Origin of the sequence: Pandoraea norimbergensis, assembly GCF_001465545.3 — a bacterium.
Taxonomy (GTDB): Bacteria; Pseudomonadota; Gammaproteobacteria; order Burkholderiales; family Burkholderiaceae; genus Pandoraea; species Pandoraea norimbergensis.
In genome coordinates, this window is sequence record NZ_CP013480.3 from 688699 (window position 1) to 746369 (window position 57671).

The following is a 57671-nucleotide window of genomic DNA, read 5'->3' on the forward strand; positions in this document are numbered from 1 at the left end:
GTGCCGGCATTAACGTTGGTTGCGCCGATGTAAGTGTTCTCCCCGTTGAGCGTAAGCGTGGCGCTGCCATTTTTAGTGATGCCGCCCCCACCGACGACGGCGCCGTTGAGCGTGAGATCGTGCGTGCCGAGCACGTCGAGATTGCCGTTGAGCCTGATCTGGTTGCCGAGCGTGGTGGCTTGCGTGGCATCGAGCGATGTTGCATCGGCAAAGGTGACGGTGCCGGTGCCCAACGCGGCATTGCTGCCGACGAGGATGCCGCCTGCCTGCACGTTCATGCCACCACTGAAGTCGCTGTTGCCGGAAAGCGTTTGCACGCCGTTGCCGACTTTGACGAGCTGTCCGCCAGCGCCGTGGATGTCCGAGGCGAGTGTGTTGTCACCGGCAGTGCCGAAACTCAATGTCGCGTGGTCAAGCCCAATGACACTGCCGGCCACACCGGTAAGTGTGCTGACGACCTGCGTCGGCCCGGCCGCAACATCGAGGACACTTGTCGAGCCGTTGAGACCGACGGCGGCGGAATCGAGTTGCGTTCCACCGCGTAACGCGAGCGTGCCCGCATCGATTTGCACCGTGCCGGACAGCACCATGCCGCCCGAGAGCGTTTGCGTACCGCTGCCCTGTTTGACGATGCCGCCCGGCCCACTCAGCGTTCCGCCGAACGTGCCGTTGTTGCCGCTGTCGAGCGTTATCGCTGTTGCGCCGATGCGAAGCGTGCTGCCCGCTACCCCGTTGAGTGCGCCAACCGTAGGTGCCGTGGCGGCGCTAACATCGAGCGATGTGCCGGCATCGAGTGTGACGTCGGTCATGTTCAGTAGCGAGCCGCCTGCGCCGAGCACTACCGCCCCGTCGGCGACCGTGAGCATGCCCGCCAGCAGGTTCTCACCCGTGAGCGTTTGCGTGCCTGTGCCTTGTTTGACGACGTTGCCGTACCCCTGAATCGCTGCGGCCAGCGTCTCGTCGCTCGCGTCGCCGAATGTCAGCGTATTCCGGCTGAGGGCGACGACACCGCTCGTGCCTGACAGGCTGCCAATGGTCAGGTCACCCGCGTCGCTCAGGTCAAACGACGCGTTCACACCATCGACCACGACGCGTGCCCCTGCCGCAAGACTTCCCGTACGTCCGATGAAGAGCGCACCGTCGGTAACGGTTGTGGTGCCGGTGTACAACTGCACGCCGTCAAATCTTGCGGACCCCGTGCCTTGTTTGACGATGCCCCCCGTGCCTGAAATTACGCCGCCGAAGTGCTGCCCCGTGGCGTCACTAAACGTTAGCGTATTCGCGCCCAAATCGATCTGTGAGCCGGCGACGCCGGAAAGCGCGCCGATGGTGCGCGGTCCGTTCGCGCTGGAAATATCGAACGTCGCGCCGGTACCGCTTAGCGTGAGCGCGCCGCTCGACGCCAACGCGCCAGCGCCGCTTAACGCAAGCGTCCCCGCTTGTACTGTGGTGCCGCCGGTGTACGTGTTCTGCCCCGTGAGCGCTTGGGTCCCCGTGTCGACTTTGACCAGCGACCCTGTCCCGGCGATGGTGCCGCTGAACGTATCGTTTCCGATATCGCCGAGTGTCGTCACCACACCGCCGAGATTGACGGTTCCCGCGCCGTCGAGCGCGCCGATCGTTTGCGTGCCATTTCCTGCCGAAAGATCGAGCGTGGCGCCGCTCGCGACGTTGATCGTGCCTGCCGCATTCAACGATGCCCCGGCGCCCAGCGCGAGTGTCCCGGCGTTGATGCTGGTCGCGCCTGTATAGGTGTTGGAACCCCCCAGCGTGAGCGTCGCGTTGCCCGTTTTGGTGAGTCCACCGAGCCCGGCGAGCACGCCATTCAGCGTCACGTCGTTTGTCCCGAGGACAGTCAGCGTGCCGGTCAGATTGACGTTGTTGCCGAGCGTAACCGCTTGCGTACTGTCGAGCGTCGCATTGTTGGCGATGTTCAGCGCGCCTGTGCCGAGTGCGAGATTGTTGCCGGCAATCAACCCGCCCGCATTGACCGTCGTGCCACCGGTGAAGTCGCTTGCACCGGTCAGCGTCTGCACGCCTGCACCGGTTTTCACAACGGCGCCAGTGCCGTGAAAGACACCGTTGAACGTCTCATCCAATGCATCGCCGAACGTGAGCGTCTGTGTTCCCAATGCGATGGCGCTACCCGTCATACCGGTGAGCGCGCCCACGGTGGTCGGCCCGGCCGCGCCGATATCGAACACGGTATTCGCCCCCGACAGCGATAGCGCGTTCGCGGCTTGCAGCGAGCCGCCTGTGCCGAGCGCCAGACCGCCAGCGTTCACCGTCACGCCGCCGGTGAAGTCACTCGCGCCCGTCAACGTCTGCACGCCTGCACCTTGCTTGATGAGCGCGCCCGTGCCGTGAATGCTGCCGGTGAACGTCTGCCCGGTGTTGTCGCCGAAGGTCAGTATGCTCGCGCCGAGTTGCACCTGTGCGGCGCCCCCGCTCAGCGAACCAATGGTTTGCGCGCCAGCATCGCTGATATCGAGCGACGTCGTGTTGTCGCCGAGAATGACGGCACTCTGCGAGGACAGGCCGCCGCCTGCCCCGACAACCAGTGCACCGCCCCCGACCACGACGCTGCCGGTGAATGTCTGCTGTCCGGTGAGCGTTTGCGTGCCGGTGCCGAACTTGACGATGCCGCCGCCGTTCCCGTTAATCGCGCCGCCGAAGGTCTGATTCGTGGTGTCGCCAAACGACAGCGTGTTGTCGCCAAGATTGACCGCGCTACCCGTGGCCCCCGACAACGCGCCGATCGTCTGATTTTCACCATTGCTGATATCGAACGCCGCGCCACCGGCGACGTTCACCGCGTTGCCCGACAACGTGCCGGTCCCGCCGACAGACAATGTGCCCGCATCGATGGCGATGGGGCCGATGAACGTATTCGGGCCGGAAAGCGTTTGCGTCCCCGTGCCTTGTTTGACGATGCCGCCGTTGCCGGTGATGCTGCCGCCGAAGCTTTCGTTGTTGCCATCGCCGAACGTCAGCGTGGCCGCGCCGAGCGAGACGGTGGAATCGGCCACCCCCGAGAGTGCGCCGATGGTCTGCGCACCCGCCTGACTGATATCGAACGCCGTCCCCGAGCCGAGCAGCGACACCGCGCCCGTGCTAGCGAGTGAGCCACCGGCGCCGAGTGCGATACCCCCGGCGTTGATCGTGGTGCCACCCGTGTACGTGTTGCCGCCCGAGAGCGTTTGCGTGTCGCCGTTCGCCTTGATGATGCCGCCCGTGCCGCTGATCACGCCTGCGAAGGCACCGCTGGCACTGTTGCCGAGCGTGAGGTTGTGCGCGCCGAGCACGATCCGTGTGTTTGCCACCCCGGACAGTCCGGCAATCGTGCGATCGCCGTTTGCATTCGAGATGTCGAACGCGGCACCGCTGCCCGATAGCGTCAGTGCGGTACCTGCCACCTGCAACGTGCCGGCGCCCGATAGCGCCAACGTACCCGCGGCGAGATTCATGCCGCCGCTGAAGGTGTTGGTGCCGGTGAGCGTGACGGTCTGCGCACCTTGCTTGACGACGTTGCCGCTGCCCGAGATTTGCCCGGCGAGCGTGAGTGGTGCACTGCCCCCGAATGTCAGCGTGCTGCCGCCCCCCACTGCGATCGGATTGGTCAGCGTAAGTGGCCCGATAGCATCGAGCACGGCGCTCGACCCAGAGACCTGCACGGCACCGCTACCCAAGGCATTATTGTTGCCTGCAATGAGCGTGCCGCTGCTCAGCGATGTGCCTCCGCTGTACGTGTTCGCGCCCGACAAGGTGAGGCTGCCGGTCCCCGTGAGCGACACGCCACCCGTGCCACCGAGTACACCGCTCACAGCGAGCGGGTTGCTGCCGGAAACAGTGAGGCCGTTTGCGCCGAGCGTGACGGGGAGCGTCAGGGAGAGGCCCGCGTTCGCCGCTTGCATGCCGCCGCCGTTCACGACCAGCGTGCCGGTGCCGAAACTGCCCGGGTCATTGAAGATGGCGAGACCGCCGTTAAGCGTTGTGGACGTGACGGCGAGCGGCCCGTTCAGCGTCCATGTGCCACCGTTGACCGTTGCCTGCGAGAAATTCACGTAACTCGCGCCGTTGAGCGTGCCGTTGCCGATGGTCGTGTTGTTATTTGCCGAGTTGCTCAACACCAGCGAGTTGTTCCCGCCCGCACCGCCATCGACTGTCCCGGTCGCGGCGAATCCCAACGCGAATCCGGTCACGGGCAGGGCTGCGAGACCGACGCTGCCACCATCGTTCAACGTCGATCCTGTGACGGCGGTGAACGTATTCGTACTACCGGCACCAAGCGACACGCTGCCGCTGATCGTGCCGTCGTTGGTGAACGTGTTGCCCGCGCCGGGTGTGCCGTTGGCCTGAAACGCGATGCGACCGAGCACCGTGCCCGAGTTGGTGAAATTGACGGCGCCGCCGCCATACGCAGCGACGACCGGTGCACTGCCCGTGCCTGTGAGCGATACGCCGAGAATTGGCGACGCACCGAGCGTGCCGCTGTTGCTGATGACGGTGCTGCCACCCACGGCGTTCTGCACCGTGAGCGCCAGCCCCGTCAGCCCCGGCAGATTGACCCCGAGCAAGCCCACGGTGCCGCGCATGATCGCGTTGTTCGTCACCGTCTGGGTGCTGCCCCCGGCATGCCGTTGCCGATGACCGTCCCGCTGGCGAGCAGGCCAAGGCTGCCGAGTACTGAAGGATCGATCGTGCCGCCGTTGACGAGCGTGACGTTGTTGCCGGTGAGCGTCATCGCCGTGCCGCCGATGCCGAGCAGCACACCGACACCGGCCCCGCTGTTCACGTTCACCTGGAGACTGTTGGCGGCATCCGAGAATGACGGTGCCAGCGGGTTGGCGGCGCCGCTGCACGTGACGACGCTGCCGGCGACCGTGCAGGTGGCCCATGCAGGCGCGGCGACGGTCGCACTCAACAACGCGACGCAGGCGAGACACAGTCGGGTGAGTGCCGACGCTGGCGCACCGGAGGTTGCCGCGCTGCGTCGGCCTGCCCCCCGGGTACGGGATGCCGGTGCCGTTCCGGTGCGCTGGCAGGCCGTCTCCGGCGCGGGGACGACATCGACGCGGCAATGCCGCCAGACCAAACGATAGAGGTGCTTGTTCATCGCGTTCCGATTCCAAAAGGCGTGCGGTGTGGGGACGGGCGGTTTGCGCGCGGAAAGTCGGAAAGCGCGACACCCATGGCAGGCGACATTCGGGGGGAGCCACGATGCCGATGTGCGTCGTAGAGAAGACGCAAACACCGACGGACGAAGCACTAATGCGCGGTTTGTGTGCGGGGCATTCTAGAAAGCGGCGGGGGATAGCACGCGGCCATGACGACGTGACAAGTCGCGGCGCGGCATGGTGGCGGTGCCGGGAAATGCTGACGAATCAAGACGGTGCGGCGAAGGAGACGACGCCGTTCGGGCGTCGGAAGCGGGGGCTAGATTCGGAGGATTCCCGCTGTGCGAGGCACATGCGTAGGCCCGCAGATTGGACTGACGAACGCCGCGCGTTGCGCTGTGGCGTTCGTCAGTGTCACGTGTGAAGCGTAGGCGATGTGAACCGGCTCGCGACTATGCGGCCTTCGTCAGCGGTGCGACTTGCCGGATATCGAGTGATGTCAGCGTTTGCGCAATCGCTGTGACGACGTTGCGCATCTCGTTGTCGTCGATAGCGCCGATACAACCCACGCGAAACGTCTCCAACTGGGTGAGTTTGCCCGGATACAGGACGTAACCGCGCTCGCGCACCGCCGCATAAAACGCCTTGAAGTCGTACTTGCTGTCGGTCGGCGCGTGGAACGTGACGATCACAGGCGCTTGCACGTCGGCCGACAGAAACGGCCGGAAGCCGAGCGACGCCATGCCCTCGACCAGCGCGCGGCAGTTGCGGCGATATCGCTCACCGCGTACCGGCTGGCCGCCTTCTGCGAGGAACTGATCGACCGCCGCGCGCAGCGCAGCGACAACGTGTGTCGGCGGCGTGAAGCGCCATTGCGTGGTCTTCTGCATATATACGTACTGGTCGTGCAGATCCATCGCCAGCGAGTGGCTGTTGCCTGCGGACGCCTCCAGCACCGACTTCTTCACGATCACGAAGCCCATGCCCGGTACGCCTTCGAGGCACTTGCCGCTGGCGGCGATCAGCGCGTCGAACGGCATCGTGCGCACGTCGATCTCCACGGCGCCGAACGAACTCATCGCGTCGACGATGAGCCCCTTGCCATGCTTCTGGCACACGCGGGCGATGTCGGCGAGCGGGTTGAGCACACCGGCACCCGTCTCCAGATGCACCTGCGCCACATGGGTGATCGACGGGTCGCGCGTGAGCGCTTCGTCGATCGCCGCTGCGCTCGCGGCCTGATCTTCGGCGATGGGCAGCGCTACGGCGTCGCGTCCGAGATAGCGGCAGATCTTCAGGATGCGCTGGCAATAGGCACCGTTATCGGGCACCAGAATGCGCGCATTGCGCGGCGTGAGTGTGCCGATGGCCGCTTCGACCGAGAACGTGCCCGAGCCTTGCAGCGGCACGCATGCATAGTCGTTGCCGCCATGCACGATATCGACGAGATCGCGGCACAGCGAAGCGGTGATCTGGTTGAACTGGGTGTCCCACGAGCCCCAGTCGCGCAGCATGGCCTGTCGGGTCGCCGGCGACGTGGTGAGCGGGCCGGGGGTAAGCAGAATCGGTTCCTGACCGAGAATCATGACCGCCTCCTATTGAGCGGGGGAATCAAACGAGAATCAAACAAGAGAGAAGCAACTTGGGAAGCACCGGCGCACGCCATGCTGCGGACACAGGACATGGGCGCGCCGCCTTTCAATCACCTTTCAATGACCTTTACGAGAAAGCGCTGTCGGACGCCGCCATGCCTGCGTGTAGCGCTCCACCACGATTTGAATGCCGTGATAAAGCAGGCACGCGAGCATCGAGGTGAGCACGACCAGCGTGGCCATGGCGGCGGCGGGCCCGATCGAGCCGGTTTCGTCCATGTTGACGATGGCCACCGACGCCAGCGAGGTGTCGGCCGAATACAGGAAGACCACGGCAGACACGGTGGTCATCGCGTTGACGAACAGATAGCGGCTGATGTCGATGATCGACGGCAGGCAGATTGGCGCCGACACGCGCCAGAACGTGCGATAGAAGGGCACCTTCAACGAGGCCGACACGTACTCGAATTCCGGATCGATCTGCTTGAGCGCCGTCACTGCCGTGAGATGGCTCGACGAGTAGTAATGCACGACGTTGACGATCACGAGAATCGCCAGCGAACCGTACAAACCGTGCAGCGGGTTGCCTTCCGGCACGAAGAAGAAGATGTAACCCAGACCGAGCACCAGACCGGGCACGCCCATCGGCAGCACGGCCATCATGCGGATGAAACCGCGCACCCACGTGAGGCCCTTGGTCTTCTCCAGCAGATAGGCGATGACGAAGATCACCGCTGTGCCCCAGATCGCGCACCAGAACGCCATCTGCACGCTGTTGATGTAGGCATCGACAGCGCCGCTTTCCACCAGTCCGAAACGATAGTGGCCGAGCGAGAGGCTGAAGTTGTACGGCCAGAATTTCACGAACGAGGCGTAGACCGCCATGCCGAGAATCGCGAGCATGATCGCCGCCATGCCCCAGCACAGTACTGCCATCGTCCAGTCGAAGCCGCGTGAGGGCTTGGGCACGTAAGGCACCGCGCGCGCCGAGAGCAGCGCCTGCTGCTTGCGCTGCACGACCGAGTCGACCAGATAGGTGATGCCCACGGGCACGAGCAGCACCAGCCCGACGACGGCGCCCTTAGAGAAGTCCTGCTGTCCGATCACGAGTTTGTAGATGTCGGTGGCGAGCACGTTGAAGTCGCCGCCGATCACCTTCGGAATCCCGAAGTCCGAAATCGCGTAAGTGAAGACGATCATCGCGGCGCTGATCACACCGTATTTCGCCCCGGGCAGCGTGATCGTGAAGAAGCGTCGTAGCACCGGCGTGCCGAGCGCATCGGCCGCTTCGTAGAGCCGTGCGTCGGTGAGCGAGAGCGCGGTGATCATGATCATCAGCGCGTGCGGGAATGTGGCGTTCACGAGCGACATCACGATGCCGAGCGGCCCGTAGATATCGATGTCCCCCATGAACGGCCGCAATACGCCCTGATTGCCGAACCAGAAGATGAACGAGATGGCGGGCAGCAACGTGGGCCCGAGAATCGGAATGAGCGCGATATTGCGCAGCAGCGTCTTGCCGCGGATACAGCTGCGCGTGAGCGCATAGGCAAAGATGAACGCCAACGGCACCGTGATGCCGGTCGTCACGATCGAAATCCACACGCTGTTCCAGATCGAGCCGAACAGCGCGGGCGAGTGGAAGTACTCGCGGAAGTGCCGCAAGCCGACGAAGTGGCCGTCGTTGTCCTGCACGCTCTTGATGAGAATGGCGGCCATCGGTGCGAGCAGAAAGAGCACGCCTGCGGCGGCGGCCACCAGCAACAGCGCCTGCGCAAGCCGGTCCGTCCAGTGCGATGCCAGACGTGCAGGGCGCAACGTCGAGGGCGGCGCGCTGCCCGCCGGTCCTGCATGTGAGGCGGGTGCAGCATGAGAACTCTGGGCGGAGAGCGGCGCGGCCGCTTGCCCCGGCGAAGTCGCAGTCAGTGTCGACGGTAAGGAACTCATCGTGGCATCACCCCTGACGGAAGACGCGCACGGCGGCGCGCGGCACGGCAAAGCGCAGGGCGCTGCCGGCGGCCGGTTGCAGGGCCTGCATGTCAGCAGGCGAGAGGTCGGCATAGAGCGCGTGTTCGCATGCCTGCATGCGCAGGGTCACCCGCGAGAACGCGCCGAGAAATTCAATCTTCTCCACGGCGCCGTCGAAGACGTTCGCTTCGTCATCGAGGTCGTCGAGATCGCGCACACGCACGTCTTCAGGGCGGAAGAACACGCGAATGTCTTCACCGGTACGGCAGCCGTTGAGCGTGCCGCAGGTCAGTTCGTAACGGCCGACTTGCACACGTCCGGCGTCACCGAGGCGTGCGGGCAGGATGTTGGTTTTGCCGACGAAATCGGCGACGAACGGCGTGGCCGGATGCTGATAGATCTCACCGGGCGTGCCGACCTGCTCGATCACGCCATGGTTCATCACCACGATGCGGTCGGCCATCGACAAAGCCTCTTCCTGATCGTGCGTGACGAGAATCGTCGTGATGCCCAGCCGCTGTTGCAGCGCACGGATCTCGCTGCGCAAGCGCACCCGCACGCGAGCGTCGAGTGCCGAGAGCGGTTCGTCCAGCAGCAACAGGCCCGGCGACGTCGCCAACGCGCGGGCGATGGCGATGCGTTGTTGTTGCCCGCCCGAGAGTTGTCCGGGAAATTTTTTGCCCGCGTCGGGCAAGCCGACCATCTCGAGCAACTCAGCGACGCGTTGGTCGCGCTCGGCGCGCGGTACGCGACGGTTGGTCAGGCCGTAGGCGACGTTTTGCGCCACGCTCAGATTCGGAAACAGCGCGTACGACTGGAACACGATGCCGTAGTCGCGCTGCATGGGCGGCAAGGTGGAAATATCGCGGCCGTTCTGCGAGACCTTGCCGTGGGTCTGCGCTTCGAGCCCGGCGATGATGCGCAGCAGCGTCGTCTTGCCACACCCTGACGGGCCGAGAAAACAAAGCATCTCGCCGCGCCGAACGGTGAGATTAATGTCACCCAGCACTACGGTGTTGTCGAACCGTTTGTGGATGCCGGCGAGGCTCAGATACGTGTCGTCGCTCATTCGGGGGACCTCCTGCGATGTCCATGACTACTTGTGTGTTGCGAGGCGGCGCGCGGTGCGCTTGGCGGTGGCAGTGCCGGGTGAAACACGTCGCCCCCGGCACTTGCCATCTGCCGCAAACTCAGCGCTACCTCAGCACTGCGCGGTCGATGCCGCGCTCGTCACTTCTTCTCCGACTTCGCGCCGTATCGTTTCTGCCACTCGGAGAGGACCGATTCGCGGCTCTTGGCAATTTCCGTGAAATCGTTCTTCACGAGCATGTCGGGATAGTTGGCGGGAATCGTGTCGAACTTCTTCGCCACGCCCGGATACGCCACGATGGCCCAGTCCTTCGCGTACATCTCGTTGGCTTCCTTGCTGGCCAGCCAGTCCATGTAGCGCTTCGCAGCGTCCATCTTCTTGGTGGTCTTCACGATGCCCGCGGCTTCGATGTCGTAGCCCAGCCCCTCCTTCGGAAACACCAGATCGATCGGCGCGCCGGCGGCCTTGGTGCGATGGGCGTTGAATTCGAACGAGATGCCGATCGGGTACTCACCTGCGCCTGCGTCACGACAAGGCTTCGAGCCCGAGTGCGTGTACTTGACGATGTTCTTGTCGAGCGCGTCCATGTACTTCCAGCCGCCCTCCTTGCCGAACATCTGGAGCCACGCCGTCACGTCGAGAAAGCCGGTGCCCGAAGTGGCCGGGTTCGGCATCACGATCATGCCCTTGTAGATGGGCTTGGCCAGGTCTTCCCACGACGTCGGCTTCGGCAAGTTGCGCTTGGCCGCTTCCACCGTGTTGAAGCACACCGTCGCGCCCCACACGTCGAGTCCGATCCACGATGGCGGCGTGGCCTTGTCGCTGTAGGCCCGCGTGAGCTGATCGAAACCCTTGGGTGAATACGGCGTGAGCAGGCCTTCCTGCTTGATCAGTTCGAGACTCGATGCGGCGAGCCCCGCGATCACGTCCGCCTGCGGGTTGGCTTTCTCGGCGAGCACCTTGGCGGTGACCACGCCGGTGGAATCGCGCACGTACTTGATTTCGATATCGGGGTTCGCTTTCTGGAAGGCCTCGGCGTACGGCCGCATAACTTCGACCTCCCACGCCGTGTAGACAGTCAACGTGGTCTTGGCGAGGGCGTGGCCGGCCTGAGCGGCACAGACAAGGCCGGCGGCTAGGGCGGCGGCAGCACGCAGGGCGCGGCGCATCGATTGGTTCATGAATGGCTCCTGTGGGTCGGGCAAAAGCGCCTTCTATGAGGCGATGTGTTGCATATTATTGGCAAATTATGTCTTTTTCTTGAAACTCTTTGCATTTGTCATCTGCTCGTCAAATACCTCCAATAGTATGGAAATCATTGATTCAGATAGAGTTTTGTCGCTGCCTTCACCAACTCACCCCGACCGTGTTGCCAAATTTGTCTGCGATGTCGGATGTGTTTTGTTGACAATCTACAAAGTGATGTGCTTGAATGTCAAGCAACAAAAATAATCACGTAACGCCACAAATTGCCTCGCGTGATTGCTGAATGTTCGCATCAGAGTTCAGAGATAAGGAAGACGGTATGACCCCTAAGCCCACTTCGGCCACGGCCATCGAGTTGCTGCAAAGCCAGTCGCTCACCACGCTCGTGCAGCACGAGATCGAGCGCCAGATCATGGCCGGCACGCTCACGCCCGGGACCAAGCTCAACGAGATTGAAGTGGCGGGGCGTCTTGGCGTGTCGCGTGGCCCGGTGCGCGAGGCGTTTCGTGCGCTCGAAGAAGCGGGGCTGCTGCGCACCGAAAAGAATCGCGGTGTGTTCGTGCGGGTGATCTCGCTCGAAGAGGCCGAAGAGATTTACACCCTGCGCGGCGTGCTTGATGAGTACGTGGGGCGCACGCTGGCCGAGGTCATCACGTCGGAGCAACTCACGCGGCTGCGCGAGTCGGTCGAAGCGATGCATCAGGCCGTGGAAGCGGGCGACAGCGAGGCGTACTACCAGTTGAACCTTGCGTTTCACGACACGCTCGTCGAGATGGTCGGCAACCGCAAGTTGCTTGAAACCTATCGCCGGCTGGTGAAGGAGTTGAGCCTGTTCCGCCACGAAGCGCTGACCGCCGATACGTCGGCACCGCCGAAGTCGGAACGTGAGCACCGCGACATCGTGAGCGCCATCGCTTCGCGCGATCCGGCGCGCGCCGCTCAGGTCATTCGCGAACACTTGTCGCGCGGCCAGGCGCGCATTCGCGAAGCGCTGGCGCGTGCGCCCGGCGCGGCGCCGACGCAGGCGAAGGCCGGCTAATTAAACATTGACGTGATCGAACGAATTGCCCTTGAGGAGACCGACGTGAACCAGCCCGTGCAGATCCAAGTGAATGGCCGCCAGTACCGGCTGCCGCAACAGCCCACCGTCATCGTGTGTGTCGACGGTTGCCAGTTCGAATATCTCGAAGCCGCCGCCAACGCCGGTGTCGCGCCGTACCTCAAACACCTGCTCGCCGATGGCGCGGTGTTTCAGGGCGACTGCGTGGTGCCGTCGTTCACCAACCCGAACAATCTGTCCATCGTGACCGGCGCCCCCCCGGCCGTGCATGGCATCTGCGGCAACTACTTCTACGACCCCGCCGCCGACGGCGGCAAGGGCGCCGAAGTCATGATGAACGACCCCGCCTACCTGCGCGCGGGGACAGTGCTGGCAGCTGCTGCCGACGCCGGTGCCAAGGTGGCTGTCGTCACCGCCAAAGACAAACTGCGCAAGTTGCTCGGCCACCGGATGACCGGCATCTGCTTCTCGTCGGAGAAGGCCGATCAGGTCACGCTCGCCGAGAACGGCATCGAAGACGTGCTGGGTCTTGTGGACATGCCGGTGCCGGATGTCTATAGCGCAGAACTCTCCGAGTTCGTGTTCGCGGCCGGTGTGCGCTTGCTGGAAACGCGCCACGTCGACCTGATGTACCTGTCGACCACCGACTACGTGCAGCACAAGTGGGCCCCGGGCACCGAAGGCGCCAACGCCTTCTACGCGATGATGGACAAGTACCTGCGCCGCATGGACGAACTCGGCGCGGTCATCGGCCTGACCGCCGATCACGGCATGAACGCCAAGCACGATCCGAAGACCGGCCAGCCCAACGTGATCTATTTGCAGGACTTGCTCGACGACTGGCTCGGCAAGGGTGTGGCCGAAGGCGGGGCGCGCGTGATTCTGCCGATCACCGATCCGTATGTCGTTCACCACGGTGCGCTCGGTTCGTTCGCCACCATCTACCTGCCGCGTGATATCGACCGCGATGCCATTCGCAAGCGCATCGCCGCGTTGCCGGGTCTCGAAGTGGTGCTGACCAACGCCGAAGCCTGTGCGCGTTTCGAACTGCCGCCCGATCGTGTCGGCGACCTCGTGGTCGTGAGCGATCAGTCGGTGGTGCTCGGCACGAGCGCCAGCCGTCACGATCTGACCGGGCTGACCGTGCCGCTGCGCTCGCATGGCGGTATCTCCGAACAGACCGTGCCGCTGCTCTTCAATCGCAAGACCGAAGGCATTCCGGGCAAGGCGCGACTGCGCAACTTCGACATTCTCGACGTCGCGCTCAACCACGTCTGAGTCACGTCTGGACTAACGCTGCCCTACGCCGGCACCCCGACCAGTTTGAATACGCTGTGGAGAACCCCATGAACGCGCCGCACAAGCTGCATCCCGAGTTTCGCGCCGAAGCCCTGCGCATCGGCGGAGAGAAAGTGACCCGTGAACGGATCATCGAAGTCTTCAACCCGTACTCGGGCGATCTGGTCGGCACGGTGCCCAAGGCATCGCTCGACGACGTGCGCCGCGCGTTCTCGATTGCCAAGCAGTACCGCTCGAAGCTCACCCGTTTCGAGCGCGCCAACATTCTCGACAAGGCTGCCGCGCTGCTGCGCGAGCGCACGGCGGAAGCCGCCGCCATCATCACGATGGAGTCGGGGCTCTGCAAGAAAGACGCGGTGTATGAAATTGGCCGCGTGGCCGACGTGCTCGGGTTCGCGGCAGGCGAAGCGCTGAAAGACGACGGTCAGGCCTTCTCGTGCGATCTCACGCCGCACGGCAAGAAGCGCCGTGTAGTGACGCAGCGCGAGCCGCTGCTGGGGGCGATTTCGGCCATCACGCCGTTTAATCATCCGATGAATCAGGTGGCGCACAAGGTCGCGCCGTCGGTGGCCACCAACAACCGCATGGTGCTCAAGCCGTCGGAGAAGGTGCCGCTCTCGGCGTATTACCTCGCCGACACGTTGTATGAAGCGGGCTTGCCGCCGGAAATGCTGCAAGTGATCACGGGCGATCCGATGGAGATTGCCGACGAGATGCTGACCAACGAGAACATCGACATGATCACCTTCACCGGTGGTGTGTCGATCGGCAAGTACATTGCGTCGAAGGCCGGTTATCGCCGCATCGTGCTGGAGCTGGGCGGCAACGACCCGTTGATCGTGATGGAAGATGCCGACCTCGATCGCGCGTCCGATCTCGCCGTGCAAGGCTCGTACAAGAATTCGGGCCAGCGCTGTACGGCGGTCAAGCGCATGCTCGTGCATCGCGACATCGCAGCGCAGTTCACCGAAATGGTCGTGGAGAAGACGCGCGCGTGGAAGTACGGTGACCCGAGCGACGGCAATAACGACATGGGTACCGTCATCGACGAGGGTGCCGCGCGTCTGTTCGAAGCGCGGGTGAACGAAGCGGTGGCGCAGGGTGCCCGGTTGCTCGTGGGCAACAAGCGCGAAGGCGCGCTGTACTCGCCGACGGTGATCGACCGCGTCGACCCGAAGATGACGGTGGTGCGCGAAGAAACCTTCGGGCCGGTGTCGCCCATCATCACGTTCGGCAGCATCGACGAGGCCATTGCGATTTCCAACGGCACGGCGTTCGGGTTGTCGTCGGGCGTCTGCACCAACCGCCTCGACTACGTCACGCGCTTCACCGACGAGTTGCAGGTCGGCACGGTCAACGTCTGGGAAGTGCCGGGCTACCGCATCGAGCTGACGCCGTTCGGCGGCATCAAGGATTCCGGCCTCGGCTATAAAGAAGGGGTGCAGGAAGCGATGAAGAGCTTCACCAACACCAAAACCTTCACGTTGCCTTGGGGCGCATGAGGGTGGCGTGAGGTGAGGTTCGGGGGTGTCGCGGGGCGTGTCGGCGGGACAATCCTGCCGGTGACGTTCCCGCTGTCACCCTTACGCAACAAGGCTTAGCAGAGTCGGTGCAAAAATTGTGACAAATTCATGACACGATTGTTGCGCCCGTCATTTTGGTGTACGGTGTACCGATTGGGGATACGCATGACGCGTGAACTTCATACGCATCCCGACGCCAGTTTTGATCTGACGCGGGATGCCTGTATGGCAAACCAGTGGTCGCGTCATGCCGGCGGCGCAGGGCGCTGCCCGTCCCGTCGACAACAAGATCACGGAACACTGGCATGCTGACACTGCTCAACCTTCTCTCCGGCGTAGCGATGCTGATCTGGGGTACGCATATCGTGCGTACCGGGGTCCTGCGCGTCTACGGCGCCGATCTGCGGCGCATTCTGTCCCACAGCATTTCGAACCGCTTTCTGGCCTTCGCGGCCGGCGTGCTCGTGACCGGTCTGGTACAGAGCAGCAACGCGACCGCGCTCATCGTCTCGTCATTCGGTGCGCAGGGGTTGATTGCACTGGCACCGGCGCTCTCGATCATGCTCGGAGCCGACGTCGGCACGGCGATCATGGCGCGGATCCTGACGTTCGATCTGCACTGGCTCTCGCCATTGCTGATCTTCTTCGGCGTCATCTTTTTCCTCTCACGCAAACAGACGCGCGCCGGGCAACTCGGCCGTGTGGCGATCGGCCTTGGCCTGATTATTCTTGCCTTGCAACTGATCGTCGGCGCGACCACGCCCATGACGCAGGCCGCTGGCGTGAAGGTGCTGTTCGGCTCGCTGACTGGCGACGTGATGCTCGACACGCTGATCGGCGCGCTCTTCGCGATGATCTCGTATTCGAGTCTGGCCGCCGTGCTGCTGACCGCTACGCTGGCCTCGTCGGGCGTGATCTCGCTGAAGGTCGCGCTGTGTCTCGTGATCGGTGCGAATCTGGGCAGCGGCATGCTCGCCATGCTGACCTCGGCAGGCCAGAACGCGGCCGGGCGTCGCGTGGTGTTCGGCAGCCTCATCTTCAAGCTGATCGGCTGCCTGATTGTGCTGCCGTTCGTCGACTACGCACCGCTGCTGGTGAGCTGGCTGTCGGACCAGCCGGCGCAGGCGGTCGTGAACTTCCACGTCATCTACAACCTGATTCGCTGCGTGGTCTTCCTCGCGTTCACCGAGCCGATGGCGCGCCTTTGTGTGCGACTGCTGGCGGAGAAGCCCGAGGCGGACACCAGTGCGCGACCGCGCCATCTGGACGAGAGTGCACTGTCGATGCCGTCGGTGGCCTTGGCCAACGCTACGCGCGAGACCTTGCGCATGGGCGACATCGTCGAGCAGATGCTCAACGGGCTGCTCGAAGTCATTCGCAGCAACGATGTGGTGCGGGCGCGTGAAACGCGGCGGATGGACGACGACGTCGATCATCTCTACACGGCAGTGAAGATGTATCTCACACGGGTGTCGCGCGAGAACCTGAGCGAGCCGGACAGCCGCCGCTGGACCGACATCATTTCGCTGACGATCAATCTGGAACATGCGGGCGACATCATCGAGCGCATGGTGACCGAGGTCGAAGAGAAGAAGATTTCGCACAAGTTGTCGTTCTCCGAGGCGGGCTTGCAGGAGATTTGCGACATGCACGCGCGGCTCGTGACCAACCTGCAACTTGGCTTGTCGGTGTTCCTGAACGGCGACCTCAAGAGCGCACAGCGCCTGATGACCGAGAAGGAAAGCTTTCGCGATCTGGAGCGGGCGTATTCGTACACTCACCTGAATCGTCTGGCGGGGCAGTCGGTGCAGAGTATCGAGACGAGTTCGCTGCATCTGGACATCATCAGCGACATGAAGCGGTTGAATTCGCTGTTCTGCTCGACGGCATACACCGTGCTGGATGACGCCGGTGCGCTGCGCAAGAGCCGCATGCGCGACAAGCCGAAGGAAATCAAAGAAACCAAGACGCCGAAGGAAACGAAGGTGTCGAAGCTGGCGGCGTTTGCCGATGTCGCGACGGCGGCCGCCCCATCGGATTCACGCGACGACAACGAGAGTTCACACGATGGCCCTGAGCCTGCCGGACATCCGCACCCTGTTCGATAAATTTGGCTCGCTGGCCTACAGCGGCGAGCCTGTCACCCAGTTGGAGCACGCGCTGCAAAGCGGCGCGTTAGCGCAGAGCGAGGGGGCCGACGAGGCGCTCGTCGCCGCCAGTTTTCTCCACGATCTCGGCCATTTGCTCAATCTTCAGGGTGAGACGCCCACCGAGCGCGGCATTGACGATCTGCATCAGTACTACGCCCTGCCTTTCCTGCGGCCGCTGTTCAGCGATGCCGTACTCGAACCGATCCGGTTGCACGTCGACGCCAAGCGCTGCCTGTGCGCCGTCGATCCCGAGTATTTCAGCCAACTCTCCGTCGATTCCGTGCGCAGTCTTGCGTTGCAGGGCGGCGTGTTTAACGACGACGAGGCCAAGACGTTTCTTGCACGTGACCATGCGGAAGCCGCCATGCGGCTGCGCCGCTGGGACGATCGCGCGAAAGTCGCCGGCATGGCGACGCCTTCGCTCGATCACTTCATGAAGATGCTGGAGCGCGTCACGATTCAGTGAGGCTTTGCGAGTGAGGCGATGCCGCGCCCGAAGATCAGGCGCGGCATGCAGTGAAGCGTGAAGGGGGATGATTGCTGCAATCAGCGCGGCAATTTCGCCCGCCAGCTAGCAGGCACACAACGCAGGGCCAACGCGCGCGACGGCTGCCAGAACACCGACAGCAACAACAGCGCAGCGCCCACCACAACGGCGACCACGGGCAATCCGTTCGCATCGGAAGACGTCACAAGCACCTTCATGATGGCGCTGATCACGTACAGCAGCGACGAGAGCATGAGCGCGCGCCGGTCGATCACGAGCGACACCACCGTCAACACCAGAAACACTGCGATAGCCGCGAACGGATGCGCCGGCATCAGCGTCCAGAAGATCGGGTGCGTGACCATGCACGCGGCGACCAGATGCAGCCAGAAGGCGACATCCGAGCGAATCGTCACGCGTTGCGGGTCTTGTGCATCCCAGCGCAGCGCCCGCACGAAAATCGCGAGCCCCACGAGCACGCTGGCCACCAAGATCCACTCAAGGAAGTTTTCCTGGAGCACAAGGATGTGGAACCACGTGGTGGCGACGACGCCGGCAACACCGAACGCGATCGCGACCGGCACCCGAAAGCGCCACCAGTAGAGCGCTGCACCGGCTGCCGTGAAAATGGCCGTGCCGCCGAGCGTGAACCAGCTCATCGATTGCCGCACGCCGCTGACGTCCTGCGTCACGAGCGACGCGTTGCCGAACCCGATCAGCGCCACCGCGCTGATAAACCCGAAGCTGAAACACAGTGCGGGCAGCGCCATGCGGCGGCGTCGCACGAAAATCTCGGACAAGCCCCACGTGATGGCGGCGGAGATCAGCATCTGCAACGTCGTCGGTAGCGACATCGTCAACCACCCGGTGCCGAACGACAGCAGCCATGCAGCGATCACCACGAACACATCGTTGAAGCTTGTGACCAGTCGCAGCGGCTCGTCGTCGACGCGTTGCTGCTGCGACGCCGGGTCCATCGCGTCGCGCGAGGGCGGTACTGAGGCCGAAGGGGAGGGGGATGAAGCGGAGGACGGCGGGAGGTCGGGGGGCGTCATGTGCGGGCAGATCGGTGAAAGTGACAAGCAGTGTAACTGCGCTACGCATTCACCGGCCGACATTAGACGCAACACTCAGTGATCACTCAGCGACCACTGGGCCATATTCCAACTGAGCGATCACGAAGGTGTCCCCGGGCGGGGACGCTCATTCGCGATGCGTGCGCGGCGAGGCAGACATCTTCGCCGCGCACGAGAACAAAGCGAATTATCCCGCCAATGCCGTAGCTTCGATCTCGACGGCAACACCGTGACTGAGTGCCGGCACCGGCACGACGGCGCGCGCAGGCTTCGCGTCACCGGCCCATGCCGTGTAGACCTCGTTGAACGGTCCCCAGTCATCGACATTCGTGATGTACACGCGCACTTGCACCAGCCGTTCGATCCGGGTGCCGCAGGCGGTGAGAATGGCGGCGACGTTATCCAGTGCCTGTTTCGCCTGCACGGCAAACGGTGCCCCGACGAGCCGCTCGCCTTCCGGCGTGATCGGCAGTTGCCCCGAGACGAACACAAAGCCGTTGGCGCACACGCCGTGTGAATAGTGACCACGCGGCGGTTGCAGCGTGGGGACATTCACTTCTTCGATACCGCGTTCCAGCGCACTCATACAGCCTCCCCGAGGGTAAGTTTGGCGAACCGTGCCATATCAACGTTGCCGCCGGACAAAATGATGCCGACGCGCTTGCCCTTCACATCCAGCTTGCCTTGCAGCACTGCGGCAGCGGCGAGGCAACCAGTCGGCTCGACCACGATCTTCATGCGGCTCGCGAAGAACTTCATGGTCTGCACGAGTTCGTCGTCGGTCACGGTCAGGATGTCGTCGACCAGCGAGCGAATCACCGGGAACGTGTAGTCCCCCAGATGCTGCGTCTGCGCGCCATCGGCAATCGTGCGCGGCGTCTCGATGTGTACGATCTTGCCGCTGCGAAAGCTCTGCTGCCCGTCGTTGCCGGCCTCCGGTTCTACACCGTAGATGGCAATGTTCGGATTGAGCGCACGGGCCGCGACGGCACAGCCCGACAGCAGGCCGCCACCACCCAGACACACGACAAGCATGTCGAGCGTGCCGACGTCTTCAATCAATTCCTTGGCGGCGGTGCCTTGGCCGGCCATCACGTGCGGATGATCGTAAGGCGGAATCAACGTCATGCCGCGCTCGGTCGCCAGACGCGTGGCGAGCGCTTCGCGGTCTTCCTTGTAACGGTCGAAGAGCACGACTTCCGCGCCATAACCGCGCGTGGCGTCGATCTTCATTTGCGGGGCGTCCTGCGGCATCAGGATGACCGCTGCTACGCCCAATTCACGCGCGGCGAGCGCAATGGCCTGCGCATGGTTGCCGGACGAGAAGGCCAGCACGCCACCGCGCTTCTGTTCGGCCGTGAACTGCGAGATGGCGTTGTAGGCGCCACGGAACTTGAACGCGCCCATGCGCTGGAAGTTCTCGGCCTTGAAGAACAGTTGCGCGCCGGTCATGGCGTCGGCCGTGCGCGAGGTGAGTACCGGCGTGTGGTGTGCGGCTTCGCGAATCCGATCATGGGCGGCCGCGACATCGCCGTACGTGATCGCCAGTTGGGGAGCAGTCATGATGTGCCTTTCGGGTCGGAGAGGTAGGTGTAGACGGTCGAGCGGGCCACGCCCAATGCGCGCGCGATTTCCGCGTGGGCATGACGCAGGTCGAGCAGTCCGCGCGCTTCGATCATGCGAATGGCGTCGCGGCGCTGGGCCAGCGAGAGTCCTTGCGGCGTGGTGTTGCGCTGCGCGGCAAAGTCGGTGATGAGCGGGGCAATGTCGTCGAGCCGGCGTGTGGCGAGCGTCTCGTGCACGGGCGCCGGCGACGCGGTCTGAATGTTCACCAGTTGCTGCACGCTGGCGGCGGCCGCCGCGAGCATGGAGATATCCATGTTCAGGCAGATCGCGGCGACATACTCGCCGCCGCTGTTCTTCAAGCCGATGGAAGTGCTCTTGGCCGGGCGCCCGTCGGGGAACCGGTTCGCGTAATTGGCGATGACTTCGGGGAATGCGGGATCGGCAATTCGCGCGAGCCCCATCTCGGTCACGGCGTCGCCGGGCTGGCGGCCTGACAGATTGTTGGCGATGGCCACGATCGCGTGATCGGGATCGGTCAGGTCGTGCAGCACCACTTCGACAAGCGGCGCGAACGTCTGGCCGAGCGCCTCGACGATCTTGCGGCCTTCACGCAACAGCAGTGCGTTCTCGTCGCGCTTGCCCGTACCGGGGGATTTGGTGGATTTCATGATTTGACATTATGTCACTCGGTGACGAAATGTCAAATTCGGCGTCTGATGGGTGCCGGACGCCTGTTGTCAGTTGATCCGCGTGTCAGACCAACTGCTTCTCTGCCAACTCGCTCTTGAGATAGCCGTAGTAAATCGGCGCGGCGACGAGTCCGGGCAGGCCGAAGGCGGCTTCCATCACGATCATGGCGAGCAGCAGCTCCCATGCGCGCGATTGAATCTGCGTGCCGACGATGCGCGCGTTGAGGAAGTATTCGAGCTTGTGAATCACGATCAGGAACACCAGCGACGCGATTGCCACGTACAGCGACACCGACAGGCTGAGCACCACGATAAACGTGTTCGAGATCAGGTTGCCCACCACCGGCAGCAGGCCCACGACGAATGTGACCACGATCATCGACTTGCGCAGCGGCACGTGAATGTCGAACAGCGGCAGCACGCCAAGCAGGAAGATCGCTGTGAAGACCGTGTTGATCGCCGAGATCTTCAACTGCGCGAAGACGATGCGCCGGAACGCATCGCCGAAGCGCGTGACACGCCGCGAGAGCGCGGCCGCGAGCGGTTGCATGTGCTGCACCGGACGAATCGACGAGAGCGCCACCAGCGCACCCAGTACCAGCCCCACGATGATATGGACCATCGCGTTGAGCGCTTCCTTGCCGACCAGCGACATCTCCTGCGTGTGATCTTTCAGAAAGCCCGTCACAGCCTGATGAATGTCGTCGCTATCGGCGGGCAACCGGTCGGTAATCCACGAGGGCAACTGCGTGCGCGCCTGCTCCACCGCCTCCATCATGCGGCCGTTGATGTGTTGCAGATGCCCGGCGTCGCTGCGAAAGAACGTCACCACACCGAAGATCAGCGCCGTCATCAGCGCCACGATGATCGCCGAGAGCAGCGCGACGGCGACCAGCCGTGCACGCTCGCTCGAAATACGCAGTTGCAGGCGTGGTCCGAGTACGTGCACGAGTTGGAAGACGATCATGCCCGCAAGCACAGCCGAGAGCAGGTGAATGCTCAGAATCATCCACAGCGCCGCAGCGGCGAAAATGTAGCTTGTCAGTTCGACCCAGAAGGCTCGATCCGTTTTCCAGCCAGAACGCGGTTCCATGCGTTGACGTCCTTGTCAAAAACCTATCGCTGAACTTGCGCTCACGCGCTGCGTTTGAGCAGCGGCGCGAGATACTTGCCGGTGAAGCTCGCCTTGCTGGCCGCCACGTCCTCGGGCGTGCCCTGCGCGATGATTTGCCCGCCGCCCGCACCGCCTTCCGGTCCGAGATCGATCACCCAGTCGGCCGTTTTGATCACGTCGAGATTGTGCTCGATGATGACCACGGTGTTGCCCTGATCGCGCAGTCGGTGGATAACGGTGAGCAACAGTTCGATATCGTGGAAGTGCAGACCGGTCGTCGGTTCATCAAGGATATACAACGTTCGGCCCGTATCGCGCTTGGAGAGTTCCAGCGACAGCTTCACGCGCTGCGCCTCACCGCCCGAGAGCGTGGTGGCCGACTGGCCCAGACGGATGTAGCCAAGACCCACGTCCAGCAACGTCTTGAGTTTGCGCGCCACGACCGGCACGGGCTTGAAGAACTCGTGCGCCTGTTCGACCGTCATGTCGAGCACTTCCGAGATATTGCGCCCCTTGTATTGCACTTCGAGCGTTTCGCGGTTGTAGCGCTTGCCGTGGCAGACGTCGCACGGCACGTACACGTCGGGCAGGAAGTGCATTTCGACCTTGATGACGCCATCGCCCTGACAGGCTTCGCAACGTCCGCCCTTCACGTTGAACGAAAAACGTCCCGGGTCGTAGCCGCGTTCCTTGGCTGCCGGCACACCCGCGAAGAGTTCGCGAATCGGCGTGAACAAGCCCGTGTACGTCGCAGGGTTCGAGCGCGGCGTGCGGCCGATGGGCGACTGATCGACGTTGATGACCTTGTCGAAGTGTTCCAGCCCCTCGATCTGCTCATACGGCGCAGGTTCGGCCTGCGAGCCGTAAAGATGCCGCGCGACGGCGTGATACAGCGTGTCGTTGATCAGCGTCGACTTGCCCGAGCCGGACACCCCCGTCACACAGGTCAGCAAGCCGACTGGCAGATCGAGACTCACATGCTTCAGGTTGTTGCCGGTGGCGTCGATGATGCGCAGACGGTCTTCGCCGGGGGCGCGACGCTCCTGAGGCACTTCGATGCGGCGTGCGCCCGACAGGTATTGCCCGGTGAGCGATTCCGGCGAGTTTTCGATCTGCTGCGGGCTGCCCTGTGCAATCACCGTGCCGCCGTGCACGCCGGCACCCAGCCCCATGTCGACGACGTAGTCGCTCGCGAGAATCATGTCCTCGTCGTGTTCCACCACGATCACTGAGTTGCCGAGGTCGCGCAGATGCTTGAGCGTGCCGATCAGGCGATCGTTATCGCGTTGATGCAGGCCGATCGACGGCTCGTCGAGCACATACATCACGCCGGTGAGGCCCGAGCCGATTTGCGACGCGAGCCGGATGCGCTGCGCTTCGCCGCCCGAGAGCGTGTCGGCGCTGCGTTCCAGCGAGAGATAGTCGAGACCGACGTTATTCAGGAACGACAGCCGCGCGACGATTTCCTTCACGATCTTGTCGGCGATCTCGCGTTTCGATCCGTGCAGCACGAGTTCGTGGAAATACCCGAGCGTTTCGCGCAGCGGCAGGTTACCGATCTCGTAGATCGCGCGCGCCTGCGGGCCTTCGCCCACTTTGACGAAACGTGCCTCGCGGCGCAGCCGGCTGCCTTCGCAATCGGGGCAGGCGCGGTTGTTCTGGTACTTGGCGAGTTCTTCACGCACGGCGACCGAGTCGGTCTCGCGATAGCGGCGCTCAAGGTTCGGGATGATGCCCTCGAACTCATGCTCGCGCACCGACGTGCGGCCCTTCTCGTTGACGTAGGTGAACGGAATGGTCTGCTCGCCCGAGCCGTACAGCACGATCTTTTGCGTGTCTTCCGGCAATTCTTCGAACGGCGTATCCACGTCGAAATCGTAGAACGCGGCGAGGCTTTGCAGCATCTGGAAGTAAAACTGGTTGCGGCGATCCCAGCCCTTGATCGCGCCCGACGCGAGCGACAGTGCGGGGAAGCCGACGACGCGCTTCGGATCGAAGAACGTCATCTGTCCCAGCCCGTCGCAGGTCGGGCAGGCGCCCATCGGGTTGTTGAACGAGAACAGGCGCGGTTCGAGCTCCTGCAACGAATACGAGCAAACGGGGCAGGCGAACTTCGAGCTGAAGACGTGCTCTTTGCCGGTGTCCATTTCGAGGGCGATAGCGCGGCCATCGGCCAGACGCAGTGCCGTCTCGAACGATTCGGCGAGGCGTTGCTTGAGGTCCGGGCGCACCTTGACGCGATCGATGACCACGTCGACCGAGTGCTTCTCCGTCTTCTTGAGCTTGGGCAGCGCCTCGATGTCATAGACGCGGGCCGTGCCTTCGTTGGCCGCACCGCCGCCCGAGCGGATGCGAAAACGCACGAAACCCTGTGCCTGCATCGACTCGAACAGATCGGCGTGTTCGCCTTTACGGTCGACGACGATCGGCGCGAGGATCATCAGCTTGGTGTCTTCGGGCAGGGCGAGTACGGCGTCGACCATCTGCGCGACGTTCTGCGACTGGAGCGGCAGGCCGTGATCGGGGCAGTGCGGGGTGCCTACGCGGGCGTAGAGCAGGCGCAGGTAGTCGTGAATCTCCGTGACTGTGCCGACGGTCGAGCGCGGGTTGTGCGAGGTGGCCTTCTGTTCGATGGAAATCGCGGGCGAGAGGCCTTCGATCAGATCGACGTCCGGTTTTTCCATCAATTGCAGGAACTGCCTGGCGTAAGCCGACAGGCTCTCGACGTAGCGGCGCTGACCTTCGGCATAAAGCGTGTCGAAAGCGAGCGACGACTTCCCCGAACCGGACAGGCCGGTGATCACCACAAGCTGATGACGGGGCAGGTCGAGATTGACGTTCTTGAGGTTGTGGGTACGAGCCCCACGAATACGAATGGTTTCCATTGACGGTTCCGGAGTCGTCGCCGATGAACCCGCGCGGCGAATTGTCGCGGGAGCGGGTTCCGGCCCCCAAGAGCCCTGGTTTCCCGGGTCGTCAGGCCACGCCGGCACGGCGAAGCCGGGCATCGGCACAACAGGCGGCGGGAGCGGTCGGGCGGACCGCAGGGGGGAAATCCGGGCGGCTAAACCTGCTAATATACCTAAGTTTGATTTCTGGGGCAGAACCTGCTGATCGCACAGTGCGGGCGGGTTGCCAACGTGGGGACAGATGGGGACGAACGGCCCGATTACCAGAGGCTCGCCCCGCAGCAGCGCGACATACCTTGTGACATACCGCCCGACATCGGGCAGATGGCCCCCGAGAGGGCTGTGCACGGGTGGTTTCGCGGCGCCGTGATCGAGCAGTCGAGCAGGCAATCCATCAGATCAACCCGAGGCTGGACGAGCTTTTTCATCTCTCAGGACGTAATGTCTACCGATTCCGTGACTTCCGCATCCCCTGCCACGACGAGCGGCCGTGGTGGCCGCATGACTCCGCTAGAAGTGCGCGCGAGTGCATCGCTGGCGAGCATTTTCGCGCTGCGCATGCTTGGCCTGTTCCTGATCATGCCGGTGTTCTCTGTCTTTGCGCAGACGATTCCCGGCGGCAACAACACCTTTCTCGTCGGGCTGGCCATCGGCATCTACGGCCTGACACAGTCGCTGCTGTACATCCCGTACGGCTGGGCGTCTGACCGGATCGGGCGCAAGCCGGTCATTATTTTCGGCCTGATCGTGTTTGCGATCGGCTCGCTGATTGCGGCAATGGCGCACGACCTGACGTGGATCATCGTCGGGCGGGCGATTCAGGGCGCGGGAGCGATTTCGTCAGCCGTGATGGCCTGCGTGGCCGACCTGACGAGCGACGCCAACCGGACCAAGGCGATGGCGATGATCGGCGGCAGCATCGGCGTGTCGTTCGCCGTGGCCATCGTATGCGCCCCGTTCCTGTATCACTGGCTGGGCATGAGCGGCCTGTTCTCCGCCATCGGCATTCTGGCGGTGGTTGCGATCTTCGTCGTGCTGTGGGTGGTTCCCACGCCACCGGTGCACGCCAAGGCCGGCCCCGCGCCGTTTTCCGAAGTGCTGCACAACCCTGAACTGCTGCGCCTGAACTTCGGCGTTTTCGTGTTGCACGCGACGCAGACGGCGCTGTTCGTGGCGATGCCGCGCATGCTGGTAGCGGCGGGCTTGCCGGTCGCGCAGCACTGGGAGATTTATCTGCCGGTGATGGGGCTGTCGTTCGTGGCGATGGTGCCCGCGATCATTGCGGCGGAAAAGCGCGGCAAGATGAAGATGGTGCTGCTATCGGCGATTGCGCTGGTCGCGATTGCGCAGTTGGCACTGGGCGGATTGCCGCCGACGGTGGCCGTCATTGCGGTGGTGCTGTTCGTGTATTTCCTCGGCTTCAACGTGCTGGAAGCCTCGCAGCCGTCGCTGGTGTCGAAGCTCGCGCCGGGGCAGCGCAAGGGCGCGGCGGTGGGCGTCTACAATACGACGCAGGCGCTGGGACTGTTCTGTGGCGGCGCACTAGGGGGTTTTCTTATGACCCACTACGGTCAGAACGCAATATTCCTGACTTGTGCAGCGGGCGCTTTCGTGTGGCTTATAATCGCCGCACCGATGAGGCCTCCTGCGCCTCGTCAATCCTGAGCGGATTTCAGCAATTCCGGAGAAAGTTTCATGGCATCAGTCAACAAAGTCATCCTGGTCGGCAATCTGGGCGCCGATCCCGAAGTCCGCTACCTGCCTAGCGGCGATGCTGTAGCGAACATTCGTCTTGCGACGACCGACCGCTATAAGGACAAGCAGTCTGGCGAATTCAAGGAGATGACCGAATGGCATCGCGTGTCGTTCTTCGGCCGTCTGGCGGAAATCGTCAATGAGTACCTGAAGAAGGGCTCGTCGGTGTACATCGAGGGCAAGATCCGCACGCGCAAGTATCAGGCGCAGGACGGCACCGACCGTTACAGCACGGATATCGTGGCTGACCAGATGCAAATGCTGGGTGGCCGTGGTGGCGAAGGCGGCGGCGGTGGTGGTGGCGGTGGCTATTCGCGTGGCGGTGGCGACGAAGGCGGCGGCGGTGGCGGCGGTTACTCGCGCGGCGGTGGTGCAGGTGGTGGCGGTGGCGGCGGTGCTCGCCAGCAAGCCCCGGCCAAGCAGTCGGGCGGCTTCGACGACATGGACGACGATATCCCGTTCTGAAGCTGACCTAAAGCTTACCCACGTAGGACGCTTGAACAAAAACCCCGATGGCTTTACGCCCTCGGGGTTTTTTGTTATTGGCGCGCAATTCACGGGCTTGATGAGGCGGCGCCTCGATCCGGGACCTTATGCGGTGTCATCGGCACCCGTGCCCACCGCGCTCCCCACACCATCCGCACCCCCCACCCGCCGAAGCTCGCGCAGAAACGAGGGTTCATCGCCGCGGCCATGAGGTACAAACGTGTTCGACGCGAAAAGCCAGATTTCGAGACGTGCTGCGCTATCGGGCTCGCCCACGACCCCGAGTGTTCCTGCGCGTAGTTCGGTCTCGATCATGCCTTCGGGCAGCCACGCAACACCTTCCCCGAGGAGGGCCTCCACCTTGAGGGCTTCGACGAGGGCACTCTCGTAGCGCAAGGCCAGTGGGAAGCGTGTTTCCAGTTCCGCGTGCAATGCCGCCGTCACTTTTCCCAGAAACGAGTCGCTCGAATAGGCCAGCAATGGCAACGCACCCCCGTCTTTCGGCGGCAGAGGATAGCGCGGCGCACCGTCGGCCGTCAGCGCCGAAACCGGCACAAGTGCCGTTTGTCCGACCTGCATCCCCCGCAACGAAGACTTCGCCAGCAGGTTGGGAATGCGCGGGTGGCAATAACACAGCGCGAATTGGCACGCGCCACTCAGCAGCAAATCCACACACTCATCGAGATCGGCAGCAACCACGGACGCGCGTTGGGCGTCGTCGTGTCTCTGCTGGCGCCACCAGTTGGGAAAGAAGTAGATCGCGAGTGAGTGCGGCATCGCAAACTTGAGCGTGCCTCCCGCGGCCTCGCGCGATGCGATGGCTTCGCGGCGGCTCCGGTACAGGTCAGCCACGATCTGTTCGGCCAGCGGCAGGAATGCCGCGCCCGCGCTCGTCAGCATGACGGGATACGACGTGCGGTCGATGAGCGGCACGCCGTACCACAACTCCAATGCCTTGATCCGGCGGCTCAAGGCCGATTGGGTCATATGCCGTGCCACGCAGGCCTGCGAAAAATTTCGCAGTCTCGCCACCGCGAGAAAGTCCTCGAGCAGTCTCAACTCCATTTGGGTGCCTCAGGCGTTCCATTCGAATTCCCCGAGATTTGCTGCGCGCCCGGGCATTGTCAACAGGAAATTTTCGGCGCACTGCTGCACGCGAAAAACTATTCCGGTCTCGCATAGTTGGCGTTCGATTCGTCATTGGAATCTCATTTTTTCGCTGCTTAGAATCGTTTGCATCAACACGTATGCAGAGGAAGCAATGAGCGAAACACATGCCGCGCGAGCGCGGGTCGTCGGCGTTATTGGCGGGATGGGTCCGATGGCGACTGCCGATCTTCTCGCGAAGATCACATTGGCAACGCCGGTCGATACCGAGCAGGATCACCTGCGTGTGCTGGTGGATTCCAACCCGCAGATTCCCGACAGAAACCGCGCCATTCTGGGCAATGGCGAGTCTCCCGCGATGGCACTGGCCGAGACCGCGCGCGGTTTGCAGCGCAGTGGCGCCGACTTTCTCGTGATGGCTTGCAACACGGCGCACGCCTTTGCCGGTGCGATCCGCGCGGCGATCTCGATTCCGTTCGTGAGCATGATCGACGAAGCGTGCGACGCCTGCGTCCGAACGCAACCGAATGCCATACGCGTGGGTTTGCTCGCCTCCCCCGGCTGTCTGAGCGCGGGTATCTATCAGCGCGCGCTCACACGGCGTGGGCGTCAGGCGGTGGTCCTTCCAGAACCCTTGCTGGCGGAATTCGCTGCGCTGCTTTACCGGATCAAGACAACCGGCCCGTCGGACGACGCACGCATCGGTATGAAGACGCTCGCCGATGCGTTGGTCGCCGCGGGTGCCGACGTGCTCATCGCCGCTTGCACTGAAGTGCCGCTCGTGCTGCAAGCAAGCGATACCGGCCGTCCGCTGATCGATGCCACCGAGAACCTCGCACAACGTTGCGTGCAATACGCGCGCGGCAACGAACTCTTTCCCGCCACCTACTGATTCATCACCAGAGAATCGCTATGCACCTCTCCAAATTTCCCCGCGTCCGACTTGGCCATCTGAACACACCGCTTGAGCCGATGCCGCGCTTGAGCGAGCACCTCGGCGGCCCCCGTCTGTACATCAAGCGCGACGATTGCACCGGACTTGCCACCGGTGGCAACAAGACCCGCAAGCTCGAATTCCTGATGGCGGACGCTCTCGTCAAGGGGGCCGACACGGTCATCACGCAAGGGGCCACGCAATCGAATCACGCGCGCCAGACGGCCGCAGCGGCGGCCCGGCTCGGCATGCGCTGCATCATCCTGCTGGAAGATCGCACAGGCAACGAGGCGCACGACTATCGCAACTCCGGCAACGTCTTCCTCGACCGATTGTTCGGCGCACCGACGCGCACCTATGCCGGAGGCACCGACATGAACGCCGCGATGACTGCCGTCGCCGAAGAGGTCCGTGCGCAGGGCGGTGTGCCGTACGTCATTCCGGGCGGCGGTTCGAACAGCATCGGTGCGCTCGGCTACGTCAACTGCGCGCTGGAGATCGTCGCGCAGGCCAATGAGCAGCAGATCCGTATCGATCGCGTCGTGCACGCCACCGGCAGCGCCGGCACGCAGGCGGGGCTTGTCGCTGGCTTTGAAGGCATGCGCAGCGGCATCGACGTTCTGGGTATCGGCGTGCGTGCCCCGCGCGAGGTGCAGGAAAGCAATGTTCACAAGCTGGCGTGCGAAACGGCCGAATTGCTCGGCATGGGCGACGCCGTCCGGCGTGAGCGCGTGATGGCCAATTGCGACTACGTGGGCGCCGGTTATGGCCTGCCGACCCCCGGCATGGTCGAAGCCGTCTCGCTCGCCGCGCGAACCGAGGGCTTGCTGTTCGATCCGGTGTACTCCGGCAAGGGCATGGCGGGGTTGATCGACTTGATTCGCAAGGGGCACTTCGGCGCGGACGAGACGATTGTGTTTGTTCACACCGGCGGTAGTGCGGCGCTGTTCGGCTACATGGACACCTTCGACACGGTCCTCTCGCCGTCGTCCGACACAAGACAGCGCTGATCCCGTTCGCCGCGCCGCCGCGCGGCGAGCGCGCCGACACTTCCCACATCACACAAAGACGAAACGCAATGCGCCGGGGCGCTGCCCCAAGGTGCCGGGACGCGTGCGCCTGTCGCATTTGCCTGCGCCTCGTCGAGGAGACTGGAATGAAATTCAACCGACTGGGGCTGATGATCCTTACCGGCATGGTCGCCGGTGTTATTGCCGGGCAATGCGTCCATCAGTTCGCATCGGGGCCGGAGGCCATCAAGAACGCGGCGAGCTACTTCTCTCTGATGACGGAGATCTTTCTTCGCCTGATCAAGATGATCATCGCGCCGCTTGTCTTCAGTGGCATCGTCGTCGGTCTGGCAGGCATGGGCGACGCACGTGCCGTCGGGCGGGTGGGGCTCAAGGCACTCACATGGTTTTTCTGTGCCTCGGTCATCTCGCTGACGCTCGGACTGGTGCTGAGCAACCTGTTCCAGATCGGCCACTCGATGCACGTGGGCGTGCCCGCTGCGAGCACGGCCACGGGGCTGAACACCTCGGCGTTCAATATTCATTCCTTCGTGGCGCATATCGTGCCCGCGAGTATTTTTCAGGCGATGGCACAGAACGAAGTGCTGCCGATTCTCGTGTTCTCGGTGTTCTTCGGTACGGCGATTGGCGCGCTGCGAGGGAAGCTCGCTGGGCAGGTGGTGCAGGGCATCGAGGAGCTGTTTGCCATCATGCTCAAAATCACCGGCTACGTGATGTATGTCGCGCCGCTGGGGGTGTTCTCCGCCATCGCAGCGGTGGTCGCAGTGCAGGGGCTTGGCGTGTTGCTGATTTACGCCAAGTTCATCGGCGCGATCTATTTCGGCATGTTGCTGCTTTGGGGACTCATTCTGACGGCGGGCTACTGCTTCATCGGCAAGTCGGTGTTCTCGCTGCTCAAACTGATACGCGAGCCGATGATCATTGCCTTTAGCACTGCCAGTGGCGAGGCGGCGTATGCCAAGACCATCGAGCAGCTCACGCGATTCGGCGTCAGCCCGCGCATCAGTTCCTTCATCTTGCCGCTGGCGTACTCGTTCAATCTCGATGGCTCGATGATGTTTCAGGCGTTCGCGTCCATCTTCATTGCGCAGGTCTACAACATCCCGTTGTCGTGGGAGCAACAGTTCTCGATGCTCTTCGTGATGATGCTCACGAGCAAGGGCATTGCCGGCGTGCCGCGCGCCGCAATGGTGGTTATTGCCGCGACACTGCCGCTGTTCGGATTGCCTGTCGAGGGAATGGTGTTGCTGCTGGCGATCGATCAGTTTGCCGACATGGGACGCACGATGACCAACGTGGTGGGCAATGCGGTCGCGACGGCGGTGATTGCCAAGTGGGAGGGGGCGCTGCGGCCGTGGACCGGCAAAGCGTGGTCGCTCGACGCCGCGCTGGGTCTTCATTCGCAAGACGACGCGGTGCCCTTGGCTGGGCCGCAGGGTGAGCTTTCTATCGGTGTGGAGCGCGCGGCCTGAGCCGTTCGAAACATCAGGGCGCGTCAGCATGCACTGCGCGCCCTGATCGACTTACGTCTGACCGAGCGACAACCGATAGATATCCGCCGGCGCCAGAATGGCCGCCGGGGCGCCGCGCCGCACGACATTGAGCATGGCGTTGCCCATCACGCGTGTAGTCAGCACGCTCGACGGCGAGACGCTGCGCACCAGCGCCAGCACCGGCTTGAACACGAGGTACAGCCATCGATAGCTGGCGGTGCGCGACTGGATGCCGTCTTCCGGAACGATAGCGGCCGGGCGGAAAATCGCAACCCGGCCGAAGGGCAGACGTTGCAACGCGTTTTCCGTTTGCCCGCGCACACGCGCCCACATCGTCTTGCCGCGCTCGCTGCTGTCGGCCCCGGCGCCGGACACATACACCATCGCCATGCCCGGGCTGCGGGCAACCAATTGCTGAGCGATGTGCAGTGTCAGGTCGTACGTCACGACGCGATAGTCGGCTTCCGACATCCGGAACGATGTGACGCCGATGCAGAAGAAGCACGCATCGACGTTTGCAAACACAGCGTCGCTTGCGTCGAAGGTCTTCAGATCGGGCACTACGACGACCTTGATCCGCGGGTCGTCGTAGCCCCGCAGCGATTGCCTTCCGACGACGATGATCTCGGTGACGTCCGAGGCCTTCAGGCAGGCGAGTAATGCGCCTTGACCGACCATGCCACTCGCGCCGAACAGGACAATTCGCATGACGTTACTCCGTAGGCCACACCGGGGCAGCCGAGTCGAAATCGGCGGCCAGCGTGACGGGTTTCCAGAGTTGCATCGACGCGTGGCGCGTCTGCTCCTCGGCTTCAAGCACTTGCCAGGCGTCTGAGCCCAGCACCAGACGCGCCGGCACGGTCGCACGCGTGGCGAGTTGCGCAATCAGTTTCGCGATGCGCTGCGGGTCACCGACTTCGTGCCCGACATAAGCATCGATCAACGCCTTGAACTCGCCCATCGACGGTTGATAATCCGCTGGCAAATCGTGCAACGTTTCGCGTGCTTCATGGCCCCAGCCGGTGCGCATCCCGCCGGGTTCCAACGTGCAGAGCTGAATGCCGAACGGGGCGACTTCTTTGCCCACGACGTCGCTGAATCCACCGACGGCCCATTTGGCTGCCTGATAGGCCGCAAGCCCCGGCGTGCTGATTCGGCCACCCACCGACGATACTTGAAAAATGTAACCCCCGCCCTGGCTTCGCATGACGGGAATCGCTGCGCGCGTGAGATTCACGACACCAAAGAAGTTGGTCTCGATCTGCGCACGAAAGTCGTCATCTGCGGTGTACTCGAATGGCTCGATATGACCGTAACCCGCATTGTTGACGAGCACGTCGAGCCGCCCGAAACGGCGTACTGCCTCCGCCACAGCGTCGCTCGCCTGCGCGCCATTCGTCACGTCGAGTGAGAACGTCGCGACCTTGTCGCCGTACGCGCTGTACTGCGCCTTCAACTCGGCGAGCTGCGCGGAATTTCGTGCCGTCGCCAACACGTTGCCACCCGCTTCCAGTGCCGCTTCGAGAATCGAACGACCCAACCCGCGCGCTGCGCCGGTAATCAACCAGACTTTGGACATGATAGTGATCCCTTCCAGATTTACTGCGGATTGAAACCGGTCTTGCCGGCGAACATGACGGATTCGGCGAGTACCTTCTGCGCTTGCAATGCTGCGAGACTGCGCGTGTAGCTCGCTTCGAGCACGGCATAGGCGTCGCCACCCAGCACGGTGCGCAACGGCGGTGTTGCCATCTGGCTGATGTCGTAGATTGCCGCCGCCATTTTTTCCGGATCACCCGACGCTTGCTCGTCGCCGACTTCCTTGATTTGCTGGCGCAGCTTGCCGACGACGCTGTTCTGATAATCGGGCAGTGCTTGCGTCCAGCGAATGTTCGCAACGAAATCGGTCTTGATCGAGCCGGGTTCGATGATGACCGTCTTGATGCCGAACTCGGCAACTTCCTGACTCACGGATTCGGCAAAGCCTTCGAGGCCGAATTTCGCGGCGTGGTACATCGAGCCGCTCGGGAACGAGGCTCGGCCGCCGACACTTGTGACGTAGATCAGCGTGCCGCGTTGCTTGGCGCGCAACGCGGGAAGGAAAGCGCGGGTCACGTGAATCGGCGCGATCAGATTCAACGTGAGCTGATGGTCGATATCCGACTGACTCATCTCTTCCATTGCGCCGATGACGGCGCCGCCCGCGTTGTTCACCAGCACATCGATGTCGGTGTGGCGCGCGGCGACGGCCTTCACTTGTGCGATGTCGGTGACGTCAAGCGCCTCGACGCTCAACAGACCGGGATACTTCGCGGCCAGTGATTGCATGGCCTCAGGGCGCCGCACGGCGGCCACGACGCGGTGGCCTTTCGCGAGCACGGCTTCCGTGAGGGCGAGACCCAAGCCACCTGATGCGCCGGTGATGAACCAATGTTGTTGAGACATGACGTAATACTCCTTGATATAAATGCGTGCGTACGCACTCAATTAAACGGTAAAACTGTTAAGGCCTGACTGCCTGAAACGACTTGGACGAACTGCTGAAACCAACGACTTACGACGTGATGGCACGCCACAACATGCGCAATCCCAACTGCCGGTACTGCGGGCCAGCCTCGGGCTGCTGATTCACATGCTCGATGGTGGTATCGGCAATGTGCTCGATGACCGACGAGAGAAACGAAATCGGCGCGTCGACCAGCAGGCCTTCCCGCACGCCGTCTTCCATCATTTGCGCGACGGCAAGAAACGGCTCCATGCCCTGAAGCCGGGTCGCTTGCGGGATGACGCCCGATGCCGACAGCCGTGCAACGGCGTACCGCCCGGCCGGATTGGCGAGCCCCCAACTGACATAGCGGTCGAACACATGCGCCATGCGCTGCTGGTAGTCCGCTGCGTGGGGGTAATCGGGCATCAAAGCCCGCGCCAGATCCTGCTTGAGTTGCAGATACAGCTCCCGGAAGAGGACTTCCTTGCTCTCGAAATAGGTGAACAACGTGCCTTCAGCGACACCCGCACCCTTCGCAATCGCCGACGTGGTCGCCATGACGCCATGTTCGGCAACGGCGAGCGTTGCTGACTGGAGCAGGGCGTTGCGTTTCTCGGGGCTTAGCGGACGAGCCATGGTGATTGCATTAAATAGAGTGAGTGCGCGCTCAATTATACGTAACTTGCGGTGAATTGCAAATCCATCGCCGACAACGTCCGCTACACCCCGTGAAATCGACGAAACGACGAAACGCGAGGCTCCGCGACAAAACACGACAAAAGCCGACGGCGTATCAATTGTCTTGCCCCGGGGTGTGGGCATAACCTCTCGGCGTCGATGAAGGAAGGCACGGGCGCGGGTGACCATTCCACGGCGAAGCGCGCCAACAAGTCAGGCTTTGGATATCAGGTGGAGTAACGATGGCGACGATTGGCGTACGCGTGGGTTTGGGTCTTCTTGCCGCGATTGTTGCGGCGATCTCGTTACAGGCGAGCGCGCTGGAGTTGTCTGCCGCACGCGGCGGGCAGATTCTCGCGTCGAACGAGGCCGCCATCCGGGCAGGTGGCACGGCGGCGTCACGCTGGCAGCCGTCCGTCACAGACACGTGGCAGTGGCAACTCCGGGGGAAGGTCAACACCACCTACAACGTGGATGTCTACGACATCGACCTGTTCGATACCGACCCGGGCGTGATCGCCCAACTCAAGCGCGATGGCCGAAAGGTCGTTTGCTACTTCTCGGCGGGCAGTTCTGAAAACTGGCGCACCGATTTCAGTCAGTTCAAAGCGTGGGAGAAGGGCCGGGTGATGCGCGGCTGGGAGGGCGAAAACTGGCTCGATGTGAGATCCGACAACGTCCGGTCGATCATGAAGCAACGTCTCGACCGCGCCGTGGCAAAGGGTTGCGATGGCGTAGAGCCCGACAACGTCGACGGTTACGTCAATGACACCGGTTTTCCGCTCACCGCGCAGGACCAGCTCGCCTTCAACGGCTTTCTCGCCCGCGAAGCGCACGCACGCAATCTGGCCATCGGCTTCAAGAACGACGTCAATCAGTTGGCGGTGCTCGAACCGCTGTTCGACTTCGCGGTGAACGAGGAGTGTCACGAACAGAACGAATGCCGTGGCTACCGTGCATTTACTTCAAAGAACAAGCCAGTCCTGAACGCAGAATACCGCGCGACTTATCGCACCGAAGCGGGCCGTCGTGAGTTGTGTGCTGCGGCGCTCGCAGCGAATCTGCGCACGCTTGTGTTGCCGCGTGAACTGGACGATAGCTTCAGATTCAGTTGTGATTAAACGGAAGCGTCCACGCTGTAATGCGCCGAAAGTTAAGGTATGTCGCTGCGTCGACAAACAAAAATAATTCTCATCAGGACTCCACACTATCTGGACATCGGGCTACGTAACATTTGCGATGACATTACCTCGCAGTCGCGTCAGCGCCAAACCCGATGAAGATTCTCTACACCAACTTCCACGTCGGCAGCGGCGGCGGCCAGGACACCTACATTCGCGACCTCGCCGTTGCCATGAGCCGGAGTCATCAGGTGACGGTTGCGTCGCCGCCCGGCAGCCATCTGGCGACAAAATTCAAGAATTCCCCCGGCGTCGAGACGGTCGAGATTCACTTCAAACTGCGCTGGCACATGATGCTGCGCGAGACCCTGAAGCTGAGAAAGCTGATCGAAACCCGGCGATTCGACATCATCCATGTGAACGGATCCGCCGATCACCGGCAAGTCATGCTGGCACTCGTCGGCATGCGTAACCGGCCGGAAGTCGTCTTCACGAAACACAACACCTATGCCGCAACCTCGCTGGGCAACTGGTTTCGCGCGAAGTTTGCCACCCGGCTGACGATTGCCGTTAGCGACCATGTGAGCGAGATGCTGGCGCGTAAATCGCCTTACCGGAACGTCGTCGTCATCAAGCACGGCGTGCGTGCCATCGGCCATGAGGCATTGAACTGGGACGAGATTCGTACGCGCCGAACCGCATTGCTAGGGGTGGACGCATCCGACGCCATCATCCTCGGCAGCGCGGCCGGTACGGGAGAATCGAAGGGATGGGCCGATCTGGTGGCGGCGCTGATGCTGCTGCCGGTCGATCTGCGCAGCCGCTTTCGCATCTGGCTGGCGGGCACCGATCCGAGTGCCGCGCAGCGTGCCATGGTGTCGCGTTGCGGATTGGACGAACAAATCGTATTTACCGGCTCACTCGACAGCGTGCAGGACTTGCTGGCCGTGACCGATGTGTCGTTCGTCCTGTCGTACTACGAGAGCCTGTCGTACGCCTGCCGCGAGGCCATGGCGATGGGGTGCCCGATGCTCGTGTCGAACGTGGGCGGTTTGCCGGAAAACGTCTCGAACGGCGTCGATGGATGGATCGTCCCGCCGCGCAATGCCAGCGCCATCGCACAGGTGCTTCGTGACGTCGTTGCCGACCCGGGACGCGTGCGATTGATGGGGCACATGGCTGCCATGAAGGCGCGCTCGGAGTTCTGCTTCGAGAACTTTGTCGCGGCCACGCAGGGGGTGTACATGGATGCGATGTCCGTCCAGCTCATTGCGTCGAAGCAACTGGCCTGAGGTCGCGGCGTGCCTGTTCCGATCCTGATGTACCACCAGATCCGGCCGCTGCCGGCGCCGACCGACCCGTTGCGGGGTCTCAGCGTCGACCCGGGCATGTTCCGCCGTCAGATGATGTTGCTCAAGCGACTCGGCTATCAAGGGCTGAGCATGCGCGAGTTGCAGCAGCACATGAACGGTGCGCGAGGTGCGCGGGGTGAGCCCCGCCGTCGCGTATTCGGCATCACGTTCGACGACGGATTCAGCAACGTGCTGACTAATGCGATGCCCGTGCTGAACGAACTCGGCTTCACGGCGACGTGCTACTTCGTCGCAGGCCGTCTGGGTGGCGAGAACGATTGGGACGCCCATCTCGCGACCGAGCGCACGCGGCTGATGTACCGGAAAGAACTGCTCACGTGGATGCGGCACGGTCACGAAGTGGGTTCGCATACGGTCGATCATGTGTCGCTACCAGATGTCTCCGTGCAGGAGGCCGCGCAGCAGATCGTCACGGCCAAGCGCCAACTGGAGGACATCTGCAACGTGCGCGTGGAGTCGTTCTGCTATCCCTACGGCAATGTGAACCGTCAGGTGCGCGATCTGGTGGAGCGGGCGGGCTACGGCAATGCCACCACCACACGGCGAGGGCGGGCGGCTCCGGACGACGATCCCTTCATGCTCGCCCGCATTGGGGTGGCTGGCGGCGTGGGGCCTTACCGGCTGCTCTATAAGTGCCTGACCAGCTAGCGGGCCATCAGGCCCGCGCGCCGCGGGAGGGAATTCACAGGATATCTGACGTTTCATCGACCCTTCGGTGGAAGGGGAACAGGGTAACCTTGCGGTTTTCAGGAAACCTTGTCATCGATGAGCCGTCACAGCACACCTTCCCGACACGATAGCGGCAGGATCGGTCGTATCGGCGCCGGTTTGCTGGCCGCCATCGCATTTGCCGCCGTCTCGCTCGCCTTGCCCCGAACGGCCGAGGCCAAAGCCTGCCGCGCCGAGGGCGGCGACACCAGCCGCCCGTCGATCGGCCTTGTGCTGTCGGGGGGCGGCGCCAGAGGCTATGCCCATCTCGGCGTGCTGGAGGTGCTCGAACAGAACCACATCCCGGTCGACTGCATCGCGGCGGCCAGCATGGGCGCGGTCGTCGGCGGCCTGTACGCGAGCGGGCTGGACACGAAGGACATGCGTCACCGGCTCGAGAACGTGAATCTGGCCGATGTGGCGTTCGACGTCGTCGACCGCAGCGACCTGCCGCAGTCCCTGCGCGAAGACGAGCGTTATTACGTCGACAGCTTCTCGCTGGGCTACGGCAACAATGGTTTTCAGTTGCCGGCGGGGCTGGTGCACGGCAATCGCCTGCAAGCCTTGCTACAGGAATGGACGCCGACCATCACGGGCAAGGTCACGTTCGACAGCCTGCCCATTCCGTTTCGCGCCATCGCCACCGACCTGCGCACCGGCCAGATGGTGGTGCTCGATCACGGCTCGCTGCCGCAGGCCATTCGCGCCAGCATGGCCCTGCCGGGGCTGTTCTCGCCGACCGACGTCGATGGTCGGACGCTGATCGACGGGGGCATTACCAGCAATCTGCCGATCGAGACCGTACGGGAGATGGGCGCGGATATCGTGATCGCCGTCGATATCGGCTCGCCGCTGCGCCCGCTGGACGCGCTGTCGTCACCGGCCGACGTGATGCAGCAGATGATCGGCATTCTGATCCGTCAGAACGTGGCCCGGCAGCGAGATCAGCTGCACAAGGGCGACGTGCTGATTCAACCGGATCTGGGCCGGCTCACCTTCACCGATTTTCAGGATGCCGCCCGCGCCATCGACGCAGGTGAAGCGGCCACGCGCGCCGCGCTGCCGCAATTGAAGCAGCTTGCCTTGTCACCGGCGGACTATGCCGCGTGGCGGGGACGCCACGAAACGCCTGCACCGCAGACCGTGCGCATCGCGAAGATCGAAATCCAGTCACGCGGGGTCGTGCCGCCGTCGAAGATTCGAGCGGCGATTCATGTGAAAGAAGGGGATATTTACGACCCGGCGCGCATCAACAAGGATCTGCAAGCACTGACCAATGAAGACGACTTCGAAACGGTGACGCAGCAAATCGTCGACGACAACGGCGAGCACAAGCTGGTCATCACCGCGCAGGAGAAGCGCTGGGGGCCGAACTTCCTGCTGTTCGGACTCGGGCTCTCGGCGACGACCAAGGAAGAGGGCAACTTCCGGATGCACGTCGGCTATCGTCGTCCGTGGCTGACCGACAGTGGCCTTGAAGCACGCGTGGACGCAACGCTCGGCAGCGATCAGGCCGATCTGCACATGGAGCTTCGCCAGCCGCTCGCCAATGCGTGGGGACCGTACATCGCGCCGTATATCGATCTGCAACGACGGCACGCGAACGTCTACGACGAATCGGGCGACATCAAGCTCACGCGATACCGCCTGACTACCGAGCGCGCCGGCGTCGATTTCGGTTTCCCGTTGTCTCATTTTGGTGACTTCCGCCTCGGTATTGCCTATGCCCATGGCAGCGCCTCACCCCAGTACAACCTGCCTATCGAGGACGACGGGTCACCGCGCCAACTGCTGTTCCCGGATATCTACGGCCGGCAACTGAGTGCGCGCGCGCGGCTGGTGATCGATCAGTTGGACGATCCGCAATTTGTTCGCAAGGGCTACTTCGTGGAGTTGCGTGCCGAGCGTTCGTTGTTTGCCGGTGACGACAGTTACACCGAGGTGTACGGCAAGACGCTGGTGGCGGCGAGTTATGGGCGGCACAGCGTCAATGCCAGTGTGGAAGCGGGTAACAACTTTGGCGGGGTGAACCCGACCAATCCGTTCGGCTTCACGTTGGGCGGCTTCCAGCATCTGTCGGCTTACGCGGCAGACCAGTTGGCGGGGAATTCGATGTTCTACAGCCAGGTGACGTACATGAACCAGCTGGCGACATTCTCGGCGTCGCCGATCCGGCGCCTGTTCGTGGGGCTGAGTCTGGAAGCGGGCAATGTGTGGGGTGGCGATGCGAGTTTCGGTAGCGGCACGCTACGCCGGAGCATTACGGCGTTCACGGCGCTGACGACGTCGTTCGGGCCGATCTATCTCGGTGTCGCGTTCGCGCCGGGGGGGCGCAATAACTTCTACTTCCAGTTGGGACGGACATATTGAGCGAGTCAGGCGCCATAGACACGGCGCTGTTGCAAACTCGCGTCATCATTGAGCGTTCATGACGTCAGCGTTCGTGGCGTCACAGGTTGGCAGTCGATTCGCGTGGGTGGAATGCGCTGCTGATATCGGGAAATCGACAGTTTATGGAAACGGGTACTTCATCGACGCACTCGACTCGGATGGGCGCTGCGTTCGAGGTTCTTTGGGTGTTTCTCAAGCTGGGGCTGACGTCTTTCGGTGGCCCCATCGCGCATCTGGGGTACTTCCGTCGCGAGTTTGTCGAGCGCAGACGCTGGCTCGACGACGAGACTTTTACCGACCTGCTTGGGCTGTGTCAGTTCCTGCCGGGGCCAGCGAGCAGCCAACTCGGCTTTTCAATTGGCTTGCTGCGCGCAGGCTGGTTTGGCGGACTCGCGGCGTGGCTTGGCTTCACGTTGCCGTCCGTTCTGCTGCTGCTTGCCTTTGCCGCCGTGGCCCCCGACCTTGGCGGCCCGGCCGGCAGCGGGTTGATTCATGGATTGAAGCTTGTTGCCGTTGCTGTCGTCGCGCAAGCCGTTTGGGATATGGCGAGGCGGCTATGCCCGGATCGTCGCCGTGCTGCCATCGCACTCATCACCGTGGCGGTGCTCAGCGTGTTGGCGACCGTTTATGCGCAACTCATCGTTATCGCCTTGGGGGCCGTGCTGGGGCTTTTGCTCTGCAAGACAGCCGTCGCTCCAGAATCGCGTCGTCCGGCGGCGCACTCACATGAGTTCCATGTCTCACGCGCGGTGGGCGTCGTGGCATTGATCCTCTTCTGTGCCTTGCTGTTTGGGCTTCCTGCGTTAGCGGGGTCCCATGCAGGGCAGGCATTCAAGGTATTCGACGCCTTCTACCGATCGGGGGCGTTAGTGTTTGGCGGTGGTCACGTGGTACTGCCCCTGCTGCAACAACAGACCGTCACGACGGGCTGGATCTCGCCTAACGACTTTCTGGCAGGTTATGGTGCTGCGCAGGCCGTTCCCGGCCCGCTGTTCTCGTTCGCAGCGTTTCTTGGCTGGATGTTGGCGGGAACGCCGAATCACTTGGCCGGTGCGCTGCTGGCCACCGTGGGTATCTTCCTGCCCGGTTTGTTGCTGGTTCTCGCGGCACTTCCCTACTGGCAAGTGCTGCGAGGCCGCTCATCGATGACGGCGCTTCTTGCCGGCGTGAATGCGGCGGTCGTCGGGCTACTGGCGAGCGCGTTGTATTCCCCGGTTTGGACAAGTGCGGTTCACTCCACACTAGACTTCGCGGTCGCTGTCATCGGGTTTTTCCTGCTCGCGCGCTGGAAGCTTCCACCACTGGTTGTGGTTGTGTTTTGTGCACTCGCTGGTATCGTCCAGACGACATTGCACTAACGCGGGCGAAGCATTTCAATCGTCGTGGATCGACCGGATCACCCGCGCGGGATTGCCGCCGACGAGAGCGTTCGCAGGAACATCTTTCGTGACCACCGAACCGGCGGCAACGACGGCGTTTTCGCCGATAGTCACGCCACCGACGACGATGGCGCCGGTGGCAATCCACACACCCTTGCCGATAACGATAGGCTTGCCGATTGTGGTCGAGCGACGCTGCGCAGGATCGAGCGGATGGCTCGTCGTGATGAGGCTCACGTTCGGGCCGATCATCACGTCGTCGCCGATGTCGAGGCCGCCGAGATCGTGGAACGTGCAGTTCTGATTGACGAAGACATTGCGCCCGACGCGGGTTTCGTTGCCCCCCGCCGTGTAGAACGGGGGGATCAACAGAAAGCTGTCGTCGACTTGCCTGCCGATGAGTTCGCTGAACAACGCGCGCACCTGATCCGCGTCGTCGAACGTCAGGCGGTTGAGCTTGGCGGCGATCGCCATGGCTCGCCTGACGTTCGCCACCATGGCGGCCGACTCAGCCGTCTTGGCGTGGATGATTTTGGTGCGCTCGTCGTTAAGCATTCGTCAAATCTCTCGGGGAAACCGCTTGCGATGCGCCTTAGCCTTGCCCTTGCGGCGCCTGAATCATCTTCCAGCCATTGCCCGCCGGGTCGCGAAAGCCTGCATCGACGCTGCCATAGCGTTCCACCGGCGCCTGCGTGAACTCGACGCCACTGGCCTTGAGCCGGGTATAGCTCTCGCGGCAGTCTGACACATGCAGGACGAGCGGCGGCATGGCGCCCTTGGCGACCATTGCCCGCAGCGTTTGAGCAGTCGCTTCGTCATGGATGGGCGGGCCGGGGGTGAACAAGCCGAGTTGAAACGCGGGCTGGTCCGGATGTTGGACGGTGAGCCACCGGTAAGGCCCGTTGCGCACGTCCGTGTGCACGCGAAAGCCGAGTTTCCCGACGTAGAACGCCAGCGCTTCGTCCTGATCGTCGACGTACAAGCCCACCACACTGATGCCTTGGTTCATGAGACCTCCTTGGTTGATGGGGCGACTGTACCTTCGGCACTTCGGCGGCGCTTCTCCAAAACTGCGATGTTGAGATCGGGACGCTGAGCGGCTTTCAGGACGCAAGCGGGGACGTGCTCCAACGGCGGCATGGTGGCCCGGGACTGCTTGCGCATGGCGCCCGGGTTCATGCCGGTGATATCGCGAAAGATTCGGCCAAACGTGCCGAGGCTTTCCCAGCCGGTCGCGTAGGCGATGTCGGTGATGCCGAGGTCGGTGTCTCGCAGCAAAGTATTGGCTTGCTCGATGCGCCGCGTCAGCAGATAGCGATGCGGCGGCAGGCCGAAGGCGAGCTTGAAGGCGCGGGCGAAGTGGGCTTTCGACGCGCCACTGACCGCCGCCAGCCGATCTACGGGCCACGCCTCGTGCGACGCGGCATCCATGCGGTCTTTGGCCCGCAACAGGCGGCGCAGCAGCGCGGGATCTTGCAGGCCTTGCGGTACCGGCGATGAAGCGCCATCTGCCGGCGCGGCGCAGGCGTCAGTCGAGCGGAGGCGGTGGCTTTTGCGAGAGGCCATGAGATCTACGGGCGCAGACAATGTTGACGTAGTTTAGTCGCAACGGACGCACTGGCTTTGCCGCGCGCGTGAGCGGCATTCTCGCACTCTCGCCCGGCGGACGGTCAGTAGTGCTGTGGCATACTCTCGGCCACCTGAAGTCCTCCAAAAATCAAAAGCAAAATGGATCAAGAAGCACGCTGCATTATCGGGGTCGATCTTGGCACGACTAACAGTCTCGTCGCGGTCTGGCGCAATGGCCGCTCGGAACTCATTCCCAACGCGTTGGGGAGTGTGCTTACACCGTCGTGTGTGAGTCTGTTAGATGATCAAAGCATTGTCGTCGGCGCCGCGGCGCGCGACCGGCTGGAGTCGCATCCGGGCGTCACCGCGTCAGTGTTCAAGCGGTATATGGGCACGTCGCGTACCACGCCGCTCGGCACACGCACGTTTCGCCCGGAGGAATTGTCGGCCTTCGTGCTCAAGTCGTTGAAGGCGGACGCCGAGGCGTTCCTCGGTCACCCGGTCACTGAGGCGGTGATTACCGTGCCCGCTTACTTCAACGACGCGCAACGCAAAGCCACCCGTGCGGCGGCCGAACTTGCCGGGTTGCAAGTGGCGGGGCTCCTCAATGAACCGACGGCAGCCGCGTTGGCGTACGGTTTGCACGAGAAGAACGAGACGAGTTTTCTGGTCTTCGATCTTGGCGGCGGCACGTTCGACGTATCGGTGCTGGAGCTATTCGACGGCGTGATGGAAGTGCGCGCTACGGCGGGCGACAACCTGCTGGGGGGCGAAGATTTTGTCGATGCACTGCTGTTCGCGTTTGGCAACGCCAGCGGACTGATTGACGATCTGAACGCCGCGCAGCCAGCCCGTTACGAGAAGTCGCTCGAGATGTGGCCCGAGGCGTTGCTAACCGCATTGCGTCCTCAGGCCGAGCGGGTCAAACGCGGCCTGACGGACAACGCCAGTGTGCCCATGCAGTGCGAGTGGCAAGACAAGGCGTATCAATGGACCGTGACGCAGGAAGCTTTCGCCGAGTCGTGCGAATACCTGCTCGCGCGCCTGCGCGGCCCGGTGGAGACCGCATTGCGCGATGCCCGCATTCGCCCGTCGGCGCTCGCCGCGATCGTGCTGGCCGGTGGCGCGACACGCATGCCGATGGTGCGTCGGCTGGTCAGCCTGATGTTCGGGCGATTCCCAAATGTCGATCTCGACCCCGACACCGTCGTCGCGCTGGGCGCGGCGGTTCAGGGCGGGCTCAAGGCAAGAGACGCTGCGCTCTCCGAGATCGTCATGACCGACGTCGCTCCCTACTCGATGGGGATCGACAGCGCCATTGAAGTGCAGCCGGGGCAGTTCTCGTATGGTCATTACATTCCCCTGATCGAGCGCAATACGACCGTGCCGGTGAGCTACGCGAAGACGATGGCGCCGCTGCGCGACGGTCAACGCGAAATTGAATTGCGCGTGTTTCAGGGCGAATCGCGGCATGTGCATCACAACATTCTGCTCGGCAAGATCCGTGTCCCTTTGCCGAGACAGACGACACGCGTGAATGGTCAGGTCGAAGTGCGCTTCACCTACGACGTCAACGGCATTCTCGAAGTCGAGGTCAAGCTGCTCGCCACGGGCGAGACCCATCGCCTTGTGATCGAAGAGAACCCCGGTGTACTGAGCGCCGACGAGATTCGAGAACGACTGGAAGCGCTCTCACGCATCAAGGTGCATCCGCGCGATCAGGCGGAAAATCAGGCGCTGATCTCGCGCGGTGAGCGCCTGTATCTACAGGCGCGCGGCGACCTGCGTGCAGCCATCGACAATGCGCTGACGCAGTTTCAGTCGACGCTCGAGACGCAGGACGAAGCGCGCATTCGTGAACTTCGCCCGCAGATTGCCGGCTTCCTCGACCGTATCGATCACGACGTCTGGCAATAGCCCGGCATTGCTGATGTGTCGCGCCGGCCTTGCAATGAGGCGCGGCGCGTGACCATTCGACGCTCATCAACGACATGAATCATCCAATCGCTTTCTCCGAGTGGTGGCGGGTCTTGCAGATCGCGCAGACGACCGACGCTGCGCAGATTCGACGTGCCTATGCAGTGCGGCTGAAACAAGTGCGTCCGGAAGATGACCCGGAAGGCTTTCAGCGCCTACGCGCCTGTTATGAATCCGCTTTGGCGTGGGCGCGTGCCCAAGCGCCGGTTGAGGACGAACCGGCCGTTGCCGCCCACACGGAACATGCGGTCTCCGCCGAAAGTGTCGGCAATGCCGCTCACGCCGAACGCACGGAGCTCACCAAACAAACGGAACACACTGAACACGCGAGTCGCGCAGGCAACACTGATGCCGCCGACATCGTCCAGAAGGCCTTCACGGCCTTCCAAGAATGGCTGCGCAGCCTGCCGGACGACGTGTGGGAGTACAACCGTGACACGATTGGCAATTTGGCCTCGGGCAACGATCTGCGTGTCATCGACTCCCTGACACGGATGAAGTTGTCGCCGGCGTTTGTGCAACTGGAATTCGCCGACGCATTCGAATATCACGCCATGTGCTTCACGGCGCACCCGAACAGCGCGCCGGCCATTCGCATGGTGCTCGCCGAGGATTACCGGTGGGAGAGTGACTTCCGCTCCGCGAGCCGCTTCGGTGCCGATCTGGCCAACGAGGCGCTGTGGCGTACGTCCGCCGACAACGAGTTTGCGCGGTTCGTCAAAGGCCGTAACCGCTCGCCGGCGACGGGGCAACTGCTGGACGGCAAGCGGCCCGGGCCGGTCTGGAAGCCGATCGACAACGGTGTTCTCACGGACATGCGCAAAGTGCTGACCCGTCTGGATGGCGAGTTGCGAGTGCTGCGAGACATGGCGTTCGATCCCGAATTGCTCGATGCATGGCGTACAGCAGTATTCCGCCCGCGTGTGACGCAAGCCTCGGTCGCGTACATCGTCGCGATCGTGATTGCGCTCACGACATTCGGCGGCATTCGTCTGGCGACCGATGCCGGCAATCCCCTGATCGAGTACCTGCGGGCGCACGAAGGCTTGGGATTCGTTATCGTTGTCGGGGGCTGTCTGTTGACGGCCACCGTACTGGTGGCGCTCGTCATAGGCGCGACGTATCTGTTGGGCCTGCGCGTCCAGCGAGGTGTCCGGAAGGTCACCGAGGTCTGGACGGCCGGCGTCGGACGCCGTCCGTGGGTGGTCTACGGATGGTACGGGCTGGCAACGTTCACGGGCGTGCTGTCGATCATCGGAGGGAGTGCGATTTCGACGCTCCTCACGGTGCTCTCGTACACCGGTGCGATCTGGGCAGTCCTCGTGTCTGCGCCGCTGATCGTGCGAAAACCGATTGATATCGTGTGGGTGATGGCCTTCTACGTGTCGGCGACGACGGCCGTCTGGGCTGGCCTTGTGGGACAGGTCGAAGCTTCCGATATCGTGAACTGCATGACGATGGCCTTCGGGGCGGTCCGGCTATTTCCGGTCGTTCAGGACTGGCTGCGTGAAAAACACCCAAATGCCGTCGTGTGGGCGCTGTTGGCCACGCTCGCCGTGGGCTGCATTGGCCTCGATGCCGGCTACATGATGGGATGGTCAATGCCGACGTGGCTGGTGGTCGGCTTCTGGCTGTGGTGCGCCGTCGTCAATTTGCAAGCCAGTATCTTCTTTGTCGGCTATGTGTCGCATTGGCTGGTGGTCTACTTGCTCTGGATGTTCCCCGTGACGATCATCGCGGTGGTGACGAAAACACTGCCCCCGTACTACGCCGCCATCTTCGGCGTGATGATCTTAGCGACGACGACACTGCTGCTCGAACTCTGGCGCCGATGGATGGCGAGCCCGGTGCCTCGCCGCACGCCGGCGCCCTGATCGGCTTGTACGGCATCAGTGCGACGACACATAAGCCGCACCGGCGAATGCGACGGGGATAGCAAAGCTCTCACGCATCCGCCGCGTCTCGGCCGCCGGTGTCAGACCGAATAGCCGCTTGAACTCGCGGCTGAATTGCGAGGCGCTGGTGTAGCCCACGGCGTGGCTCGCCACTTCCGCGCTCATGCCCTGACGCACCATCAGCAATCTCGCCTGATGCAGACGTGTCGACTTCACGTACTGCATCGGCGACACGTGCGTAATCGCCTTGAAATGGCTATGAAAGCTCGGCACGCTCATGCCTGCGGCATCGGCCAGTTGTGTCACGTCGAGCGGTTGTGCATATCCAGCGTGAATGAGCCGTAGCGATCGCCCGATCTTGCCGAACTGTCCACGCATCGCCAGCGCTTCGCGCATCGCACCGCCCTGCGCGCCCGTCAGCACCCGGAAGTAGATTTCACGCAGCAGCGCCGGACCCAGTATCGCGGCGTCCAGCGGTCGCGACATCGCTTCGAGAAAGCGCAGCACGGACGCTTGCATGACGTCGTCCATCGGCGTCGACATCATGCTTTGCGGCGCATCGACATGATCCGTCATGCCCTCACGTTCAATCTGCGCCATCAACTCGGCCGCCAACGAAAAATCGAGATGCAGATACAGCGCGAGCAGCGGTCGCTCCGGCGTTGCGTCGGTTTCCATGGTGAACGGCACGGGCACCGAGACGGCGAGATAGTGGCGCTCGTCGTACACGTACAACTGATCGCCGAAATACCCGCGCTTGCGCCCCTGACACACGATCACGATGCCCGGGTCGTACAGCACCGGCGTGCGCGCCAGCGCCTGATCCGAGCGCAGGATGCGAACGCTTGGGAGCGCCGTCAGGTTGTAACCCTCCGAGGGTGCCAATGTGCGCAGCAAGGCAACCGTGCGGGCTCGCGTCGACGACGCCGTGTCCGGAGGCCGTCGGGCAGCAATGTTTTTGCTCATAGCTTTAGGCAAGAATATTAGCGAAATCTGGCTTAATTACATCGTTTGCCGAGATTAGTATGCATTCTCCATGCAACGTTTGAGAGAGGCAACCATGGCATCGAGCAAGATTGTGCTTATCACCGGCGTCAGCAGCGGCTTTGGCCGCGCGCTGGCACAAGAGGCGCTGAGCGCGGGACACACGGTCGTGGGGACGGTGAGAAACGCCGAGGCAAAGCGTGATTTCGAATCGCTTTCGGCAGCCGCCGTCGGGCGTGTGCTGGACGTCACCGATTTTGATCGCATCGGCGAAGTCGTGTCCGAGATCGAGGCGAGTGTGGGGCAGATCGACGTGCTGGTGAACAACGCGGGCTATGGCCACGAAGGCGTTCTGGAAGAGTCGCCGTTGTCGGAAATGCGTCGACAGTTCGATGTGAATGTCTTTGGCGCGGTGGCGATGATGAAAGCGGTACTGCCATTCATGCGCGCGCGCCGGCGGGGTCACATTCTGAACATCACGTCGATGGGCGGTTACATCACGATGCCGGGCATCACGTATTACTGCGGCAGCAAATTTGCGCTGGAGGGGATTTCGGAGAGCCTCGGCAAAGAGGTCAAACCCTTCGGCATCGCGGTAACGGCGGTGGCCCCCGGCTCATTCCGGACCGATTGGGCAGGGCGTTCGATGACACGAACGCCTCGCTCGATCGCCGACTACGACGAAGTGTTCAACCCGATTCGGGCGGCGCGGGAAGAGAAGAACGGCAAACAACTCGGCGATCCCGTGAAAGCGGCGCGCGCGATGCTGGCCGTGATCGCAGCAGAGCATCCTCCCGCGCATCTGCTGCTCGGCAGCGACGCCCTCAAACTCGTGCGTGACAAGTTGGCCGCCATGGAGACGGAACTCGATACGTGGGAAACGCTGACGGTGTCGACGGACGGTTGATGCCGACGCCACTGCGTCGGATCAACGGAACGCGGTCTGGAGAAATGCCGCCACGTCGGCCGGCGACTCTGCCTGTCCTTGGGGATCGCCGCCCATCGTCACACCACGCGTCAGGCAGCGTTTCGATTCTGCTGTGGCGGCAGCCCCCGTGAGGGACTGGCCATCGTGAGTCATGGTGAGCGAGCGACGGTCGAGATTGAAAACACCGTGGCATTCTCGCCCGCTTGTCGCCAGCGGTACCGAGCGTATCGACGTGGGCCGGTCGAACGCGTGATAGGCATTCGGATATTCCTTGATGACCACCTGCGCGCCCTTTGCGCGCAGCGTGTCGGCGTAAGCCACGCAGGGGGCGGCTGGCGTGTAATTGTCCTTGCCGCCGACCAGCATCAGGATCGGGGCGCCATCGAGACGCGCTGATTCGTAAGAGATACCGCAGGAGGGATAGAACGCCACGTGGGCAGCAAAGCGCAGATCGTCATCTGCCGCCCTCTGTTGAAACGGCGCGAGCGCGGAATAGAGCGATGCGAACCCGCCGCGTGAAAATCCCATCACGGCGATTCGACGCTTATCGATACGCGGGTCGGTGGCCAGTAAGCGCAGGGCCGCGTATGCGTCGGCAATATCCGCCGCCATCGAAAGCTGTGTCTGGTCCTTCTCGGTATTTCGGATGCCGCGTCCGGTGAAGCTGTCCACGATGAAGCTCGCGTATCCAAGCGCGTTCATGCGCGCGGCCCACACGCGCTCACCCGGATTCACGCCGCTGCTGCCATGCAGGATGATCACTGCGGGAACGACCGGCGGTGCGTTCTCCGGCAGCGTCAGCGTGCCTTCAATGATGGCTTTGCTGTTGCCGGTGTAGTTCGCGAGAAAATCGCCGGTACTGCGGGGCGTCACCGACGCGAAGGTGATGACGCCGCTGCGCCCGTCGGCCAGCGATGTCGTGACAGCCGAGTTGCCGGTGCCCGTCGATGCGCACGCCACCAGCACACTGGTGATGAGGACCGAGAGAAGACTTCCGGCGGCGACGCGAATCATCCCTCTGCCTTCGCAAAGCGACTTTGCACGGCGACGAGGGGATCGTCTGTTGTCGCGACCAGCCACAAGCTGGCCTGCTCCACGATGAGGCGATTGTGGTCTTTCAACGGGCCCATCGCAGCCGCCGCTTTCCAGACCACGGGGGCTGTCTTGCTCTTGCGTCCCGATGCGGCGCCGACGAGCAGGCAATGCGGTCCGAGCGGCAGCGATACGAACGGAAGCCCGGGGCTGATGGCCAGACGCCAGTCGATGAACGGTGCGTCGCCGATGAGCAACGAGGCGGGCAAGCCGTAAAGCACTGTGAAATCGTATAGCGCCAGTTGCTCGCGCATACCCGAGTAGCCGCGGCGGATTTCCTCGACGATGGCCGCGCGGATTTCATCGTCGAACATCGCCTCTTCGGAATACCGCACGAAAGCTTCGCGTGCGGTCTTCTGATAGGCGCTGAACAGTCCGAGCGATAGGCAATCCGCTACAGCGCGCTGCACTTCCGCCGCAGAGCCTGCCTCTTCCGGCTTCCCCAACTGCGCCGCCTTCAGAAACCGAGCGAGTCCCGCTTCCTGAATCGGCGGCCCTTCGACGGTGGCATCGTCGGCAACCGTCTTGTCGAGCGGCACGTAGAGGTAGGCCTCGGACGCGAAGTGCGACTTCTTGCCTTCGTCAAACTTCACTTCGCCATCGGTGCAATCGAGATAGCGGGTGCCGATTCGACCATGCTCCCAAACCCAGTTCTTCAGGAAGGGACGTAACGGATGCAGCTTGTCGTGATCAGCCATTGAATTCTCCAAGTGCCCCAGTATAGGTTCAACGCGAGGTCAGCCCGACAAGGGGTCAACCGAGCGCATCACCCGGCCGGCTTGCGCCACACGCTGGCCAGCCACGGCTGCTGCTCACGCGGCAAACCGGTGGGGCGGTAATAGTGTTCGAGTTCGATAAAGCCGGCGCTCTCCACGTACTGGCGCCACGTCTCGAGATCGTGGAATGCGCCGTAACGCCCGTGGTGCCAGCCTTCCTGATTGGTCCCTCGCGGATTGGAACTGAACAGCACGCCACCGGGTTTCAGCGTCGCGTACAACGCTCGCAATACGCGCGGCAATTCCTGACTCGGAACGTGGAACAGCACCGCGTTCGCGAAAATGCCGTCAAAGTGCGACGCGGGCAAATCCAGTTGGAGAAAATCCTGCTGCCAGACTTCGCAGCCCGAGTCTTCGCGGGCCATCGCCACAAAGCGCTCGGCACCTTCAAGCCCGATCGCGTGATGACCCATTGCGGTGAAGGTCTTGAGATCTCGCCCGGGGCCGCAGCCGAAATCGAGAATCGTGAAAGGCGGCGTGCCTTCGATATGACGCAGCAACGCCGACATGTTTTGCGAGACGTCGTGGTCGCGGGTGCCTTCGCGGAAATTCTCCGCGTTCGTGTTGTAGTGCTGCAACGTACCGGCACTGATGGTGTCGAGTTTTGGGGGCGTAGGTGTCATGGGGTGAGCGTGTTACGGGTGAGTCATCAGATAGTCGGCCACGGCCTGATAGGCGGGCAGTGACGTGGGATCGTTCGCCGAGTTGCTGGCGCTCGGGTGCGAGCTGAAGCGTGCGATCACCATTTGTGCGGCGGGATCGACGTAGATCGCCTGACCGTGGACGCCGCGCGCCATGAATGCGCCGTGGGCGTTGTGCGACACCCACCACATGCCGCTGTAGCTCCAGCCTTTGAGCAGGTCGTAACCGGCCTTCGCAAATTTGGTCTTGTCGCCGCCCGCACGAATGTGATCGATGGCGCGTTTTGGCACGAGCCGCTGACCGTTGATCGTGCCGCCTTCCAGCATCAGTTCACCGATGCGTGCCATGTCGCGCAACCCGGCGTTGAAGCCACCGCCCGCGAAGGGCGTGCCGAGCGAGTCGACGGTGTAATAAGCGTCCTGTTCTGCGCCTATGCGCTGCCATATACGTTCTGAAAGCAACTGCGCAACCGACTTGCCGGTCTTGCGCGCAATGATCCAGCCAAGCGCGTCGGTGTTGACCGTCTTGTAAGCGAAGGCTGTGCCGTGTTCGCCTTGTTTGCGCACGGTTTCGAGGTATTCCCAATACGTTCTTGGCCCGGTGTAACCGCGCGGTTTTGGCAGCGGACTCCCTGCATCGGCATGACGCCAGACTTCGGCGTTGGGGTCGCTATAGTCCTCGCTGAATTGCAGTCCGGTCGTCATGTCCATGACCTGTCGAACGGTGGCGTCGCCAAAGGCGCTTTGCCGCAGTTCGGGGACGATGGTGTCCACGCGCGCGTTCTCGTCGATCACGCCTTCTGCGACGAGCATTTCGCCGAGCAGTCCGGTCAGCGATTTCGTCACCGACATCGCGCCGTGTTGGCCGTTGGCATCGAGGCAGCCGGCATAGCGCTCATACACCACGCGGCCCCTGTGCAGCACGATGACGCCGTCCGTATAGTTGGCATCGAATGCCTGCCGCCAACTCATTTTCGCGTCGCTGCCAATCGGTGTGAAAGTGACCGCATCGATGCCCGCGTCGATCTTTCGAACCAGAGGCACTGCGCTGCCGGGGCCGCGTGACACGCCGACGGTCGGCATGAGTTCGCGGAAGTGGCAGACGGTCCAGCGCGACTTGGGGAACGTGAAGTAATCGCCATCGGTAAAACGGATGGCTTTGTCGTCAGGCGGCGGAGACCCGGTCATCCAGCCGAGCGTGCGCGGGTCGGACTGGGCTGCGGTCATGGGGGCGTCGGTCTTGGCCAGCGCGAGCGGCGTCGCGAACGCGGCGCAAAGCACCGACGCGCCGATAACGGCCGTAATGGAACGACGGGATGGCGTTGCTGTTCTGATCGGCAAGTTGAGCTTTGGCAAGTAGTGAGCGGACACCGAATCTGTCCGTCAGTATGCCACCGAAGCCTTCGAGTCCTTGCCCCGGGGAAATGCCGTCACGCGTTATCCGGCGCGCCAACCCGATGCGCCTCCAGCGCGCGGGCATACGCCGTCAAACCCGCGGCCACGGCTTGTTGCTGGTCGTCGCTCAATTGTGTCAACGCGCTGGTGACTTGCTGCCGGCCATAGTCGTTGATTGACGCCAATGTCCGCTTGCCACGCGGCGTCAACGTCAGCAGCTTGGCGCGCGCATCGCCGCGACTGACGGTTTCCTTCAATTCCCCAGCCTCGATCAATTTGCGAACCATCCGGCTGATGCTGGATTTTTCGAGATTGAGGAATTCAGCGAGTTCCGCCGCCGTCATGGAATGGCGCGTGCCGATTTCCATGATCGCGTGGACGGCTGACGGCGAATAGTCCGTACCGGCCAATGTCGTACGCATGAATCCCAATTCACGCACCATCTTTCGTGACGCCGCTCGAATAGCATCGATCAGCAAGGTGTCGACATCCGGCATTTTTGATTCTCGATTGATTTATGAAAACAATGTTGTACGATACAACTAATCTGTGTCTTCGGCCATCGATTTCCGCCATGGGCGCCACAGGGTTCGTTTGAGAAGTTGCAACGTTCAGGGGACACCATGGAAACATCGTCGCAAGCCCGAGATTCGACGCCGCGCCGTGGCCGTATGGCCGGTCGCGTGGGGCTGGTAACCGGGGGCGGCAGCGGCATTGGCCGCGCGACGGCGCTCCTGATGGCGCGTGAAGGTGCCGACGCCGTGGTGATTGCGGGGCGACGTGCGCACGAAGGTGAAGCCGTTGCTGCAGAATGCCGTGCGGCTGGCGCACAAGGCTTGTACTTGCCAACCGACGTGACGCGCGAGGAGGACGTGGCGAATCTGGTCCAGACCACGCTTGCACAGTTCGGCCGCCTCGATGTCGCGTTCAACAATGCGGGCTTTCAAGAACGGCGGGCACCGGTCGAAGCGCAGGACACTTCGGTCTACGAGTGCGTGTTCGACGCCAATGTCCGTTCGGTTTTCCTGTGTCTGAAGTATCAGGTTCCGGTCATGGCAGAACAGGGTGGCGGTCGCATCGTCATCAACGCGTCGGTCAGCGGCATGCGCAATCCGAACCCGGGGCTGGCGCTTTACTCGGCGTCCAAGGCCGCCGTGATTTCATTGATGCGCTCGGCGGCGATGGAATGCGCCCCTCGCGGCATTCGTATCAACGCCGTCGCGCCGGGGCGTGTCGTGACCGACATGATGCTGGCGTCCGGTATCGCCGACATGTTGGCTGTCGCCGCCGGCCTGCCGCTACGACGGATGGGCCAGCCCGAGGAAGTCGCCGAGGCGGTCGTGTGGCTGGCGTCGGACGAGGCGTCGTTTGTCGTCGGGCACGTCTTGGCGGCCGACGGCGGGTTTAGCGCGTCGTGAGCGGTTTGTGTCTCAAGCGCTTTGGCGCTACCGCGTCACTGCCGGCCAGCTCATCTCGAAGCGCGCGCCGCCCAGCGTGACCGGATCGGTCGCGACAACGCGCCCGTTGTGGGCACGCAAGACCTGTTCGGTGATGGCGAGGCCAAGACCATAGCCGCCCGTTCTGCGGTCCAGACGGACGAAGGCATCGAAGATTCGCTTGCGTTCGCTTTCCGGAATGCCGGGGCCGTCGTCTTCCACATAGATTTCCACATTGCCGTGGCGCAAATGCAGCCCCACGACAATCCGCGAGGTGGCGTAGCGGCTGGCATTGCGCAGCAGATTGCGCATCGCGTAAGACATCAGGCGCTTGTCCATCACCACCAGCTGCGAGGTGTCCCAGTCGGTGTCGAGCGTGATCTCGCGATCGGCGTAGAGCAGCGTGGCGTCGCGCACCTGCGCCGTGAACCAGTTCGATACCGAGGTGGCTTCGACGTGCGATTGAAGCGAGCTGTATTCGAGGCGCGCGAACGTCAGGCTCATGTCGATCAGTTCGTCGAGTTCCGTCACATCCTGATCGATGCTCTCGAGCGCTTGTTGACACGCATCCGCGGGCGACGACGGATCACGCAAGATTTCCAGTGCAAATCGCAACCGGGCCAAGGGCGTGCGCAGTTCGTGCGAGATACCGTTAGTCAGATCGCGTTGCGTGGCTATCAACTTCTCCATGCGCTCGGCAAGCGCGTTCAGCGTCCGTGCGAGCGGGCCAATGATCACGCTATAGGATTCGCGCGCCCGGGTATGAAATTGTCCGCCGCTGAAGTCGATGGCACGTTCGCGCACCATCACCAGATCGACCCAGACAGGGCGCATCCACCGATACGCGACGATGGCGGGCAGCGCCAGTGTGGATACAGCGAGCGGCAGCAGGAACCGCGCCGTCAGCAAGTGCTCGTGAAGCCATTCAGCGGGCAGATTGATCAGCAGGAGTGCTGCTGGCACAGCTAGCACGAGCAGGCACAACCACAGCAGGCGAGTGTAGGTGCGCACATAGAGACGCGACCAACTGGGGCGCCGGTCGGCCCGGGTGTCGGTCCACGAGCGCCGGAAGCGCTGCCACCGGAGCCGGCAGTAGCGGTAAGGCTGGAAATGATGGCCACGCATGGTTTGTCCCGGCGAGGTGTTGCGTTATGTCTTCGAGGGTTGTCGAGCGTCTTCGGGCGTCTTACTGTGTCGTGTCGGACAACCCGGCGCCAGCGCGCGGTTTCATACGTGCCGCACGACTCAATCCCAATCCGACTTGTTGAGCTGATAGCCCTTGCCGCGCACGGTCAGAATGCGCTGGGGCGGCGTGGTGTCGTCGCCCAGCTTGCGGCGCAGCTTGTAAATGCCACCGTCGACCGAGCGGTCGACCCCGTCGAATTCGACGCCGCGCAGTTGCCGCACCAGATCGTCCCGCGTGACGACCTGCCCGGCAGAGCGCGCCAACGCCCACAGCAGATCGAACTCTGCCGAAGTCAGGTCGGGGGTGGTGCCGTTGGGCAGCGTCACCGTGCGGTTGCCACGGTCGATCCTGAACTTGCCGAAGGTGATCGATTCCGGCTGCACTGCCGATGACGGCCGTTGCACGTTACGGCGCAGTTGCGCCTTGATGCGTGCGAGCAGCACGCGTGGCTGCACTGGCTTGTGCACGTAATCGTCGGCACCCAGTTCCAGCCCGAGCACTTCGTCGAACTCCTCGTCGCGCGCGGTCACCATGATGACGATACCGTCGTAATGCTCGCGCGCTTCGCGGCACACCTGAAACCCGTCTTTACCGGGCAGGTTCACGTCGAGGATGACCAGATCGGGGCGGCGTTTGATGATCGCCTGCACCGCGCGGCCCCCGTCGAGCACGGTATCGACCTGATAACCATGCTTTTGCAGATACCCGGCGACCAGGGCTGAGAGGCGCGCGTCGTCTTCGACGAGAAGGATCCTGGTGGGCATTTTCGAGATGGCAACGAACGGGGGGAGAGAGGGCAGCTTCGGCCAGCAGTTTAGTGGCTTCTCGCGCGTTGCGACGGCGTGTCGACAAAACGCGACAATTCTCCATCAAACGCGACGGCGCAAATGCGCGCATCGCGCTAGCGATCCGGTAAATTTCCGCCTTGCATAAGTTGCACTATGCAACTATATTGTTGCGAAGCGCAACTAATGCAGCCAATCTGCCCCCCGTGCCATGGATATCACCGACCTGAACGCTGGATCGCGAGACGCCACGATTCTCGAACTGCGGGAGTTTTCGCGCAAGCTGGTGCGCGAGCTTGGTTTCATGCGCACGACGCTGGCCGACAGCGATCTGGCCCCCTCGGCGGTCCATGCGGTCATTGAGATCGGCGCAAATCCGGGCGTGAGCGCGAAGGATCTGGGCGGACTGCTGCGGCTCGACAAGTCGAACACCAGCCGCCAGCTTGCCAAGCTGGAAGCCTGCGGTCTCGTCACCCGTGTGGCGTCGAAGGACGACGCCCGGACGTTCGCGTTGCAACTGACGCCAGCCGGGCAGGCGCTGCGCAAGCGAATCGACCAGTTTGCGACCGATCAGGTCTCCAACGCGCTGCGGCGTCTGGTGCCAGCCGATCAACAGGCGTTGATTCGTTCGCTGGCGCTGTATGCCGATGCGCTGGCGGTCGACAACGTGGCGAAGTCTACGGGCATGCATGCCGAGGGGCCGTCGGTGAAGCAGGGCTACGTGCCCGGCTGCATCGGCGACATCGCGAGCCTGCACGCCCGGTTTTACGCGGAACACTGGGGCTTTGGCGCGTTCTTTGAGAAGCGGGTCGCCACGGAACTGGCGGAATTTGCCGGGGCGTTGCCTGTCGAGGGCAAGGCAATATGGCTTTGCGTCGAGCAAGGCCGCACGCTGGCGTCGCTCGCCATCGACGGCGATTTCACCACCGGCGTGGCGCATTTGCGATGGTTCATCGTCGACGATTCGCTGCGGGGTACGGGGATCGGACGGCAACTGATGTCGCAGGCCATGCCGTTCGTCGACGAGCGCTTTCGCGAGACTTATCTGTGGACGTTCAAGGGGCTGGACGCTGCGCGCCACCTCTACGAATCGTTCGGCTTCGAACTGGCCTCCGAATCGACGGGCGCGCAGTGGGGCACCGAGGTTACCGAGCAGCGTTTCACGCGCTCGCGCAGTAAGTAAGATCCGTCGCGCCCCAAGTGCTTATGGCGTCAAG

The 57671-nt window shown here is 62.8% G+C and carries 49 protein-coding genes (2 of these 49 only partly in view); 20 read left to right on the plus strand and 29 right to left on the minus strand.

Going from position 1 to position 57671, the window contains the following annotated elements:
* The 6 genes from AT302_RS03130 to AT302_RS03155 all read right to left on the minus strand — a co-directional run.
* Nucleotides 1–4613, minus strand: the 5' portion of a protein-coding gene (locus AT302_RS03130) for an autotransporter-associated beta strand repeat-containing protein (protein ID WP_058377171.1). It extends 3091 nt beyond the left edge of the window; only the first 4613 of its 7704 coding nucleotides appear in the window; it begins with the start codon at nt 4611–4613; the stop codon falls past the left edge of the window.
* Complete coding sequence (locus tag AT302_RS27815; RefSeq protein WP_058377172.1) at nt 4610–5116, minus strand: ESPR-type extended signal peptide-containing protein; 507 nt, start codon at nt 5114–5116, stop codon at nt 4610–4612. The genes AT302_RS03130 and AT302_RS27815 overlap by 4 nt, the downstream gene beginning before the upstream one ends.
* A gap of 453 nt (nt 5117–5569) precedes the next feature.
* A complete protein-coding gene (locus AT302_RS03140) occupies nt 5570–6703 on the minus strand; it encodes a 2-aminoethylphosphonate--pyruvate transaminase (RefSeq protein WP_058377173.1) in 1134 nt (377 codons plus the stop codon).
* Between the two features lie 123 nt (nt 6704–6826).
* Entirely contained in the window at nt 6827–8656 is a 1830-nt protein-coding gene (locus AT302_RS03145; RefSeq protein WP_084656000.1) for a putative 2-aminoethylphosphonate ABC transporter permease subunit, read from the minus strand.
* A gap of 7 nt (nt 8657–8663) precedes the next feature.
* The gene (locus AT302_RS03150) at nt 8664–9746 is read right to left on the minus strand and encodes a putative 2-aminoethylphosphonate ABC transporter ATP-binding protein (RefSeq protein WP_058377174.1); all 1083 of its coding nucleotides are present in this window, start codon (nt 9744–9746) and stop codon (nt 8664–8666) included.
* 161 nt (nt 9747–9907) lie between these two features.
* A complete protein-coding gene (locus AT302_RS03155; protein WP_058377175.1) occupies nt 9908–10948 on the minus strand; it encodes a putative 2-aminoethylphosphonate ABC transporter substrate-binding protein in 1041 nt (346 codons plus the stop codon).
* Nucleotides 10949–11292: 344 nt separating this feature from the next.
* On the opposite strand from AT302_RS03155, the gene AT302_RS03160 reads away from it, so the two are divergent.
* The 5 genes from AT302_RS03160 to AT302_RS03180 all read left to right on the plus strand — a co-directional run bounded on the left by AT302_RS03160 (nt 11293) and on the right by AT302_RS03180 (nt 17471).
* The gene (locus tag AT302_RS03160; RefSeq protein WP_058377176.1) at nt 11293–12012 is read left to right on the plus strand and encodes a phosphonate utilization associated transcriptional regulator; all 720 of its coding nucleotides are present in this window, start codon (nt 11293–11295) and stop codon (nt 12010–12012) included.
* A gap of 45 nt (nt 12013–12057) precedes the next feature.
* The gene (phnA, locus tag AT302_RS03165; RefSeq protein WP_058380063.1) at nt 12058–13311 is read left to right on the plus strand and encodes a phosphonoacetate hydrolase; all 1254 of its coding nucleotides are present in this window, start codon (nt 12058–12060) and stop codon (nt 13309–13311) included.
* A 68-nt stretch (nt 13312–13379) separates the two neighbouring features.
* A complete protein-coding gene (phnY, locus tag AT302_RS03170; protein ID WP_058377177.1) occupies nt 13380–14834 on the plus strand; it encodes a phosphonoacetaldehyde dehydrogenase in 1455 nt (484 codons plus the stop codon).
* Between the two features lie 326 nt (nt 14835–15160).
* Nucleotides 15161–16963: a Na/Pi cotransporter family protein gene (locus AT302_RS03175; RefSeq protein ID WP_084656001.1), complete on the plus strand. Its 1803-nt coding sequence runs from the start codon at nt 15161–15163 to the stop codon at nt 16961–16963.
* Complete coding sequence (locus AT302_RS03180; protein ID WP_058377178.1) at nt 16923–17471, plus strand: phosphonate degradation HD-domain oxygenase; 549 nt, start codon at nt 16923–16925, stop codon at nt 17469–17471. The genes AT302_RS03175 and AT302_RS03180 overlap by 41 nt, the downstream gene beginning before the upstream one ends.
* Before the next feature lie 80 nt (nt 17472–17551).
* Here the strand turns inward: AT302_RS03180 and AT302_RS03185 are convergent, their stop codons facing one another.
* From AT302_RS03185 to uvrA, 6 genes are all read right to left on the minus strand, one after another.
* A complete protein-coding gene (locus AT302_RS03185; RefSeq protein ID WP_157125668.1) occupies nt 17552–18547 on the minus strand; it encodes a hypothetical protein in 996 nt (331 codons plus the stop codon).
* A gap of 208 nt (nt 18548–18755) precedes the next feature.
* Nucleotides 18756–19154 (minus strand): RidA family protein, encoded by a 399-nt coding sequence (locus tag AT302_RS03190; RefSeq protein WP_058377180.1) that lies wholly within the window; start codon nt 19152–19154, stop codon nt 18756–18758.
* Nucleotides 19151–20131 carry a threo-3-hydroxy-L-aspartate ammonia-lyase gene (locus tag AT302_RS03195; RefSeq protein ID WP_058377181.1) on the minus strand — a complete coding sequence of 327 codons (981 nt, stop codon included), beginning with the start codon at nt 20129–20131 and terminating at the stop codon, nt 19151–19153. Before AT302_RS03195 ends, AT302_RS03190 begins: the two co-directional genes overlap by 4 nt.
* Nucleotides 20128–20802: a helix-turn-helix transcriptional regulator gene (locus tag AT302_RS03200; RefSeq protein WP_058377182.1), complete on the minus strand. Its 675-nt coding sequence runs from the start codon at nt 20800–20802 to the stop codon at nt 20128–20130. The genes AT302_RS03195 and AT302_RS03200 overlap by 4 nt, the downstream gene beginning before the upstream one ends.
* Nucleotides 20803–20887: 85 nt before the next feature.
* Nucleotides 20888–21916, minus strand: coding sequence for an AI-2E family transporter (locus AT302_RS03205; RefSeq protein WP_058377183.1), 1029 nt, complete (start codon nt 21914–21916; stop codon nt 20888–20890).
* Nucleotides 21917–21957: 41 nt separating this feature from the next.
* The gene (gene uvrA / locus AT302_RS03210) at nt 21958–24822 is read right to left on the minus strand and encodes an excinuclease ABC subunit UvrA (RefSeq protein WP_058377184.1); all 2865 of its coding nucleotides are present in this window, start codon (nt 24820–24822) and stop codon (nt 21958–21960) included.
* Nucleotides 24823–25347: 525 nt separating this feature from the next.
* Between uvrA and AT302_RS03215 the strand changes: the two genes are divergently transcribed.
* Entirely contained in the window at nt 25348–26511 is a 1164-nt protein-coding gene (locus AT302_RS03215) for an MFS transporter (RefSeq protein ID WP_058377185.1), read from the plus strand.
* A 30-nt stretch (nt 26512–26541) separates the two neighbouring features.
* Entirely contained in the window at nt 26542–27066 is a 525-nt protein-coding gene (locus AT302_RS03220; protein ID WP_058377186.1) for a single-stranded DNA-binding protein, read from the plus strand.
* A gap of 126 nt (nt 27067–27192) precedes the next feature.
* Here AT302_RS03220 and AT302_RS03225 read toward each other — a convergent pair whose 3' ends face one another.
* On the minus strand, nt 27193–28152 hold the full coding sequence (locus tag AT302_RS03225) for a LysR family transcriptional regulator (RefSeq protein WP_058377187.1): 960 nt from the start codon (nt 28150–28152) through the stop codon (nt 27193–27195).
* A gap of 196 nt (nt 28153–28348) precedes the next feature.
* Here AT302_RS03225 and cuyB point away from each other — a divergent pair, with 196 nt between their 5' ends.
* From cuyB to AT302_RS03240, 3 genes are all read left to right on the plus strand, one after another.
* The gene (gene cuyB / locus AT302_RS03230; RefSeq protein WP_058377188.1) at nt 28349–29086 is read left to right on the plus strand and encodes a cysteate racemase; all 738 of its coding nucleotides are present in this window, start codon (nt 28349–28351) and stop codon (nt 29084–29086) included.
* Between the two features lie 20 nt (nt 29087–29106).
* On the plus strand, nt 29107–30138 hold the full coding sequence (cuyA, locus tag AT302_RS03235; RefSeq protein ID WP_058377189.1) for a D-cysteate sulfo-lyase: 1032 nt from the start codon (nt 29107–29109) through the stop codon (nt 30136–30138).
* Nucleotides 30139–30284: 146 nt separating this feature from the next.
* Nucleotides 30285–31631, plus strand: a complete 1347-nt coding sequence (locus AT302_RS03240; protein WP_058377190.1) for a dicarboxylate/amino acid:cation symporter — start codon at nt 30285–30287, stop codon at nt 31629–31631.
* Nucleotides 31632–31682: 51 nt separating this feature from the next.
* Here AT302_RS03240 and AT302_RS03245 read toward each other — a convergent pair whose 3' ends face one another.
* From AT302_RS03245 to AT302_RS03260, 4 genes are all read right to left on the minus strand, one after another.
* Entirely contained in the window at nt 31683–32360 is a 678-nt protein-coding gene (locus AT302_RS03245; protein WP_058377191.1) for a Rossmann-fold NAD(P)-binding domain-containing protein, read from the minus strand.
* 4 nt (nt 32361–32364) lie between these two features.
* Nucleotides 32365–33231 (minus strand): SDR family oxidoreductase, encoded by an 867-nt coding sequence (locus tag AT302_RS03250; RefSeq protein WP_058377192.1) that lies wholly within the window; start codon nt 33229–33231, stop codon nt 32365–32367.
* 20 nt (nt 33232–33251) lie between these two features.
* Nucleotides 33252–34097 (minus strand): SDR family NAD(P)-dependent oxidoreductase, encoded by an 846-nt coding sequence (locus tag AT302_RS03255; RefSeq protein WP_058377193.1) that lies wholly within the window; start codon nt 34095–34097, stop codon nt 33252–33254.
* A gap of 109 nt (nt 34098–34206) precedes the next feature.
* The gene (locus AT302_RS03260; RefSeq protein WP_058377194.1) at nt 34207–34776 is read right to left on the minus strand and encodes a TetR/AcrR family transcriptional regulator; all 570 of its coding nucleotides are present in this window, start codon (nt 34774–34776) and stop codon (nt 34207–34209) included.
* A gap of 284 nt (nt 34777–35060) precedes the next feature.
* Here AT302_RS03260 and AT302_RS03265 point away from each other — a divergent pair, with 284 nt between their 5' ends.
* From AT302_RS03265 to chrA, 5 genes are all read left to right on the plus strand, one after another.
* Entirely contained in the window at nt 35061–35939 is an 879-nt protein-coding gene (locus AT302_RS03265) for an endo alpha-1,4 polygalactosaminidase (protein ID WP_058377195.1), read from the plus strand.
* A gap of 155 nt (nt 35940–36094) precedes the next feature.
* A complete protein-coding gene (locus tag AT302_RS03270; RefSeq protein WP_058377196.1) occupies nt 36095–37231 on the plus strand; it encodes a glycosyltransferase in 1137 nt (378 codons plus the stop codon).
* A gap of 27 nt (nt 37232–37258) precedes the next feature.
* On the plus strand, nt 37259–37960 hold the full coding sequence (locus AT302_RS03275; RefSeq protein ID WP_058377197.1) for a polysaccharide deacetylase family protein: 702 nt from the start codon (nt 37259–37261) through the stop codon (nt 37958–37960).
* 117 nt (nt 37961–38077) lie between these two features.
* Nucleotides 38078–40390 carry a patatin-like phospholipase family protein gene (locus AT302_RS03280; protein ID WP_084656002.1) on the plus strand — a complete coding sequence of 771 codons (2313 nt, stop codon included), beginning with the start codon at nt 38078–38080 and terminating at the stop codon, nt 40388–40390.
* 143 nt (nt 40391–40533) lie between these two features.
* The gene (chrA, locus tag AT302_RS03285; protein ID WP_058377198.1) at nt 40534–41769 is read left to right on the plus strand and encodes a chromate efflux transporter; all 1236 of its coding nucleotides are present in this window, start codon (nt 40534–40536) and stop codon (nt 41767–41769) included.
* Between the two features lie 15 nt (nt 41770–41784).
* Here chrA and AT302_RS03290 read toward each other — a convergent pair whose 3' ends face one another.
* From AT302_RS03290 to AT302_RS03300, 3 genes are read right to left on the minus strand one after another with little or no spacing between them, the layout of a single operon-like run.
* Complete coding sequence (locus tag AT302_RS03290; RefSeq protein ID WP_058377199.1) at nt 41785–42345, minus strand: sugar O-acetyltransferase; 561 nt, start codon at nt 42343–42345, stop codon at nt 41785–41787.
* 37 nt (nt 42346–42382) lie between these two features.
* On the minus strand, nt 42383–42799 hold the full coding sequence (locus AT302_RS03295; protein WP_058377200.1) for a VOC family protein: 417 nt from the start codon (nt 42797–42799) through the stop codon (nt 42383–42385).
* The gene (locus AT302_RS03300) at nt 42796–43356 is read right to left on the minus strand and encodes a helix-turn-helix domain-containing protein (RefSeq protein ID WP_084656003.1); all 561 of its coding nucleotides are present in this window, start codon (nt 43354–43356) and stop codon (nt 42796–42798) included. The genes AT302_RS03295 and AT302_RS03300 overlap by 4 nt, the downstream gene beginning before the upstream one ends.
* Nucleotides 43357–43518: 162 nt before the next feature.
* Between AT302_RS03300 and AT302_RS03305 the strand changes: the two genes are divergently transcribed.
* Together AT302_RS03305 and AT302_RS03310 are read left to right on the plus strand one after the other, a co-directional pair.
* Complete coding sequence (locus AT302_RS03305) at nt 43519–45276, plus strand: molecular chaperone HscC (protein WP_058377201.1); 1758 nt, start codon at nt 43519–43521, stop codon at nt 45274–45276.
* Nucleotides 45277–45350: 74 nt separating this feature from the next.
* Nucleotides 45351–47210, plus strand: coding sequence for a hypothetical protein (locus tag AT302_RS03310; RefSeq protein WP_058377202.1), 1860 nt, complete (start codon nt 45351–45353; stop codon nt 47208–47210).
* 15 nt (nt 47211–47225) lie between these two features.
* Here the strand turns inward: AT302_RS03310 and AT302_RS03315 are convergent, their stop codons facing one another.
* Complete coding sequence (locus tag AT302_RS03315) at nt 47226–48197, minus strand: AraC family transcriptional regulator (protein WP_058377203.1); 972 nt, start codon at nt 48195–48197, stop codon at nt 47226–47228.
* 94 nt (nt 48198–48291) lie between these two features.
* Between AT302_RS03315 and AT302_RS03320 the strand changes: the two genes are divergently transcribed.
* Nucleotides 48292–49122: an oxidoreductase gene (locus tag AT302_RS03320; protein ID WP_058377204.1), complete on the plus strand. Its 831-nt coding sequence runs from the start codon at nt 48292–48294 to the stop codon at nt 49120–49122.
* Nucleotides 49123–49143: 21 nt separating this feature from the next.
* On the opposite strand, the gene AT302_RS03325 is transcribed toward AT302_RS03320, so the two are convergent.
* The 5 genes from AT302_RS03325 to AT302_RS03345 form a co-directional block, all read right to left on the minus strand.
* A complete protein-coding gene (locus tag AT302_RS03325) occupies nt 49144–50157 on the minus strand; it encodes a dienelactone hydrolase family protein (RefSeq protein WP_058377205.1) in 1014 nt (337 codons plus the stop codon).
* Nucleotides 50154–50933 (minus strand): hypothetical protein, encoded by a 780-nt coding sequence (locus tag AT302_RS03330; RefSeq protein ID WP_058377206.1) that lies wholly within the window; start codon nt 50931–50933, stop codon nt 50154–50156. Before AT302_RS03330 ends, AT302_RS03325 begins: the two co-directional genes overlap by 4 nt.
* Before the next feature lie 68 nt (nt 50934–51001).
* A complete protein-coding gene (locus AT302_RS03335) occupies nt 51002–51634 on the minus strand; it encodes a class I SAM-dependent methyltransferase (RefSeq protein WP_058377207.1) in 633 nt (210 codons plus the stop codon).
* Nucleotides 51635–51646: 12 nt separating this feature from the next.
* Entirely contained in the window at nt 51647–53023 is a 1377-nt protein-coding gene (locus tag AT302_RS03340; RefSeq protein ID WP_407668819.1) for a serine hydrolase domain-containing protein, read from the minus strand.
* Between the two features lie 59 nt (nt 53024–53082).
* A complete protein-coding gene (locus AT302_RS03345) occupies nt 53083–53544 on the minus strand; it encodes a MarR family winged helix-turn-helix transcriptional regulator (protein ID WP_058377208.1) in 462 nt (153 codons plus the stop codon).
* A gap of 126 nt (nt 53545–53670) precedes the next feature.
* On the opposite strand from AT302_RS03345, the gene AT302_RS03350 reads away from it, so the two are divergent.
* A complete protein-coding gene (locus tag AT302_RS03350; RefSeq protein ID WP_058377209.1) occupies nt 53671–54465 on the plus strand; it encodes an SDR family NAD(P)-dependent oxidoreductase in 795 nt (264 codons plus the stop codon).
* Nucleotides 54466–54492: 27 nt separating this feature from the next.
* On the opposite strand, the gene AT302_RS03355 is transcribed toward AT302_RS03350, so the two are convergent.
* Complete coding sequence (locus tag AT302_RS03355) at nt 54493–55608, minus strand: ATP-binding protein (protein WP_058377210.1); 1116 nt, start codon at nt 55606–55608, stop codon at nt 54493–54495.
* Between the two features lie 120 nt (nt 55609–55728).
* Complete coding sequence (locus tag AT302_RS03360) at nt 55729–56433, minus strand: response regulator transcription factor (RefSeq protein WP_058377211.1); 705 nt, start codon at nt 56431–56433, stop codon at nt 55729–55731.
* 232 nt (nt 56434–56665) lie between these two features.
* Between AT302_RS03360 and AT302_RS03365 the strand changes: the two genes are divergently transcribed.
* Nucleotides 56666–57637, plus strand: coding sequence for a bifunctional helix-turn-helix transcriptional regulator/GNAT family N-acetyltransferase (locus AT302_RS03365; RefSeq protein ID WP_058377212.1), 972 nt, complete (start codon nt 56666–56668; stop codon nt 57635–57637).
* 21 nt (nt 57638–57658) lie between these two features.
* Here the strand turns inward: AT302_RS03365 and AT302_RS03370 are convergent, their stop codons facing one another.
* Nucleotides 57659–57671, minus strand: partial view of a PLP-dependent cysteine synthase family protein gene (locus tag AT302_RS03370; RefSeq protein WP_058377213.1) — the end only. 929 nt of this gene lie beyond the right edge of the window; only the last 13 of its 942 coding nucleotides appear in the window; the start codon falls outside the window, past its right edge; its stop codon occupies nt 57659–57661.

Bases quoted from the DNA above. Each gene is read 5' to 3' on its own strand.
- AT302_RS27815 (WP_058377172.1), bottom strand. From the start codon at position 5,116: ATGAACAAGCACCTCTATCGTTTGGTCTGGCGGCATTGCCGCGTCGAT.
- AT302_RS03140 (WP_058377173.1), bottom strand. From the start codon at position 6,703: ATGATTCTCGGTCAGGAACCGATTCTGCTTACCCCCGGCCCGCTCACC.
- AT302_RS03145 (WP_084656000.1), bottom strand. From the start codon at position 8,656: ATGAGTTCCTTACCGTCGACACTGACTGCGACTTCGCCGGGGCAAGCG.
- AT302_RS03150 (WP_058377174.1), bottom strand. From the start codon at position 9,746: ATGAGCGACGACACGTATCTGAGCCTCGCCGGCATCCACAAACGGTTC.
- AT302_RS03155 (WP_058377175.1), bottom strand. From the start codon at position 10,948: ATGAACCAATCGATGCGCCGCGCCCTGCGTGCTGCCGCCGCCCTAGCC.
- AT302_RS03160 (WP_058377176.1), top strand. From the start codon at position 11,293: ATGACCCCTAAGCCCACTTCGGCCACGGCCATCGAGTTGCTGCAAAGC.
- phnY (WP_058377177.1), top strand. From the start codon at position 13,380: ATGAACGCGCCGCACAAGCTGCATCCCGAGTTTCGCGCCGAAGCCCTG.
- AT302_RS03175 (WP_084656001.1), top strand. From the start codon at position 15,161: ATGCTGACACTGCTCAACCTTCTCTCCGGCGTAGCGATGCTGATCTGG.
- AT302_RS03180 (WP_058377178.1), top strand. From the start codon at position 16,923: ATGGCCCTGAGCCTGCCGGACATCCGCACCCTGTTCGATAAATTTGGC.
- AT302_RS03185 (WP_157125668.1), bottom strand. From the start codon at position 18,547: ATGACGCCCCCCGACCTCCCGCCGTCCTCCGCTTCATCCCCCTCCCCT.
- AT302_RS03190 (WP_058377180.1), bottom strand. From the start codon at position 19,154: ATGAGTGCGCTGGAACGCGGTATCGAAGAAGTGAATGTCCCCACGCTG.
- AT302_RS03195 (WP_058377181.1), bottom strand. From the start codon at position 20,131: ATGACTGCTCCCCAACTGGCGATCACGTACGGCGATGTCGCGGCCGCC.
- AT302_RS03200 (WP_058377182.1), bottom strand. From the start codon at position 20,802: ATGAAATCCACCAAATCCCCCGGTACGGGCAAGCGCGACGAGAACGCA.
- AT302_RS03205 (WP_058377183.1), bottom strand. From the start codon at position 21,916: ATGGAACCGCGTTCTGGCTGGAAAACGGATCGAGCCTTCTGGGTCGAA.
- uvrA (WP_058377184.1), bottom strand. From the start codon at position 24,822: ATGGAAACCATTCGTATTCGTGGGGCTCGTACCCACAACCTCAAGAAC.
- AT302_RS03215 (WP_058377185.1), top strand. From the start codon at position 25,348: ATGACTCCGCTAGAAGTGCGCGCGAGTGCATCGCTGGCGAGCATTTTC.
- AT302_RS03220 (WP_058377186.1), top strand. From the start codon at position 26,542: ATGGCATCAGTCAACAAAGTCATCCTGGTCGGCAATCTGGGCGCCGAT.
- AT302_RS03225 (WP_058377187.1), bottom strand. From the start codon at position 28,152: ATGGAGTTGAGACTGCTCGAGGACTTTCTCGCGGTGGCGAGACTGCGA.
- cuyB (WP_058377188.1), top strand. From the start codon at position 28,349: ATGAGCGAAACACATGCCGCGCGAGCGCGGGTCGTCGGCGTTATTGGC.
- cuyA (WP_058377189.1), top strand. From the start codon at position 29,107: ATGCACCTCTCCAAATTTCCCCGCGTCCGACTTGGCCATCTGAACACA.
- AT302_RS03240 (WP_058377190.1), top strand. From the start codon at position 30,285: ATGAAATTCAACCGACTGGGGCTGATGATCCTTACCGGCATGGTCGCC.
- AT302_RS03245 (WP_058377191.1), bottom strand. From the start codon at position 32,360: ATGCGAATTGTCCTGTTCGGCGCGAGTGGCATGGTCGGTCAAGGCGCA.
- AT302_RS03250 (WP_058377192.1), bottom strand. From the start codon at position 33,231: ATGTCCAAAGTCTGGTTGATTACCGGCGCAGCGCGCGGGTTGGGTCGT.
- AT302_RS03255 (WP_058377193.1), bottom strand. From the start codon at position 34,097: ATGTCTCAACAACATTGGTTCATCACCGGCGCATCAGGTGGCTTGGGT.
- AT302_RS03260 (WP_058377194.1), bottom strand. From the start codon at position 34,776: ATGGCTCGTCCGCTAAGCCCCGAGAAACGCAACGCCCTGCTCCAGTCA.
- AT302_RS03265 (WP_058377195.1), top strand. From the start codon at position 35,061: ATGGCGACGATTGGCGTACGCGTGGGTTTGGGTCTTCTTGCCGCGATT.
- AT302_RS03270 (WP_058377196.1), top strand. From the start codon at position 36,095: ATGAAGATTCTCTACACCAACTTCCACGTCGGCAGCGGCGGCGGCCAG.
- AT302_RS03275 (WP_058377197.1), top strand. From the start codon at position 37,259: ATGTACCACCAGATCCGGCCGCTGCCGGCGCCGACCGACCCGTTGCGG.
- AT302_RS03280 (WP_084656002.1), top strand. From the start codon at position 38,078: ATGAGCCGTCACAGCACACCTTCCCGACACGATAGCGGCAGGATCGGT.
- chrA (WP_058377198.1), top strand. From the start codon at position 40,534: ATGGAAACGGGTACTTCATCGACGCACTCGACTCGGATGGGCGCTGCG.
- AT302_RS03290 (WP_058377199.1), bottom strand. From the start codon at position 42,345: ATGCTTAACGACGAGCGCACCAAAATCATCCACGCCAAGACGGCTGAG.
- AT302_RS03295 (WP_058377200.1), bottom strand. From the start codon at position 42,799: ATGAACCAAGGCATCAGTGTGGTGGGCTTGTACGTCGACGATCAGGAC.
- AT302_RS03300 (WP_084656003.1), bottom strand. From the start codon at position 43,356: ATGGCCTCTCGCAAAAGCCACCGCCTCCGCTCGACTGACGCCTGCGCC.
- AT302_RS03305 (WP_058377201.1), top strand. From the start codon at position 43,519: ATGGATCAAGAAGCACGCTGCATTATCGGGGTCGATCTTGGCACGACT.
- AT302_RS03310 (WP_058377202.1), top strand. From the start codon at position 45,351: ATGAATCATCCAATCGCTTTCTCCGAGTGGTGGCGGGTCTTGCAGATC.
- AT302_RS03315 (WP_058377203.1), bottom strand. From the start codon at position 48,197: ATGAGCAAAAACATTGCTGCCCGACGGCCTCCGGACACGGCGTCGTCG.
- AT302_RS03320 (WP_058377204.1), top strand. From the start codon at position 48,292: ATGGCATCGAGCAAGATTGTGCTTATCACCGGCGTCAGCAGCGGCTTT.
- AT302_RS03325 (WP_058377205.1), bottom strand. From the start codon at position 50,157: ATGATTCGCGTCGCCGCCGGAAGTCTTCTCTCGGTCCTCATCACCAGT.
- AT302_RS03330 (WP_058377206.1), bottom strand. From the start codon at position 50,933: ATGGCTGATCACGACAAGCTGCATCCGTTACGTCCCTTCCTGAAGAAC.
- AT302_RS03335 (WP_058377207.1), bottom strand. From the start codon at position 51,634: ATGACACCTACGCCCCCAAAACTCGACACCATCAGTGCCGGTACGTTG.
- AT302_RS03345 (WP_058377208.1), bottom strand. From the start codon at position 53,544: ATGCCGGATGTCGACACCTTGCTGATCGATGCTATTCGAGCGGCGTCA.
- AT302_RS03350 (WP_058377209.1), top strand. From the start codon at position 53,671: ATGGAAACATCGTCGCAAGCCCGAGATTCGACGCCGCGCCGTGGCCGT.
- AT302_RS03355 (WP_058377210.1), bottom strand. From the start codon at position 55,608: ATGCGTGGCCATCATTTCCAGCCTTACCGCTACTGCCGGCTCCGGTGG.
- AT302_RS03360 (WP_058377211.1), bottom strand. From the start codon at position 56,433: ATGCCCACCAGGATCCTTCTCGTCGAAGACGACGCGCGCCTCTCAGCC.
- AT302_RS03365 (WP_058377212.1), top strand. From the start codon at position 56,666: ATGGATATCACCGACCTGAACGCTGGATCGCGAGACGCCACGATTCTC.